This is a genomic window from Vibrio sp. 10N.261.46.E11, from assembly GCF_041472735.1.
GTDB lineage: Bacteria > Pseudomonadota > Gammaproteobacteria > Enterobacterales > Vibrionaceae > Vibrio.
In genome coordinates this window covers 1-41,824 of sequence record NZ_JBFRQW010000014.1, presented here as the reverse complement: position 1 = coordinate 41,824, position 41,824 = coordinate 1, and the positions used below count along the sequence as shown (strand labels likewise).

Here is a 41,824-nt window from a genome sequence, read left to right as displayed (position 1 = left end):
TTCCGAAGAATCTGTTTTACCTAACGATAAAACATTTTGATATTCATCAACGAGTGCCCACACAGATTGATAGGTTTAAATTGTTAAAGAGCTTTGCTTATTGAGCGTTCCTTTTAGTAAGAAGCCTCTCTAAGCGGACGGCCATTCTAGCGAATTGGGTTCCAGTGTCAAACACTTTTTCCAGCTAATTTTTCAAAGCATCTTAAATGCTTAATGTCGTCTCGTTACTTAGTTCAAACCGCTTGGTTATCCCTGGCAACGGAGGCGCATTATAGAGAGAATCCCCCTTTGCACAAGACCAAAAACGAAAAAAAACCGCCATAGGCAATCGTTCGGACACTATTCACACAAAGCGTTCAAAATAGGTACTATTAAGCCTTAATTTTGGCTAATCGTACCTATTATTCATAGTTTGATTATTGGTGAGCAATAATTCGGTCGTTATTCACTAATAGCTGCACTTTCTTCTCTGGATTTATTTTTCCAGCCAGTATCGCTTTCGCTAACGGGTTCTCAACAGTTTGTTGAATTGCTCTTTTAAGGGGCCTTGCACCATATACAGGGTCAAAACCAACTTGAGAGATTAGCTTTAGCGCTTTTTCTGAAACTTCGAGTTCATAACCATTGTCTTCCATTCGCTTTTTCAAATGCTCAAGCTGAATAGCGGCAATTGACTCGATGTGCTCTTGGCCTAATGGATGGAACACGACACTTTCGTCAACTCGGTTCAAAAACTCAGGTCGGAAATGTTTACCTACCACTTCCATAACCTCATCTTTAATCCCTTGGTAATCCAATGTATTGAAGTTCTCTTGAATACGAGTAGAACCTAGGTTCGATGTCATGATTACCACGGTATTTCTAAAATCGACGGTGCGACCTTGTCCGTCAGTTAATCGTCCATCATCTAAAACCTGCAATAGAATATTGAAAACATCTGGGTGAGCTTTCTCTACCTCATCAAGCAGAATGACAGAATAAGGTTTTCGACGAACGGCTTCGGTTAAGTACCCACCTTCTTCATAACCCACATAACCAGGGGGAGCACCAACTAAACGAGCAACAGAGTGTTTTTCCATAAACTCAGACATATCGATACGTACCATTGCATCTTCACTATCGAACATAAAGTTCGCTAATGTTTTACACAGTTCCGTTTTACCGACACCTGTTGGCCCTAAAAACAAGAACGAACCAATCGGCTTGTTCGGATCAGACAAACCAGCACGGCTACGACGAATCGCATTCGATACTACTTCGACCGCTTCCGCTTGACCGATAACCCGCTTATGCAGAACGCCTTCCATTTTCAGAAGCTTCTCTTTTTCTGCTTCTAGCATTTTAGAAACCGGGATGCCGGTTTGCTTTGAAAGGACATCGGCAATCTCGGCGTCGGTCACCTTATTACGCAATAAGGTCATTTCTTGCATTTCAGCTTGAGTCGCGAGATCTAACTGCTTCTCCAACTCTGGGATTCGACCATATTGCAATTCAGACATACGGTTAAGGTCACCAGCACGTCGTGCAAAATCCATATCCATACGGGCTTGTTCTAGCTCTGATTTGATATGTTGCGTGCCAGACAATGCCGCTTTTTCAGCGTTCCAAACTTCTTCAAGCTCTGCGAAATCTCGCTCTTTCTCAGAAAGTTCACTTTGTAGCGTGCGCAGACGTTTTTCACTGGCCTCATCATTTTCATTCGTCAGAGCTTGCTGCTCGATCTTCAACTGAATAATTTTGCGTTCTAACTTATCCAATGACTCGGGCTTTGAATCTATCTGCATTCGAATACTCGAAGCCGCTTCATCAATGAGATCAATCGCCTTATCTGGTAACTGACGATCTGAAACGTATCGGTGAGATAGCGTTGCCGCCGCTACGATAGCAGGATCGGTAATTTCTACATGATGGTGAAGTTCATAGCGCTCTTTCAAACCACGAAGAATCGCTACCGTGTCTTCAACGGTGGGTTCATCCACGATCACTTTTTGGAATCGACGCTCTAAAGCAGGGTCTTTTTCTATATATTGTCGGTATTCATCGAGCGTCGTTGCGCCGACACAATGCAGTTCACCACGAGCTAATGCTGGTTTCAGCATGTTACCCGCATCCATAGAGCCTTCGCCTTTACCTGCACCGACCATAGTATGAATTTCATCGATAAAGAGAATGACATTGCCTTCTTCTTTCGATAATTCATTAAGCACTGATTTTAGACGCTCTTCGAATTCACCACGATATTTAGCACCCGCTACTAATGAGCCCATATCTAATGAAAGCACTCGTCGGCCTCTTAAGCCTTCAGGAACTTCATTATTGATAATGCGCTGAGCCAAACCTTCGACAATCGCGGTTTTACCCACACCGGGTTGACCGATAATGACAGGATTGTTCTTAGTACGACGTTGAAGGACTTGAATCGTGCGACGAATTTCATCATCACGACCAATCACAGGATCTAGTTTGCCTTGCTCTGCTCTTTCGGTCAGATCAATGGTGAACTTCTCTAAAGCTTGGCGTCTATCTTCCGCATTCGGGTCATCAACCTTTTGACCACCACGAACTTGCTCGATAGCTTGAGATAGTTTTTGCTCAGTAAGGCCTAACTCTTTAAGTAAATTACCTAGAGGTCCTTTGTCTTCTATTGCAGCGAGTAGGAATACTTCTGAAGATATGTAACTGTCTTGACGCTTTTGCGCCACCTTGTCACATAGGTTGAATAGCGTTCCCATTGCGTTAGAAAGCTGAACATCCCCACCGATACCGCTTACTTTCGGCACTCGGTCTAATATTTCGCTCAATTTAGAACGCAATTGAACAACGTCAATATTCAGCATGGTAAGCAATGGACGAATCGCACTGCCATCTTGATTAAGCAAAGACACCATTAGGTGTACAGGTTCTATATATTGGTGATCACGACCTAATGCGAGCGACTGAGCATCAGATATCGCAATTTGGAATTTACTAGTGAATCGATCGAGACGCATGCCAACCTTCCTACTCTTAGATATGTTTATCTTATGGTTAGAAGATGGATACGGTAACGCAGATTTTCAAGGGATAAGGATGAAGAATAGAGCTGATATGAAAATATAAATGAACTGGATGAGTGGTTATGCTAGTCAGAGATTACTCTAACCAAATAAATGTTGCCTGACGCCCAGTAATACCATCACGACGATAAGAATAGAAAGCATCTGAATCTGCGTATGTACATAGATTCGAATCTGTCACCGAAGTCACGCCAACTTTCATTAATCGTTGAGTCGCAAGTTGAGACATGTTTGCTAACCACTTGCCGGGTTCAGATTTAGCTTTAAATGCTAATTTCGCTTGAGGGTCAAAACGAACAAAAGCGTCCAACACATCGTTGCCAACCTCAAACGCATCTTTACCAATAGCAGGGCCAAGCCAAGCAATGATCTGATTATCTGAATCTAGGTTTGAAAACTTTGCTACGGCATTTTCAAGAATGCCACCAGCAAGACCACGCCAACCCGCATGAACGGCAGCAACTTGAGTGCCTTTGGTATCGGTAAGGATAACCGGTAAGCAATCAGCTGTCATCGCAGAACACACAATCCCCTTTGCAGTGGTAAATGCACCATCCGCATCAAGCACATTCGCCACAGGTTCTAAAACCGTAATGACATCCGTTGAGTGAGTTTGATTTAGCCATACTGGAGCCGTGGGCATCTTCGATTGTTGCTTTAGCCATGTTCGATTACTTTCAACAAGTAAAGCATCATCCCCAACATGCATACCAAGGTTTAACCCTTGATAAGCACCTGTAGAACAACCATCAAAACGAGTCGAAGCAAATGCTTTCACGTTTTTTGGTGCATTCCAGTCAGGGATGATCATTGACACGATTAAATGTCGTCTTCTATGTTTTCGCGAGCATCAACACGCAACGCTTCAGCCATCACAACCATGTCATTTGGCACAGGTGCGTGGAACTCTACTTCTTCACCAGTAATCGGGTGAACAAACTTCAGCATAACCGCGTGTAGCGCTTGGCGATCAAAAGAACGAATCATTGTCGTTAGCTCTTCAGATGCACCTTTTGGAATACGTGCACGACCACCGTACGCAATATCACCTAACAGCGGGTGCTGAAGGTATGACATGTGAACACGGATTTGGTGAGTACGACCTGTTTCTAGACGCAGACGAATACGAGTATGTTCGCGGAAGTGCTCAGCAACACGGTAGTGAGTTACCGCAGGCTTACCCAATTCATTAACGTCCATTAACGTACGCTTAGTTGCATGACGGCTAATGCCTTTCTCAACCACACCACCCGCTGTCATTTTACCAATAGCAATTGCTTCATATTCACGAGTAATACGACGTTTAGCAAGAGCTCGTACAAGGCGAGTTTGAGCTGGAACCGTTTTAGCCACAACCATAAGGCCTGTTGTGTCTTTATCAAGACGGTGCACAATACCTGCACGAGGCACTTCTGCAATCTGTGGGTAATGGAAAAGCAATGCGTTTAGTATGGTTCCATCCGGTGTGCCTGCGCCTGGGTGTACAACCAGATCGCGAGGCTTATTGATAACCAATAAGTCATCATCTTCGTAGACAATGTCTAGAGGAATATCTTGTGCTTCCCAGCGTTCTTCATCTGCAAGTTCAGCTTGCAAGATGATCTCTTCACCGCCTAAAACCTTAACGCGCGGCTTAGTAATAACTTCGCCATCCACTTGGATTTTGCCGTCAAGAAGCCACTCTTTAATGCGAGAGCGAGAAAAATCGGTAAATAGTTCAGCGACAGCTTGGTCTAAACGTTGACCTAACTGGCTGCTTTTTACTGTGTCTGTTAATGTGATCTGCTGAGCCATATCGAACTTTTTTAAAAACCGTGAGACTAATACCCATTAGTATGGATAAAATAGAATAATTGCATCATTGTATCTGTTACTGGTTAGAAAGTAACGGAAGCTTACGAAATATTTAATTCAAGGAATCGACGCCTGACATGAAACACCTTACTTTAACGGGTCTATTAGCCGTATCACTCTTAGTTGGTTGTTCAAGTAGTGAAGAAATAGTACCGGATGTACCGCCATCGGTTCTTTACTCTGACGCCCAAGAATCACTGCAGAGTGGTAGCTGGCTTTCTGCAATCGAAAAGCTAGAAGCCTTAGACTCACGTTACCCATTCGGCGCCTATTCTGAACAAGTGCAACTGGATCTGATTTACGCTTACTACAAAAATGATGACTTGGCGCTTGGCCTTGCGACTATTTCGCGATTCCTACGTTTAAACCCAACTCATGAGAAACAAGATTGGGTTCTTTACATGCGCGGTTTAACGCATATGGCACAAGACCGAAACTTCATGCATGATATTTTTAATATCGATCGTAGCGACCGAGATCCAGAGCCAGTGAAACTTGCATTTGCTGATTTCAAACGACTGTTAGAACGTTTCCCTGCAAGCCCATACGCTGAAGATGCACAAAAACGCATGTTCGCACTGAAAAACCGCCTAGCGGAGTATGACTTAGCAACCGCTGATTTCTACCTGCGTCGTGAAGCTTGGATTGCAGCTATTAACAGAACGCAAGAGCTGCAGAAGACTTACCCTGACACCATTGCTGCTCGTAAGTCTTTAGACATTCAGTTAGAAGCTTATGAACAACTAGGCTTAGAAGACGCGGTGTTACGAACAGAAAAGTTAATTGAGTTAAATCCACTACCTTAATCAACGCCTAGGCGAGTAGTTTACTAACACAATCACTTCAAAATCGCGCTAATTTATTAGCGCGTTTTTTTTGAACTTCATCTTGTAAACTTGATGAATCAAAACATCCGCAGTATCTTCAAAGGGTAACTTTTAACAAAACATCAACATGGAGTGTGGATGTGAGTAGGTTGTTATTATTTATCTGGATATCGCTATTTAGCCAATTGTCCTATGCATTAGAACTGTCCCCATTAAGCAATAAGCCTTACATGGGTGACTTGGATTTACTCAAAACCAAAGGAACGGTTCGAGTGCTCGTATCTGCCGATCTTGGTTTCTATTACATCGAAGATGGCAAACCAAAAGGCATCGTGGCAGAAATGCTCTACCACTTTGAAAAAAGCCTTCGTAAGAAGCACCCCTACCTCAACGTTCAAATCATCCCCGTGCAACGAGATGATCTGCTTCCCTCTTTAGAATCTGGCTATGGTGATGTCGCTGTCGCTAACCTAACGGTCACCGACAAACGATTACGAACCATCGATTTTTCAGATCCCATGATTAAAGATGGGAAAGAGTTGATTATCACCGGCAAGAACTCAAAGTCGATCACCGAAATCAAGCAATTGAGCGGTCAAGAGGTCTGGATCCGAGCTAGCTCCAGTTACTTCGAGAGTGTTCAAAGAGTCAACAAAGAGCTTAACGCACTAGGTTTATCCCCACTTCACGTCCACTTTGTCGAAGAATCATTACAAGACTACGAACTGATCGAATTAGTTAATCAAGGTTATATACAAGGCACGATACTCGATAGTCACAAAGCAAAACTATGGACTGACGTAATGGAAAATATTCAAGTCCATAACGACTTCCCTTTACGAGAAAATGGTCGCATTGCTTGGGCGTTAAGAAAAGACAGTCCAATTTTAAAGAAAGAGATCAATAAATACGTTAAAACATCCCGCAGTGGCACCTTACTCGGCAACGTAATTTATCAAAAATATATCGATAACACTCGCTGGCTAGGACGAGCTCTCAACCCCAACAAAGTCGACAGAGTGGATAAACTCGCTGATGTGTTTGAAAAATATTCGAATGAATACGAATTCGACCCTTTGATGATGTCTGCACAAGGTTTCCAAGAGTCAGGACTTGATCAGAGTAGGGTTTCTCATCGCGGAGCTATTGGTGTGATGCAGGTATTACCGAGTACCGCAAAAGACAAAAACGTCAATATCAAAAACATACATAAGGTGGATAACAACATCCATGCGGGTGTGAAATATATGCGCTTTATCAAAGACCGATATTTTGACGATCCGGCGATATCGCCTGACAATCAAATCTACTTCACTTTAGCTTCTTACAATGCAGGCCCCGCTAAGATAAGAAAGATGCGGAACATAGCTAAAAAGAAAGGTTATAACCCAAATATCTGGTTTAAAAACGTGGAAATCATCACTCGTAAGTACGTGAGTAAAGAACCCGTAACCTATGTCGCCAACATCAATCGTTACTTCGTCATTTACAAACAATTACAAGCTATCAATGCCATCCGAGAAAATGGTACAGCGAGATTACTGAACACTAACGATTAGCTTCCCCCTCAATCCCAGAGCTTGAGGAACAAAGGTGTTATACCAATCACAGTAAGTAAGTGATCAAACATAGCGTAGGAAAAAAGCTTGAGAACAAGGCAGAATTTTTTGATAAGTAGTTATTCTACAATCAAAAATTCTAACGAAGTTATCGAGGTTTTTAACAAGCTAGGGTGACCAGTTATTTACTACGATTGGTATTAGATAAGGTTAAAAACACAAAAGCCGCACAAGAAAACTTATGCGGCTTTTGTTTATCTAATTCTGAAGAAGCTTACATAGCGATCGACATCATGATAGCTATATCACAAAACACTATTGAGTAAATTTCAATCAAGCGCTTTCTATAGGCTGTAGTCTGCCCCTAAAAACTGGTTTAATTTTTAGCGAAGCCTTGCCTCCAAGTTATCGTTTTTCATAGGGATAACAAGTATTTTTCGACAAAAAGATATCAAGACTTGCGTGAGATCACATTTGATTTTAATGCTTATCCCACCCAACAAAAATAAGATCTAGATCACATTCTTTATTCCTAAAAGTCGTAATCTGAAGTTAACCCATGAGGGATACAACAGAGGAAAACTTCTATGAAAATGAACATCACTGGTAAAAATATCGACATTACCTCTGCAATCCGTGATCACATAGAAAGCAAATTTAAGAAGCTGGATAAATGGCAAGTAGACATCATTGGCTGCCAAGCGAGCTTTAGCGAAGAACCAAATAAGAAGAAAAAATTTGAAGCCGTTCTAACGGTGCCAAAAGGACAACTTGTTGCTTCATCAATTCATGACGACCTCTACGTGGCGATCAACGAAGTAGAACAAAAACTAGAGCGTCAACTCAACAAGCTACGCCATAAACCTGAAGCGCGCCGCGCTGAAAAGCCTGAAATCGAAGAGCTAGAAGCTGAAGTAGAATAAGGAAAGAGAACAGATTAAAAAATAGCGCCTCAGGGCGCTATTTTTTTGCTTGACGCTCGTAGCTCGCTTGCTTATTGTGTTTAAACATTCATAAAACAATCACTTTTTATGCACTCTCACTCTTTGTTTATTTTTGACTTCTTTTTTCTTCCGTAAATCGGAGGCTAAGTCGTTTTAGAAAAACAAGTCAAAAACGAACAAGAAGCCTCCCACATTAGGGGGGCTTTTTTATAAGGACACATTTATGACTGACCGAACAATTTCACTAGATGATATCCGCCTTCGTCTTAATGATTTAGACGACGAACTCCTAAAATTACTTTCAGAGCGTCGTAAGCTAAGTATCGAAGTCGCTAAAAGCAAGGTAGAAACATCAAAACCCGTTCGTGATGCAGTACGAGAGCAACAACTACTAGTCAAACTGATCAACAACGGTAAAGACAAGTACGAATTGGATGCTCAGTACATTACTAAGCTGTTTCACACCATCATCGAAGATTCCGTTTTACTGCAGCAGTCATACTTACAAAACCTAGCGAATCCGCAAAGCCGTAAACCACTAGCTCGCGTTGCGTTCTTAGGTTCTAAGGGATCGTATTCTCACCTTGCGAGCCGTGAATACTTCAGCCGCAAGAATATGGAATTGATTGAGCTGAACTGTAATCACTTCAAAGAAGTCGCATCGACTGTAGAATCGGGCCATGCCGACTACGGTGTATTGCCGATTGAAAATACCAGTTCAGGGTCAATTAACGAGGTCTACGATCTGCTACAACACACAACGCTTTACATCGTTGGTGAACTGTCTCAACCAATTGAACACTGCTTGGTTGCGAAAAATGATATTCGTTTAGAAGACATCAAAACCCTCTATTCACACCCACAACCTCATCAACAATGCAGTGAGTTTTTAAGCCGCCTTAAAGATGTCAGCCTTGAATCTTGTGCAAGCACAGCTGATGCTATGAAAAAGGTGAAAGATCTAGACGGTGATGATGTGGCAGCGATTGGTAATGCATCGAGCGGCAAGCTTTATGGACTTCAACCAATCCAAGGCAACATTGCAAATCAAACTGAGAACCACACTCGTTTCATCGTGGTCGCTCGTAAGCCTGTTGAAGTATCGACTCAGATCCCAGCTAAGACGACACTCATCATGTCGACTTCTCAAGAAGCCGGTTCTTTGGTTGAAACACTGCTGATTCTGCAACGCTTAGGTATTAACATGACCAAGCTGGAATCTCGTCCTATCATGGGTAACCCTTGGGAAGAGATGTTCTATGTGGATTTAGAAGCACACTTAGATTCAGATAATATGCAGCAAGCGATAACGGAACTAACAGCCATAACTCGTCACCTAAAAGTGTTAGGTTGTTACCCAAGTGAGAACATTAAGGCTACTCAGGTTAAGTTGTCTTAACTTTTTATTATCTGTTCCCCCATTTTAACTGCTATAAGCTTTTCACTAATACAAGCATTTGGCCTACTGCAGGCCAAATGCTAAAAGAAAGTAACTAATGGAATAAAACTCGAACTAAGGAATACGCAAAGTCTGTATACTTAAAAATGAATTGGTTGTGTTACTGATTCTCACTCCTATCCACTTCAATCACCCCCACCGTACTTACTTAAACACTCATTATTGATAATTTAATCATTAAATACAAAAACTTAAAACCCAAACAAAACTCTTCAAACACAACATAATCGATGGCAAGAACTCTCGAAATAACATAAACTTGCGCGCTAAAATTTATAAACCATGTTGTGAATAACCATGAAGCTAAGTACTAAAATATTACTTGTGATTGCCCCCGTAATACTGATCAGTACAGCGGCTTCTAGCTATATCATCTATTCCACACAAAAAAACAGCTTTATCAAACGTGAAGACAATGCACTGCAATTAAGCATGGAAAAATTAGCAGGCTATTTTCAACAGTCTCGTTCTTTCCTCAACAATTACTCCTATACCCTCACCAATAGTGACCTGGTTAAGCGTTATTTTATGGTTGATGAAAATGTCGACCACCAACGTGAACTGACTGATAACCTAAACGAAACGATTAAGTTACTGCAAGATGGTAACGACAGTTTTACAAGGGTCGCGTTGCTTGATAGCGATCGAGCTCTTAAATATTACGCTGACAATACCAATGATCCTTTCGCAAAAATGGATCCCAAGATATTAGAGTTCATTGAGCATCAATATCAAAAAACGTTAGCAACTTCGAGTACGGACTACATACAGAATTCCCAAGGTGAAGGGGTATTAGTTCATTATGATGTTATTGATAAAAAAACAGTTTCGACACCAATAAACGATCCACCCAACAATGTGTTTTTTGTGGTTGTATCTGTCTCTCTTGATAAGTTTAATTCACTACGAAAACAGATAGAGTTCGACTATCAAACTAGTTTGTTTTTTACCCCTACGTTAGTGACACAGGGGCGTGAGTTAACACAATCTATAAAGCTAGCACCTGGCCTCTACGCCACGCTCGATCCTGCACCATTCTTATTAGACAACAAACTCAAATCTATCTGGAATGAACTGAGCCTATCCTTTGCCCTATCTGCATTTGTCAGTGTTACCTTACTGCTGATCCTGCTATCTCGCTGGGTGATAAACCCGATCACCCGTTTAGATAGGCAGCTTCAAGAGGTTGAGAAAAAACAGAGAAAAAACATTGAGCGCCTAGGAACAAATGATGAGTTGGGGCGCTTATCCCAACGCTTTTATGATATGTACCAAGAGTTGGATGACACGTACCAACAGACTAAGTTGTTGGCAGAAAATGATCAGTTGACCCAAATAGCCAATAGGCACCAGTTTCAAACCTTCGTGCAGCAGTCGTTGTCAAAACCTAGTTCGAACACCGAAACCTGGGTTCTCTACTTTGATTTAGATAACTTCAAATTTGTGAACGACAAATACGGGCATCAGATCGGCGACTCGATTCTCGTCAGTTTTGCTCAGCGTATCTCCAATATTTGTAACCACTACAAAACAGAATTAAATGCCCACTGTCTGCCAGCCCGACTTTCTGGGGACGAGTTCGTTGTATACATTAATGCTCCAAATCACCAAGAAAATATCGCACATCGATTTTCGAATGATTTACTCACCCCACTACAAAAGGGGTTTGTCACCGAGTCAGGTAATTTCCCGATTACGGTCAGTATTGGTATTGCGACCCACCCTAATGATGGCGATACAATCGAGAAGCTTCTTTCGAATGCTGATACCGCGATGTATCAAGCCAAACGTGCAGGTAAAAACCAATTCGCAGATTACTCGTTAGACTTAGATAAAACCATTCAGCGTCAAGCCAGTATTGAGAGCGCCCTCAGAGAAAATAATTTTGATAAAGAGTTTAAGCTCGTTTACATGCCTTATATGGACTCAACAGGAAGTTATATTATTGGTGTAGAAGTGCTATTACGTTGGCACTCAAAACACCTTGGTTTAGTGCCACCCGATGAATTCATTCCTATCGCCGAACAAACCGGATTATTTGAAATAATTGATCGCTGGGTTATCCAGAATGCATTTGCTTCATTCCATCAACTTCAAGCTCAATTCGATCACTCTATTCAGCTATCGATTAACTTATCTTCAGCCGGGATTAAAACCACTCACCTTGCTGATTTCATCAAAGAGCATGCGAAAATCAATCAGATTCCGCCCAATTTGATCGATTTTGAAATCACAGAAACCTTTTACTCAAACTCTCAGGGGTTCCCATTACTTAACCAGTTATCATACATGGGCTATAGATTAGCAATCGACGACTTTGGTTCTGGTTACACCTCGATCACTCAACTGGTTCAATACCCAACTCAGAAGATTAAATTGGATAAAACCTTTTTGGACACCTTGATTGAGACAGATAACCAGAACATAGTGAAACCCATTATCGGGCTATGCCATGCTCAAGGGAAAAAGGTCACAGCCGAAGGAATTGAAACTCAATGCATGCATCAGTGGTTACAAGATGCGCAGTGCGATATGCTGCAAGGCTATTATTTTGGTAAGCCTATGCCATTAGAAGAGCTGACGGAATGGTACCGACAGCATCAACTCAATTTTATCGATAATAAAAAGAATCAACCACATGAAATCTGTAATCATCGCATCGCTGAATCCAGCTAAAATTAGCGCCGTTAAAAGTGCATTCTTATCTGCTTTTCCTGATACTGAATTTGACTTCAAAGGCATCAGCGTCCCTAGTGGCGTTGCCGATCAACCCATGAGTAATGAAGAAACCTATCAAGGAGCGGTAAACCGCGCGCACAACGCAACTCAAGCTCAACCTGATGCGGATTTTCATGTTGGATTAGAGTCTGGAATCGAAGGAAAGGTTACATTTGCTTGGATGGTCGTTGAAGCAAACGGTCAGCGCGGAGAATCTCGATCTGCAAGCTTGATGCTGCCACCTGTTGTACTTGATAAACTCCAGCATGCGAATGAGCTAGGGGATGTAATGGATGATGTGTTTGGCACAGATAATATCAAACAAAAAGGCGGGGCGATTGGCCTACTAACGCATAACCAACTAACACGCAGCTCTGTCTATCATCAGGCTTTAATTTTAGCGCTGATCCCATTTGTGAATCCAGAGCACTTTCCTATCTAGATCTTCGCTAAACTTCGAAAGCCTCAGAGAACAATCACCAGAAATAAAAAACGCTAACATTCAGTTAGCGTTTTTATCGAATTCATAGCCACACTATTCAGCGGTTGCTTAACTCAGTTATTGTTTGAGCAAAAGGTCGGCGATCACTGATTTCTCTTGTTCAGATTTGGCCTTTAGCTCATTCGAGCCTCTGGTTATCGTCGCGACACCTACTCCCAGCATTTGGCTAACCTGTCGTTGAGACATCTCACCTTTCATCAGCTCACAAAAGATGTTAATTCGAGCAACCAAAGCATCTCGCTCGTCTGGTGTCATCATCATGGTCAACAATAGTTCATGCTGATCTTTTTCGACAGCCGTCTTTACCAAGTCCATCAGTTGTTGCCAATTCTCATATTCAGGTTGTGATGCCATATCTCTACACTTACTTTTAAATTCTGACTTTAAAGAGTCGCTTAACGATTGAAAGCGTCGAACACTTTATACCGAAACACTTAATGTGATCCAATGTAAAAAGGCAGTAAGTGGAAATGGTTCGCACTCACTGCCTTTAATATTACTCAGCTTGGAGAAAAATGCAGAGAGCTTAGTATTTCGTTTTTGCCTCATGGGGCGCTAAAAACGTCCCTCTCTCACCCAGGATATCTCGATAGTAAGTCTCAAACATCAAGATATTCTGAACATAACCACGAGTCTCTTTGAATGGGATCATTTCGATAAAAGCAAATGCATCGAGCTTTTCATTGCTGCGTGATCGCCACTGTTTCACACGGCTAGGGCCGGCATTATACGCGGCAAATGCGAAGATGCGGTTATCATCATACTGAGCAAGTAAGCCATCTAAATAATGACTGCCTATCTCAATATTCTTACCTACATCATAAAGATCATCGCTACCCTGATACTTAATACTATGTTTTTTAGCTGTATACTGAGCTGTCTTCGGCATAATTTGCATGATACCGCGTGCGCCAACAGGAGAGCGAGCCTCTGAATCCATCGCACTCTCTTGTCTTGCTAAAGACATCAAGGTGATTGGGTCAATATCATGCTTTTCAGCATAGAAGTTAAACCACCACTTATGAGCAACCGGGAAGCGTAAGGCTATGTTACCCCACATTTTCGCCGAGATACTGGCCGTTACCGTTAAGTGATTCCAACGCTGTGTCGCAGCATGAGCAGCAAGCATCGCTTTTTGATCGTTGTCTGCATTAGCTAACAACCAGCGCCATTCACTCTTTGCAGCCGCTATTTTATCTCGTTCAATCAGCTCACCGATACGAACCAAAGAAGTGTCGAATGGTTTTACGGTTTCTGCATTGTATTTTAATGTTGATGTAGGGTAATGAACTGGCTTACCTAATTGCTTAGCGGCGGCCACACTGTAGAAATTACGCTGACCCAAAATGTCTGACAGTCGCTTATTACCTTCAGCAGTATCGCCTAGCGCAATCTCAGCTCTACCCTGCCAATACTGCCAGCGAAGCGAAGCTTGATGTTTATCATCTAAGCGCGCAATCCACTCTTTCAAACCCGTCCAATCGGCATGTTGAATAGCTAAGCGAGCACGTCTTTCCAGCAAAACTTGCTTTGATGAACTCGCGAGCATTTTGTCTCGCCACGCCATCAATTCTTCAGAGTCGGTATTGATCAAGCGGAACGCTAGGTAATCCGCGAGCTCTTGGGATTTTTCTTTCGAAAATTTTTGAGCTTTCACAACATCATCAAAAACCTCTTGAGCGCTGCTTGCGGATTTCCTTACTAGCTTCTCGAAACCAAATTCAGTTTGAGCTTGGTAGAATTCATTCGCTGGGTGCTTCTTAGCAAACGCGAGTACATTTTCAGGCTTGTTGTACAGCGCCTTCATCTGCTTCGCTTGAGTAATTGACTCATCATGATCTAATTGCTTAACCAAGTAGCTCATTAACTTACCGTTTCGACTCTCGAACGCTAAAAGCATTCTGTCCAGAATCAGCTGATCCGTTCTTAAGCCCGCTTCATCCCAACTTTCGAAAAGTGAATCACAGTTATCATCAACACCACTGCCACTTAACCAAAGTTGTTTCGCACCTTTAAAGGCGAGATCTTGGTTACCTTGTTCATAATTAGCGCGGTAATAGATACATTGATATTTTTCACCAACAGGCTCTTGGGTTTGAAACTCAAGGATCGTCTTCCACTGTTTTTGAGCCGCCAATAAATCTAAATAAGGCGCTCGTATACGATTGGAAAACGGCAGTGCTTTGTTCTCTTCAATAAAAGCATCCACCTCGCTTGGCCTTCGATCACCTAAGCCCAATAAAAAGGCGCGATAGTCAGTATAAGGTGTTAACGGGTATGTTTGAATTTTGTTACGAAGTGCTGAATAAGCTTTTAGATCACGGTTGTCTAAAACCTCTTGTGCTCTGCCATAAACATCACGCTGCATTTCAAGCTCGGAAGCATTGCTGGCCATAGCCATTGGAGCCTGTGAAAATGAAAACAAAATTGCCGATGCAGCGACAGCAATTTTCGTATTACCAATGCGGAAAAACATTCGCTCTTTCCTTAGTGCGTGTATGAATACGTGAAGTCTATTTACGCCCGACATCACATCAAATGTAAAGAGTTTGAGTGTAAATATTGTTAATATTTAACACATCGTCTCGAAAGCTTATTAAATATAGTTTTAATGACCAATGTGACAATAATAGGTGAGGATTAGTTCAAGAATGGCTTTTCTGTCCTAGGAGTAACATCTTTGAGGATATTGGTATAAAATAGCAAACAATTTTGAACAATAATTAGGATCGATCGGCAATGGCTGAATACGTATATACCATGTCTCGGGTGAGCAAAACTGTTCCACCTAAGCGTCAAATTCTTAAAGACATTTCTCTTAGCTTTTTTCCTGGCGCTAAAATCGGTGTTTTGGGTCTAAATGGTTCAGGTAAATCTACCCTACTACGTATCATGGCTGGTATTGATACTGATATTGATGGTGAAGCTCGTGCACAACAAGGTCTAAAAGTAGGTTACCTACCTCAAGAACCTGTACTAGACGAATCAAAAACCGTTCGTGAAATCGTAGAAGAAGCGGTTTCAGATGTTGCTGACGCACTTAAGCGCATAGACGCAGTATATGCTGCTTACGCAGAACCTGATGCAGATTTCGATGCATTAGCGAAAGAGCAAGGTGAGCTTGAAGCACTGATCCAAGCAAAAGATGGTCACAATCTAGAAACAGCTCTAGAGCGAGCTGCAGATGCACTTCGTCTTCCTGAGTGGGATGCGAAAATCGAATTCCTATCAGGTGGTGAACGTCGTCGTGTTGCTATCTGTCGTCTACTTCTTGAGAAGCCAGACATGCTGCTTCTTGATGAACCAACCAACCACTTGGATGCAGAATCAGTTGCTTGGCTTGAGCACTTCCTTGTTGATTACAGCGGCACTGTTGTGGCGATTACCCACGACCGTTACTTCCTAGACAACGCTGCAGGTTGGATTCTAGAACTTGACCGTGGTGAAGGTATCCCATGGGAAGGTAACTACACATCTTGGCTAGAACAGAAAGATGAGCGTTTGAAGCAAGAAAAAGCTGGCGAAAGCGCACGTCAAAAAACGATTGAGAAAGAACTTGAATGGGTTCGTCAAAACCCTAAAGGTCGTCAAGCTAAGTCTAAAGCTCGTATGGCTCGTTTTGAAGAAATGACGACAGGCCAATACCAGAAGCGTAACGAAACCAACGAATTATTCATCCCACCAGGTGAGCGTTTAGGTGACAAGGTACTTGAAGTTAAGAACCTAACGAAGTCATTTGGTGATCGCGTTCTTATCGATGACCTATCATTCAGCATGCCTAAAGGCGCTATCGTTGGTATCGTTGGTGCCAATGGTGCGGGTAAATCAACACTATTCAAGATGCTAAGTGGCGCAGAACAGCCAGATTCAGGCACAGTTGAACTTGGCGAAACGGTTAAGCTTGCTTCTGTTGATCAGTTCCGTGACAGCATGGACGACACAAAAACAGTATTCCAAGAGATCTCTGAAGGCGCTGATATCATTAAGATCAACAACTTCGAAATCCCTGCTCGTGCATACTGCTCTCGTTTCAACTTCAAAGGCAACGACCAACAGAAGATCATCGGTCAGCTTTCAGGTGGTGAACGCAACCGTGTTCACCTAGCGAAACTGCTAAAAGCGGGCGGTAACGTACTTCTACTCGATGAACCAACCAATGACCTTGATGTTGAGACACTACGAGCTCTTGAAGAAGCACTACTTGAGTTCCCTGGCTGTGCAATGGTTATCTCGCATGACCGTTGGTTCCTTGACCGTATTGCAACCCATATCTTAGACTACCGTGATGAAGGCCAAGTTAACTTCTACGAAGGTAACTATACTGAATATACAGAGTGGCTGAAAAAGACTCTAGGTGCACAAGCGGCAGAACCTCACCGCATCAAATACAAACGTATTGCAAAGTAAATAAGCTTGTATTTTGAACAAAGGCCGCGATAATAGCGGCCTTTGATATATCTGGTTATATGTTACGTATTGATATAGAGAGATTAGTTATGATTGAAAGACGTCAATTTTCACGAGTTGTTTATCAAACCCCGACTGATATATCACAAGGGAACGTAAATGTATCAGGCTCAGTACAAGACTTATCTCTTCATGGCCTACTCATTCAATGCGATAAATTACAGCAACTCAGAACTGACATTCCTGTTCAAGCCAGCTTTAAGCTCGAAAACAGTGATATCAATATTCAGTTAGAAGCAACGATAGTCTCGACCATCAATACCTCAATGCGTTTACGTATAGAGCATTTAGATATTGATAGTATCAGCCACCTTAAGCGCCTTGTGGAACTTAACGTTGGCGACGATAAACTGCTTTATAGAGAGATTGAACACCTTACCGATTTAGGTAATGAGTGACATCTCCATTCCCCTTTTTCTATTAGAAGCATTTAGTTAATACAGAACCATGTCTAAGAAAGTTTCCATTACAATCCCCTTAACCCAAGGGGATCAGACGTTTTATTTCGGTCGAAAAGCCGTACTACTATGTACTACCGCAATTTTTTCAGTGCCTCTATTGATTGGCGGAGCCGCATACATGCACTTTGAGGGCAAACAAGAGCTCGCCCTCCAAGCCGATGATGCACAACAATTGATTGAAACACTGATTGTTGAAAAAGAACAAACCGACTTTCTTTACGCTGAGCAGGTAGAAACCAATCACTCACTGTCTCAAGCATTAACCGAGAAAGAAGGCACTATTCAGTTACTTGGTAAGCGTGTATTTGATGTGGAATCAGTGCTTGGCCTGACCGATGAAGAGCAGCTTACTGATGACGTCTCTTTAGAAGACCGAATTGATGCAGCTGCAGTAGATTCGGCAGTCAGAGCCACAATGTTTCGTTTGATTCCAAATGACAGCCCTATGGCTTATCAACGCATATCATCCTCTTATGGTCGTCGCTCTAACCCTATAACAGGTAAACGCCACGTTCATACTGGTATCGACCTAACGTGTAAGCGTGGTGAAGATATTATCGCGCCAGCAGATGGCGTAATTGAAACCGTGCGCCCAAGTAAGAAAGGCTTCGGTAACTTTATAACGATGCGTCACTCATTCGGCTTCATGAGCTCTTATGCGCACCTACAGAAGTTCAAAGTACGTAGCGGTCAATTTGTGAGTAAAGGCGATGTGATTGCGAGCTGTGGTAACTCAGGTAACTCAACCGGGCCACACTTGCACTATGAGGTACGCTTCCTTGGTCGTTCATTGAACCCTCAATACTTGATGGATTGGACACCTGAGAACTTCAACTACGTGTTCGAGAAAGAGAAAAAGGTTAAGTGGGGTCCATTGGTTCAACTGATTGATAATGTGGTTCGCTTGCAGATCAACCTGACTAACGTGCCTTACATTAGCTCGACCATAGACACCGTATCGAGTGAAGATAGTAAGAAACCTATCACGACTAACTAGTTATTGGTTCTTGAGGGATGTTGATTTGGCCTATGATGATCTAATTGCTTTTAGCCTACAGTAGACCAAATGCTTTCATAGCGTTCAGCACAAACAAAAAGAGCGACCAAATGGTCGCTCTTTTTTATGACTTCAAATCGTATTAACCACGATGAATCGAGTCATGTGCTTGTTTTAGAAGACTTTGGCTCTCTTGCAAGAACTGCTGCGAGTAATCGCCAAACCAATCACTGACTTGATTAAAGCTATCAACGAATTTAGCTTTATCTTTCCCATCCAAGATTTCCAATGCTTCACCGAAACGACTATGGAAACGTCGAATCATCTCAATGTTCTCATCTGAAGAAAGAATGATATCACCGTACAAGTTCGGGTCTTGAGCAAACAGACGACCAACCATCGCAATCTCCAGTCGGTAGATTGGCGAGCTTAACTTAAGAAGCTGATCAATGTTCGGGTTCTCTTTACTTAGGTGTAAGCCGTAAGCAAAAGAGGTGAAGTGACGAAGAGCTTGAATCAGAGTCATACCGTGATCGTGTTCCGCAGCATCCATCTGGCAAAGGCTCGCGCCCCAAATACCAAATTGATTCAGCAACCATTGGTAGCTTTCAGAGCCACGCCCATCACTGTAAACAATCACTTGTTTCGCAAGGCTTGGAACATCTGGACCAAACATTGGGTGCAACCCAACCACAGGGCCTTGATGCATGTTCATCATGGCTTGTAGAGGCTTTGATTTAATCGACGTCAAATCACAAAGAATACAATCGCTTGGTAGGTTACCCAGCTGCGCAATCACACCTTCTGTCAGGTGAATTGGAACCGTGACAACCACAAGGCCAGCATTATCTAAGATCTCATCGGCTTTATCCCAATCTTGGCTGCCAAGGATTTTCACTTCGTAACCAGAAAGCTTGAACATTCGTCCAAACAGACCACCAAGCTGACCATTACCACCAACGATAACCACTGAACGTAACTCTGGGTTAAGGCACTTAAAACCAGAATCTTTTTCACTGGCATAAGACTCACGCATCGTACGACGTAAAATATCTTCGATTAACTGCGGTGGTACTCCTATTTTCTCGGCTTCTTGACGACGAGATGCCAACATCGCGGCTTCACGTTCCGGTACATAAATAGGTAAACCATGTTCACTTTTTACTTCACCGACTTTCTCTACTAGAGCCAGTCGTTGAGCCAGTAAATCCAACATTTGTTTATCGACAGCATCGATTTGGTCGCGTAATTCGTTCAGTTCAACGGCCATTTTATTCCTTACTCATCTATAAGCCCGTGCTAATCCATAAGCCCCCATAGGCGCAGGTTCGTTAGCAACAGAGCTCAAAATGCCCCATTAGATGAGGCACTTAAATTTAAAACTCTGACTAACCTTTCAAACGGTTCTCTAAGAACGGGACTAATTCCGTATGTGCATGTTTCAATAGTGCCTCAGTTGAATCCCAATTGATACATGCGTCGGTAATAGATACGCCGTATTTCATCTCATTGAGAGGTATATCTGAAGATTGGTTTCCTTCGTTAATATGGCTCTCAATCATCAGGCCGATAATCGACTTATTACCTTCACGAATCTGATGAATGACATCTTCGGCCACCAGCGGTTGACGACGGAAATCTTTACGAGAGTTCGCGTGGCTACAGTCAACCATCAGTGCCGCTTCTAAGCCTGATTTACCAAGCTCTTGTTCACATTCGTGTACCGATACTGAATCGTAGTTCGTTTGCTTACCGCCACGTAAAATAACGTGACCATTTGGGTTACCTTGAGTCGTAAGTAGTGCAACTTGACCTTCGCGGCTAATACCCATGAAGCGGTGGCTAGAAGAAGCTGCCTGCATTGCATTGATTGCGGTACCTAAGTTGCCATCGGTACCGTTTTTGAAGCCGATTGGCATTGAAAGACCACTTGCCATTTCACGGTGAGTTTGAGATTCAGTCGTACGTGCGCCAATCGCCGCCCAGCTGAAGGTATCTGCTAGGTATTGCGGACTGATTGGGTCTAGCGCTTCCGTCGCTAGTGGGATTTCCATCTCAGCAAGTTCAACAAGTAACTCACGACCAACATGCAGACCATGCTCAATATCGAAAGTGCCATCTAGATGAGGGTCATTAATCAAACCTTTCCAGCCAACAGTAGTACGAGGCTTTTCAAAGTAAACACGCATTACAATATACAGTTGATCGCTCAGTTCTTCAGAAAGTGCTTTTAGGCGTTTCGCGTACTCTTTCGCAGCTTCAATGTCATGGATAGAACATGGACCACATACAACAAGCATACGATGATCTTTCTTATGAATGATGTTTGCGATAGTTTGACGAGACTCTTGAATGAAACGACGAGCATTATCACTCAAAGGCAGTTTTGCTTTTAACTCCTCAGGAGTAATCAGTACCTGTTCGTCGATGATATTGACATTGCTTAATTCACTTTTCTGCATAACTCAACCTGTATATTTATTTTTACACCCAACATTTCCATTTGGGCTGACAATCTTTAAAAACACAATAACAGCTACAAAAACGATTGCAAGTGTAAACAATAAAAAACATTTACTGTAAATTAAAATTTACACACCTTCTTTAATTCACTCTGATACACAAACCAGCTTAAACTACACCTCACACATACAAAAAAGGCGATATTTCTCATATCGCCTTCTTCAAACTTATAGAGTGTTTATTTATCACCCAGCGTTTAACATTCGCTTAATTTGCTCTGAGGCCTCTTTCCATCGACTATCCGAGTGAAGCGTCGATAAATCAAAGCTGTGCTTTTTAAGCAATGAGTTGGCTAAAGGCACCTCTTGAATCGCTAAATGATCAAGAGCCTCAATTTGTGCATCTCGCTTATTACACATCAGCACCATGTCACAGCCCGCATTCAAGGCCGCTTTCGCTCTGTCGGCTGGTCCGCCCATAATAGCAGCACCTTCCATGGTTAAGTCGTCCGAGAATATTAGGCCTTTAAAGCCAAGTTTTTGTCTCAATACTTTCTGTAGCCAATACTGAGAGCCACTTGCTGGTTGATCATCATAATGAGAGAACACCACATGTGCAGGCATCATAGCATCCAATATTCCGGCTTCAATTTGCGCCTTGAAAATGGCCATGTCGGTTTCAAAGATGTCGCCTCTAGGGTCATATGGCGTCTCTAAGTGTGAGTCAGCAATTACGCCACCGTGTCCAGGGAAGTGCTTTCCTGTTGTCGCCATGCCGACCGACTTCATGCCTTTGATGAACGCGCTGCTATGACGAACGATGGTATCAATATCTTCACCAAACGCTCGGCTACCAATCGCTTTACAGTCGTGGCCTTTGTCTAATACCGGCGCAAAGCTCAGATCGATATCATGGGCAATCAATTCCGCCGCCATCAACCAACCGGCTTGTTCTGCTAACTGTTCGCCATGATTTTTAGTCGCGAACTCTTGAGCTGCGGGGATAATTGAAAAGCCATCGCGAAAACGCTGAACTCGGCCACCTTCTTGGTCAACGCCAATCAAAATAGGACGTTTCGCTACCTTGCGGATCTCTTTGTTTAACGCCGAAAGCTGTTTGCTATCGTGGTAGTTTCGAGCAAATAAGATGAGACCACCAACGGTTGGGTGCTCTAAAATTTCTCTGTCTTCAGCAGTTAGCTCATAGCCCGCAACATCTACCCACAACGGTCCCATATTTATCCCTTATTAAACCTAATTTCATAAACTTCCCGAGATTATTCTCTTTAAATTTGCTTTACAATGTTTTTAAATCAATCTGTGGAAGACTTTAAGAATGCAGTGCAAGAGCTTAGGAATGGATCGTAAAGAACTGTATATCGGTGTGATGTCGGGGACGAGTATGGACGGTGTTGATACCGCCTTAGTGTCGATTGAAGATTCGCGCATCACATTGCTCGCTCATGATGAGTTCCCAATGCCTGATGATCTCAAAGCGCGTCTGCTTGAAGTTTGTATTGGTCAGAAAACGGATTTGATTGCGATTGGCGAACTAGACCACCAGCTTGGTCATCTATTTGCTGATGCGGTTTTGCAACTTCTCGACAAGTCAGATACGCCTGCATCTTCTGTGACTGCGATTGGGAACCATGGCCAAACAGTATTCCACCAGCCAACCGGTAATTCGCCATTTACCATGCAATTGGGTGACGCCAATATCATTGCCGCTAAAACACAGATTCAAACAGTAGCCGATTTCAGACGCAAAGACATGGCGCTTGGCGGACAAGGTGCGCCATTAGTACCAGCGTTTCACCATACGATTTTTCACCCGCGAGACAGCTCGGTTGTAGTCTTGAATATTGGTGGTATCTCGAATATTTCAGTGCTGCGCCCGAATCAGCCTACTCTTGGTTATGATACAGGCCCCGGCAACATGTTGATGGATGCTTGGGTAGATAAACACACGGGTGAGAAGTTTGACCGTGATGCGCAATTCGCACTTAAAGGCCAACTCAATCAAGCCTTGCTCGAACTGCTGTTGAACGAATCTTATCTATCTCAAGTGCCACCGAAAAGCACTGGCAGGGAGCTATTTAATCTACCGTGGTTAGAGCAACAATTAACAGAATTTAAAGACCTTGCAGCAGAAGATGTTCAGCACACACTTTGTGAATACACTGCATTGACGATAGTGGATGAAGTGGAGACTTATCGCTTGGGTAACCAACCTGCGCTCTATGTGTGTGGCGGGGGTACGAGAAATCCACTGTTGATGAAGAGACTGTCTGAACTGCTGCCTGGCTGGGAGGTTGAGTCAACCACCAGTAAAGGCGTTGATGCCGATTATATGGAAGCTATGGCCTTTGCGTGGCTTGCTCAACGTCATGTTCATCAACTGCCAAGCAATTTACCAGAAGTGACTGGCGCGAGCAGAGCGGCCTCTCTAGGCGTTCTTTATCGTGCAGATTAACTTGATAGCCGTGCTAACTTAGTAACAATACTGACTTCGCGATACTGTCTAAAAAAATTTTAGAATCACCATTTAAGGATCATTATGAGTAACGACGCTCTCATATCAGCGCTCTCGCACCTCGTTTCGGAGGGGAGAAACCCTGACACTATGGATATTGATCTACTCACCTCTTTCGAAGTGGTCGAAAAGATTAACCTACAAGATAAACAGGTACCACTGGCGATCGAAGCCGAATTGCCACAGATCGCGAAAGCGGTTGATAAAATCGCTCACGCTTTTCAAAACGGCGGCCGACTGATTTATATGGGTGCGGGTACCAGTGGTCGATTAGGTGTATTAGACGCATCAGAATGCCCACCGACTTTCGGTGTTTCAGACAAAATGGTTATCGGCTTAATCGCTGGCGGACCAGAAGCGATTTTAAAAGCCAAAGAGGGAGCAGAAGATTCGCTGACTCTCGGTATTGAAGACCTGAAAGCCATTCAATTTACAGAAAATGATGTCGTGGTAGGCATCGCAGCAAGCGGTCGTACACCTTACGTGATTGGTGCGCTTAATTACGCGAATCAGCTTGGTGCGGTGACGGTTGCGCTGTCTTGTAATCCAGATTCACCGATAGCTGAGATCGCTCAAATCGCGATAAGCCCAGTGGTTGGCCCAGAGGCCTTGACTGGATCAACACGACTCAAATCAGGGACCGCACAAAAATTGGTGCTAAATATGCTGACGACTGCGAGCATGATTCGTATCGGTAAGAGCTACCAAAATCTGATGGTCGACGTAAAAGCGACCAATGAAAAGTTAGTTGCCCGCGCTGCTCGTATCGTTATTCAAGCAACAGAGTGTGATAAGGCACTGGCAGTCTCGACACTTAAAACAACTGATTACGATGTGAAGTTATCGATTTTGATGATTCTAACAGGGCTAGATTTAGAATTGGCCAAAGCTCAGCTTGATAAGCAAAATGGCTTCCTGAGAAAAGCAGTCGAGAATAATCAGTAATCTCAATTCTGTTTGTAGCTTCTCATTTAGAGAGTGACTTTAACGACATACAAAAAGACCAGTACACATGCGGTACTGGTCTTTTTTAGTTTTAATTTATTATCGCTAGCTTGGGCTTAATAGTCGTTTGAGAACTCATCCCAGCCACGTTGCCATTCCATACGGAAACGTTGAGCGTCTTCCGTACCAGAACACACGCCTTCATACACCTGACCAGATAAACCAATTTGATAAGCATGGTTCGGATTACAATATTCCGTCACACCTAAATGGTAACCTTCTGTATAGCTAGCTTGATCGACTCCGCCAAGCTCGGCCATATCTGAATAAGAACGCTGAGTGTGGCCTTTAATACCATCACGATAACCAATCTCTTGCCAATTGCCTTCGGCCGCTAAATCTTGAACATTGGCGCTGCATCCTGCAAGGCTAAATGCCACGGCGAATAGTGCGATTATTTTTTTCATTTCAATCCTTTATATTGTTACTTCACCACTTCCTGACGAAGCGCTGCCTTTGTGGCGATTCTCCGCTGAACACTGACTGATGTCCACTTATGTCTGTTATCTGCCGTTGATATTTATTGATTACCGCTTAAAGCTGATAAGTCACCACTAACTAGAAGCATGACACTTCTCATCACCAGTAACCAACCGCCCCGCAAAGCTCACAAACCACTAAACCGGTTATAACACCACTTAATTAGCTATTCGACCACTCACTCCAGTAGCGGAAGTTTCTTCTCATACACTCCTTTAATATACACCCTGACTTAATTAATACATTCAGGGATAACAAATTATGATGTGGTTTCTTACCTGTGTTGCAGCACTCATTGGTGGCTACTTTATTTACGGTGCCTTTATCGAAAAGATATTCGGTGTCAATGAAAAGCGTCAAACACCCGCTCACACCAAGCAAGACGGCGTGGACTACGTTCCTATGTCGACGCCAAAGGTTTACCTAGTTCAGCTGCTTAACATTGCAGGCGTCGGTCCAATCTTCGGCCCTATCATGGGTGCTCTTTACGGCCCAGCAGCAATGCTTTGGATCGTTCTAGGTTGTATCTTTGCAGGTGCAGTACACGACTACTTCTCAGGTATGTTATCTATCCGTAATGGTGGTGCTTCGGTTCCAACCATCACTGGACGTTATCTAGGCAATGGCGCAAAACACTTTATGAACATCTTTGCCATTGTTCTACTGCTTCTTGTTGGTGTGGTATTCGTTTCTGCTCCAGCAGGCATGATCACTAACCTAGTCAACGACCAAACTGATTTCGCGATGTCTGCAACAACCATGGTTGTTATCATCTTTGCTTACTACATCATCGCAACGATTGTCCCTGTCGATAAAATCATTGGCCGCTTCTACCCACTGTTCGGTGCACTACTTATCTTTATGTCTGTTGGCCTAATCACTGCGATTGGTCTGTCTGACGAGCACCAAATCATGGGTGGCTTCGAGATGAAAGACATGTTCACCAACATGAACCCGAATGACCTACCACTTTGGCCTGCTCTATTCATCACTATCGCATGTGGTGCTATTTCTGGCTTCCACGCAACTCAGTCTCCTTTGATGGCGCGTTGTATGGAAAACGAGAAGAACGGTCGCTTCGTATTTTACGGTGCAATGATTGGTGAAGGCATCATCGCTCTAATCTGGTGTGCGCTTGCTCTGTCATTCTTCGGTTCAGTTGAGTCTTTATCTGACGCGATTGCAAACGGCGGCCCAGGTAACGTGGTATACAGCGCTTCATTTGGCCTACTGGGTGTATTTGGCGGTATCCTTGCTTTCCTTGGCGTGGTTATCCTACCTATCACTTCTGGTGACACAGCGTTCCGTTCAAGCCGTCTTATCCTTGCTGAATACTTCAACATGGAACAGAAAACACTGCGTAACCGCCTACTGATGGCTCTACCACTGTTCGTTATCGGTGGTATCCTGACTCAAGTAGATTTCGGTATCATCTGGCGTTACTTCGGTTTTGCTAACCAATCAACAGCAGTCATGATGCTATGGACAGCTTCGGCTTACCTACTTCGTCACAATAAACTGCACTGGGTAACAACGGTTCCAGCTGTGTTCATGACATCTGTGTGTATCACATTCATCCTGAACAACAGTCAGCTAGGCTTCGGTCTGCCAATGCAACTTTCAACCATCATCGGCGTGGTGAGTGCATTCGGAATTGCAGCTTACGTTATCAAAATTTCAAAAGGCAAAGGCGATATCGACCTTGCTGATGACGAATCAGAAAAGGAAGCAAAGCCCGTAACAAAAACAGCTTAGTTTTCCCCGAAACATTCTCACTCTTCATAGAAAGAGGAGAATAAGAAAGCCAAAAACACTTCGCTTGTTCCCGTAATCACCCAGTGATTCGTGGATATTAAGACTAAAGCCCGTCCTCTGTGATGGGCTTTACTGTATCTCAGCATTGAAAAACAATCGTCGCTCGATATAACCAACGAAAACACAAGCAAAGCTACCGTTACCACGCAATGAGCTTTACACTTAACAAGCGTCTCAATAGGTGAAAATATGGAACTCATTCTCTCTCTGCTGCAACAAACCTGTGTCTACTTAGTGATTGCTTACATGCTAAGTAAGACCCCACTGATTCTCCCTTTATTGAGTATATCTTCGCGCTTGAGTCATAAAGTCAGCTGTTATGTTCTGTTTTCCCTGTTCTGTATTATGGGCACCTATTTTGGGCTGCAGATTAATGACGCCATAGCCAACACACGTGCGATGGGTGCCGTGATGGGTGGTTTGTTTGGCGGCCCTGTAGTCGGCTTTGCCGTCGGATTTACCGGTGGTATCCATCGTTATTCATTAGGCGGCTTCACAGACTTAGCTTGTGCCATTTCAACCACCGCAGAGGGCTTGATTGGTGGCCTATTGCATGTTTACTTAGTCAGAAAGAACAAAGCCAGCCAACTGTTTAATCCGTTGGTGGTTTTCTCGGTAACCCTGTTTGCAGAAATTATTCAGATGCTAATTCTGTTAGCGGTCGCGAAACCATTTGAGCAGTCCTACGCTCTGGTTTCTGATATTGCCGCGCCAATGATCATTGCTAACTCTGTGGGTGCGGCACTGTTCATGAGCATCATCCAAGACCGAAAAACCATCTTCGAGAAATATTCGGCAACTTTCTCACGCCGCGCATTAACCATTGCCGAGCGTTCAGTGGGTATTTTGCATGGTGGCTTCAATTCAGATAATGCGCAAAGAATCGTGCGTATCATTTACGAAGAAACCAACGTTGGTGCGGTGGCGATCACCGACCGAGAAAAAATCCTCGCGTTCATCGGCATTGGTGATGAACACCATATTCCGAACACCCCTATTTCATCGCAGAGCACGCTCACTTCGATGGAACAGAACGACATCATCTACCTTGATGGTAAAGAGAACCCATACCAATGCTCCTTATCGCAAGATTGTAAATTAGGCTCTGCGCTTATTATTCCACTGCGCGCGGGAAATGAAGTAGTCGGCACCATTAAACTGTATGAACCAAAACTGAAACTATTCTCGACCATCAATATGTCAATGGGTGAAGGTATCGCTCAGCTTTTATCAAGCCAAATATTGTTTAGTAATTATCAGCAACAGCAAACTCTGCTCACCCAAGCGGAAATCAAACTGCTGCATGCACAGGTGAACCCTCACTTCTTGTTCAATGCGCTTAACACCATCAGCGCAGTAACACGCCGTGACCCCGACAAAGCACGAGAACTGATCCAGCATCTGTCTCACTTCTTTAGAAGTAATCTGAAGCAAAACATCAATACCGTGAAACTCAAAGACGAACTGGCGCACGTCAATGCGTACCTAACTATTGAAAAAGCACGTTTTACTGACCGATTAGAAGTTGAATGGGATATCGACCCACAACTGTATGAGTCGCAACTGCCAAGCTTTACCCTACAACCGCTAGTAGAAAATGCCATCAAACATGGGATTTCTAACATGCTGGAAGGCGGAAAAGTGAAGATCTATAGCGAGGCTTTCGTGGGTGGATTCAAGTTAATCGTTGAGGACAATGCTGGTAATTATCAGAAGCCATCCCAAGATCACGTTGGATTAGGCATGGAGATTGTTGATAAACGACTCACTAATTTCTTTGGACAAGATTCAGCACTAAAAATAGAATCTCAACCACAGCAATTTACTCGAATGAGCTTTATCATACCTATACTGAAATAAGGGCATTTTCGGAGACGAATCACTCCGAGTTGAAACATTTAGAAGCCGTCATTTAAAAGAAAAGCGTGAAACAAGCAGGGATAGAACCAAAATGAAGATTGTAGGATGTTAAAGGCATTAGTTGTCGATGATGAGCTTTTTGCTCGAGAAGAGCTGATTGAACTTCTGACCGAAACCGGAGAAGTCGAAGTCATTGGTCAAGCGAGTAACGCAATTGAAGGACTTAAGCAGATCAACCTTCTCAAGCCTGATGTGGTGTATTTGGACATTCAAATGCCTCAGGTCACCGGTATTGAATTGTTGAGTATGCTTGACCCGGAAACCATGCCCTACGTGGTATTCGTCACCGCCTACGACCAATATGCTATTCAAGCCTTTGAAGATAATGCTTTTGATTACCTACTAAAGCCAGTCGAGCCTTGTCGATTAAATAAGAGTGTTTGTCGTCTGAATAAAGTCATCAAACAAAACCAAAAAGCGCCAGAACAAGATATCTCAGCGATTGCTCCCTGCCACTTAGAGCAGATCCCGTGTATCGGCCACAACCGCATTGTGATCATGGCAAGCCAAACGGTCGAGTGCGCTTATTCTGATATCAGTGGTGTGCATGTTCGTAGCTCATCACAAACCGCCACCTCACAATTAACCTTGAAGATCTTGGAAGAAAAAACCGACTTGATCCGTTGTCATCGACAGTATTTGATCAACATAAAATCGATCCAAGAGATCAAATTGTTAGAAAATGGATTGGCCGAGATCATCACGCTGACCGGCTTTGAAGTGCCTGTCAGTCGTCGTTACCTAAAGGCTTTAAAAGAACAACTCGGTCTCCAGTAACCCGTTAGAGAGTAGACGCCTTGTTCCAAAGCACGATCAAAAAAGCCAACGCATCAACGTTGGCTTCCTGCTGTTTACAAATCGATAGTGTTTACAAATCGATAGTGTTTACAAATCGATAGCGCTTACGAATCGATAATACTTACGAATCGATTTGGTCACCAATCAATAGAGACTAGTCGACTTGCTTAATCTGCAGCTCTTTTGGTACTTCGAAGAACATGTTCTCTTCACGACCTTGAATCTCTTCAACTTCGGTTGCACCTAGCTCACGAATACGATCTAAGATTTGGTTTACTAGCTCTTCAGGCGCTGAAGCACCCGCTGTCACACCAATTTTCTTTTTCCCTTCAACCCATTCAGTTTGAATGTCTTCAGGACAGTCGGTTAGATAACCTGGCGTGCCTAGCTTCTCAGCTAGCTCTTTTAAACGAGTAGAGTTCGATGAGTTCTTAGAGCCAACAACTATCACGACATCAACATCACCGGCCATCTCGCGAATTGCGTCTTGACGGTTTTGTGTTGCGTAGCAGATATCGTCTTTACGTGGCCCTTGGATATCAGGGAATACGCGACGTAACTCTTCAATCACATCTGCGGTTTCATCAACTGACAACGTGGTTTGGCTAACATAGTGCAAATTACTCGGATCGTTCACCACTAGGTTCTGTACGTCCTCTGGTCTTTCAACTAAGTACATGCCACCGGTTTGGCTAGCGTACTGACCCATAGTGCCTTCCACTTCAGGGTGACCAGTGTGACCAATCAATACCACTTCCATATGTTTGCGGCTCGCTCGAGCAACCTCCATATGAACTTTAGTCACCAAAGGACACGTCGCATCAAATACCGTTAACTCGCGTTCTTTCGCTTCTTTACGAACCGCTTGAGAAACACCGTGAGCCGAGAAGATCACGATGTTATCGTCTGGTACTTCACTTAACTCTTCGACAAAAATAGCACCACGCTGCTTGAGCCCCTCAACAACAAAGCGGTTATGCACCACTTCATGGCGAACATAGATCGGTGGCTGATACATTTCCAGTGCGCGCTCTACGATGCTGATCGCACGATCGACACCGGCACAAAAGCCACGAGGGTTAGCTAACATTATTTTCATTTCATTGCTCATCATTTACCGCGGTACTAAGGTTGTTTCTATAGAGTTCGCTGTCAGCGAGGTTCGCATTCTACAGTGAAGCGCCTAGACAGTGAAGCTCTGGGTTGTGCCACACCTGTAAGGCGATGTTATTCTATCGTTATTCCACCGCTAAGATGTTGACGTCAAACGTAACGTCTTGGCCTGCTAATGGATGATTAAAATCAACCGTCACTGAATCACCCGCGATCTCAGTGATAATACCTGGAATTTCCATACCATCAGGACCAGAGAAAGCCATAATAGTGCCAACCTCGACTTCAGAATCGCCAACAAACTTAGCACGATCCATATGATGAATATGATCTGGATTTGGCATACCAAACGCGTCTTCCGCCTTCAATTCGATAGACTTTTCAGTCCCCGTTTCAAGGCCAATCAGACACTGTTCAAAGTTCTCACTTAGGCTGCCATCACCCATCACGAACTTTGCAGGCTTGCCCATATTTTCGGTGCTATCGGCAACTGAACCATCCTTCATTTTAATCGTAAAATGTAGAGTTACTGCTGAATCATTTTTAATTGCTGCCACATTACTTTCCTTAGATTTCTTTATTATTTGAGAATGCATTTTGCTTTGCTCTCATATTAGTTGCAGCATAAAAAAAAGCGCCGTCGGAATCAACCGACAGCGCTTAGGGCTATTCTATTCTGTGAGTCATAGGCTGACTTTAGGACAATCTATTACAAAGCGATTTGCTTGATACTCATTAATGTCTGAGTAGTCTATTGGCTTTCATCTTTCTTACGGAAACCATCTAAGATGATCATCGCGGCGCCGATACAGATTCCCATATCCGCTAGGTTAAATGCAGGCCAGTGGTAAGTACCCCAATAGAAGTCTAAGTAATCGACGACAAAGCCATGTACAACACGGTCGAACACGTTACCAACAGCGCCACCAATGATGATCGCATAAGCAATGTTGTTCCACTTATCTGTTGCTGGTAGCTTGCTCATCCAGTACGTCAGCATCCCCGTTACCGCAAATGCGATACCAGTAAATAACCAGCGCTGCCAACCACTTTGATCACTCAAGAAGCTAAATGCTGCACCGTAGTTATGCACGTACAAAAAGTTAAAGAATGGCAACACCTCAATGCGGTTTGCCCAGCCATAACCCATGTTGTCCATAACAAAGAGTTTGATACCGATATCAGCAAGGAAGACCAGTAGGGCCAACCATAACCAACGCACACCAGATTGTTTTAACGAAACTTCACTCATTTCTATTCCTAGTATTTACGAAGTTGGTATTCACTGTTACTCAATTTAAGTGACCTTGATTACCAAACTTGGCTAAACACATTTCCTATAATTAAAAATAACCCCAGTTGGTACTGGGGCTATGATTTTTACAAAAAGTTCAGTATTTCTCTGAGTCGTTATGCGTACTTACGCACTTCGCCTTCACCGTCGATGTTCGACACACAACGACCACAAACTTTCTCGTGACCTTCAATTGTGCCTACATCTGGAGTGTGGTGCCAGCAACGGTCACACTTCTCAGCTTCAGTTGCTGCAACTTCAACGTACAGACCTTCAACGTCTGTCGCTTGAGCTGTATCAGACTTATCGCTAAGCGGCTTAACAACCGCAGCAGAAGTAATAAGTACGAAACGTAGCTCATCTTCTAGCTTGTTGATTTTAGCCGCTAGTGCATCGTCAGCGTATAGAGTAACTTCAGCCTGCAGAGCGCCACCGATTGTTTTCTCTTTACGAGCATCTTCAAGAAGCTTGTTCACTGCGCCACGAACTGACTGGATTTCAGTCCAGAATTCGTTGCTTAGCTCTTCGTCGTCAGCAAGACCAAATAGGCCTTCGAACCACTCGCCTGTGAATACAAACGTGTCGCGCTGCTCTCCAGTTGGTAAAGAGCCTGGCATCTCGTTCCAGATTTCATCTGCAGTGAACGACATGATAGGAGCCATCCAACGAACTAGAGCTTCTACGATGTAGTAAAGCGCCGTTTGACAGCTACGTTGAGCATGGCTGCCCTGTTTCGCTGTGTACTGACGGTCTTTAATCACGTCTAGGTAGAAAGAACCCATTTCGATAGAACAGAACTGCATTAGACGTTGAGTCACACCGTGAGTGTTGTACTCACCGTATGCTTTAACGATCTCTTCTTGTGCAGCTTGAGCACGGCCAACAGCCCAGCGATCAAGTGCTACCATTTCTTCAGCAGGAACTAGGTCAGTTTCAGGGTTGAAACCGTTCAAGTTCGCTAGGAAGAAACGAGCAGTGTTACGAATACGACGGTATGCATCAGCAGAACGCTTAAGGATCTCGTCAGAAACCGCAACTTCGTTAGTGTAATCCGTAGAAGCAACCCATAGACGTAGAATATCTGCGCCTAGCTTGTTTGTTACATCTTTAGGAGCAACAACGTTACCGATAGATTTAGACATCTTACGGCCGTTACCATCAACCACGAAACCGTGCGTTAGCACTTGCTTGTATGGTGCTTCGTCTTTCATCGCGATAGATGAAATCAAAGAAGACTGGAACCAGCCACGGTGTTGGTCAGAACCTTCAAGGTAAAGATCAGCACTGTGCGTTCTTTCTTCATTCGGGAAGTTGTACTCTTCACGAGAGTCAACAACAGAGAAGTGCGTTACACCTGAGTCGAACCATACGTCTAGCGTATCAAGTACTTTCTCGTACTTGTCAGCGTCTTCAGCACCCATCAGTTCAGCAGCATCTACATCCCACCAAGCTTGAATGCCTTTTTCTTCCACAAGCTTCGCTACTTTTTCAATAAGAGCTGGGCTATCTGGGTGAAGTTCTGATGTTTCTTTATGAACGAACAGAGCAATTGGCACACCCCAAGTACGTTGACGAGAGATACACCACTCAGGGCGACCTTCGATCATACCTTCGATACGGCTTTGACCCCATTCTGGCATCCATTCAACACTCTTCGTTGACTCTAGTGCTTTTGCACGTAGGCCAGCTTGATCCATAGAGATGAACCATTGTGGTGTTGCACGGAAGATGATTGGAGTTTTGTGTCTCCAACAGTGTGGGTAGCTGTGCTCGTAAGCGTGGTGATGCAGTAGTGCACCCTTCTCTTTTAGAACTTCTAAAACAGAGTCGTTCGCTTTGAATACGTGCTGACCAGCAAATAGCTCAGTATCTGGCAGGTAAACGCCGTTAGAACCTACTGGGTTAGCAATTTCTAGGTTGTACTTCTTACCAACCACGAAATCCTCTTGACCGTGACCAGGAGCGGTATGAACCACACCAGTACCAGAGTCAGTTGTAACGTGGTCGCCAAGAACAGCAGGAACCGTAAAGTTGTAGAACGGGTGGTTGAATTGAGAAAGCTCAAGATCAGCACCAGTAGCAAAACCAAGGTTATGGAAGTGCTCGATACCCGCACGATCCATTACGTCTTTTGCTAGTTCAGAAGCAACAACAATACGTTGAGCTGGCTGTTCGCCATTCGCTTCAACTTGGATAAGTACGTATTCAAGATCATCACGTAGACATACTGCGCGGTTAGCCGGCAGAGTCCATGGTGTTGTCGTCCAAATAACGATAGAGATTTCGCCCTGACCCGCGTGACCTTCCGCTAGAGTAAATTTATCTAGTAGAGCCGCTTCGTCAGCTGCTGTAAATTTCACATCGATAGATGGAGAAACTTTATCTTTGTATTCAACTTCAGCTTCAGCCAGAGCAGAACCACAGTCAGTACACCAGTGAACAGGTTTGAAACCTTTAAGTAGGTGACCTTTGTCTGCGATTTTACCTAGAGAACGAATGATGTTCGCTTCTGTGCCAAAATCCATAGTGCGGTAAGGTTTGTCCCACTCGCCCATGATACCAAGACGTTTGAAGCTCTCTTTCTGACCTTCAACTTGGCCCGCAGCGTACTTACGACACTCTTCGCGGAATTCAGCCGCTGAAATCTTCTGACCAGGCTTACCTTTCTTCTTCTCAACCATCAACTCGATTGGAAGACCGTGACAGTCCCAACCTGGGATGTACGGTGCATCAAAACCAGAAAGGGTTTTAGATTTGATAATAATGTCTTTAAGAATCTTGTTCAGCGCGTGGCCAATGTGAATGTCGCCGTTCGCGTATGGAGGGCCATCATGCAGTACGAAAGATTTTTTACCTTTCTTTGCCTTACGGATCTCACCGTAAAGGTCTTCTTTGTACCAACGCTTAAGCATTTCTGGTTCACGATTTGCCAGATTGCCACGCATTGGGAACCCTGTTTCTGGTAAGTTCAGGGTATCTTTATAATCACTCATCGATTCTTAATTCCGTTATATTGGGCGAAGTTAGACATTATGTTAATCGGTGGAATTATCCGACTAATTCTTTAGCTGAAGCAGCCACACCCTTGCGGCTTCAGCATCCAATTCTATTTGATTCTTTAATGCGTCGAACGACTCAAATTTTATCTCGTCGCGCAGTTTGTGCAAAAGTCGCACTTCTAACTGTTTACCATATAAATTGGCTTTAAAGTCAAAAAAATGTACTTCTAATTGCTGCCTTACACCATTAACTGTTGGTCGTTGTCCAATATTAGCAACACCACCGACAGGAACACCGTCGATATCTAATGCTTCAACAACATACACTCCCGACACAGGAGAAACACAACGTTTTAATGGAATATTAGCGGTAGGGAAACCGATAGTTCTCCCTAGTTTACGACCATGAGAAACACGACCACTGATACTGTAGTCACGCCCAAGCATGGTAGCACTAGAAGCCAAGTCATTGGCCGCTAACGCATTTCGTATCTCAGTGCTGCTTACTCGTAATTGGTTTAAGCAATAGCTTTGGGTGCTCACCACCTCAAAACCATATTTTTCGCCCGCTTCTTTAAGCATAGCGAAATTACCTGTTCGGCCTTTGCCAAAGCAAAAATCGTCACCAACCACCAAGAATTTCACACCAAGCTTATCAACCAAAAGATCCTTAATGAACGCTTCCGCAGACAAGCTTGCAAAATACTGATTGAAATTTACACACAATAAACGACTAATCTCTAGCTTGCTCAATTGCACGTACTTATCTCGTAAGCGAGTTAAACGCGCTGGCGCTCGACCTTTAGCAAACAACTCCATAGGTTGCGGTTCAAACGTCATGACAACAGAAGGGAGTCCCAGTGCTGTAGCTTGTTTAGAAACCTGACTCAGAACCTCTTGATGCCCTAAATGAACACCATCGAAGTTACCTATGGTTAATACACAGCCATGATGCTGTGCTTTAATATTGTGTATACCTCGGATCAGTTCCATTGTGATCAGCTAAAACCTGTTATTTGCATCATTTATTGTGTGAAACCGACGGATTATATACTAATCAGTATTAATCTGTCGCTGCTTTTAAATGTTTTACTCGGATACCTAAAACCATTACCGAAACAATATAAGCAAAGCCACCAAGTGCGATCAACCCTGTTAGTGTCAACGCTCTTTGGTTGAAGCTCCAATCAAGCCACAGCTGCATATTGTCTAGTTGCCATAAAATCACGCCAACCATCACAGTTCCAGATACCAATAATTTAAGGCTAAACAACAAGGTAGTCTGGGTTAAACGATAAACACCCGCTATATGTAGACCACGATAAAGTAGAGTCATGTTCACGAATGCAGATAACGCCGTTGCGATTGCCAAGCCAACATACCCATAGAAATAAGCAAAGATGGCGTTGAACACCATGTTTGTGACCATAGCGATAATGCCGTACTTCACAGGAGTTTTAGTATCTTGGCGAGAGTAATAGCCCGGAGCCAACACTTTAATCAACATGAAGTTAAGCAAGCCTGAAGCGTATGCCACCAAAGACATGGAAGCCTGATTAACATCATGAGGAGAAAACTCACCACGCATAAACAACACCATCAGCATCGGCTTCGCTAAAACAATAAGACCTAACATCGCAGGAATACCAAGCAGTAAAACCATGCGCACGCCCCAGTCCATTGTATGAGCAAACCCTTCCCCTTGAGCATCAACGTGTTTACGAGATAAAGCAGGAAGAATAACCGTCGCGATAGCAATACCGAACAAACCGAGTGGAAATTCCAATAATCGGTCTGAGTAATATAGCCAACTGATAGAACCCGTCGCTAGGAAACTCGCAATAAAGGTATCAAACAACAAGTTGATTTGACTCACTGACACACCAAACAAAGCTGGGATCATTAATGTGCGGATCTTAACGACGCCCGGATCTCTCCAGCCCCACTTCGGCTTAACCAGCACTCCAGCTTTAATCAAGAAAGGCATTTGGAAAAGGAACTGGACTAAGCCACCAAGAAACACACCGATGGCCAAGCCAATTTCGGGTTGTTCTAGATTAGGAGAGATAAACCATGCAGAACCTATGATCATTACGTTCAGGAACACAGGGGTAAATGACGAAACCGCAAATTTGCCCATGGTATTGAGGATTGCACCAGATAAAGCAACAAAGGTGATAAACCATAAATAAGGAAAGGTAATCTTGAGCATAAAGCTCGCCAGTTCAAATTTTGGTGCTGCTGGGCCATCATTTAACCAGTCGATAAACCAACCTGCGCCAAACATCGCGGTGATGACACCCGAGCCTAACACCCCGATAACGGTGACGATAGAAACTAGTACCCCGAGCGTGCCCGATACTTTGGCAATTAAATCTCGAGTCTTATCTTTATCACCTGCAGCGTGATATTCCGTTAATACAGGAACAAACGCTTGAGAAAAGGCACCTTCTGCGAAAAGTCGACGTAAGAAATTAGGGATTTTATTAGCGAAGAAAAATACGTCGGCACTCGCTCCTGCTCCCATCAAATTTGCTACTACTACATCACGTACTAGCCCCAATACGCGGGAAACAAAAGTCATTGCACTGACAATCAGGCCTGACTTTAATAGTCGTTTACTCACACAAACCTCTGACACTGGTTGATTACTTTCAAGCGAGGATAAATACTATCCTGTCCTAAGAAGCATATTTATTAGCATTGGTCTAAAAATGCTGTTAGAATCCCCGCCATCTTAACCGCGATGACCTTTCCATACCAAAGTTTGTTTGGCTACGATTGGTTTTTGCACAAATCATTTGACAATTAAGCGCCTATGAGGGATAGTCCTCGCCCTTAAATTGTCACCGAACTAAGTTTTTGGGAGTTAGACCTTGGCAAACAGTAAATCTGCTAAGAAGCGCGCTATCCAAGCTGAGAAACGTCGCCAGCACAATGCTAGCCGTCGTTCTATGATGCGCACTTACATGAAAAAAACTATTGCAGCTATTGAAGCTGGCAATAAAGAAGCTGCAACTGCTGCTCTTGTAGAAGTTACACCTCTTCTAGACCGCATGGCGACTAAAGGCCTTATTCATAAGAATAAAGCTGCACGTCATAAGTCTCGTTTCGCTGCTGCAATCAAAGCTCTTTAATAGAAATTTGATTACAACGCAAAACGAAAAAAACCGGCCTCGGCCGGTTTTTTTATATCTAAATTTTGAGTAACACAGAGATTTTTCTTGCTGAGCGTTACTTGGTTTACTTAAAGATATGCGGTTTGCTGATAGGCACTAACGTTCGACATGAAATACTGACACTTCCTTGTGTCGCCCCTACCCCTGGTAAGAAATTACTTCCCACAGCAGCAATAAACTACTTGCAGTACATACCATGCAGTAGGTTAATCATCGCTTTTACTTCTTCACTGCTCAATGTGTAATACACTGTTTGAGCTTCTTTGCGAGTTTCGACCAAACCATCTCTTCTCAACCAAGCAAGATGTTGAGATAAAGCAGATTGACTCAATTCCAACTTGCCACACAACTCCCCAACCGACAGCTCAGTACCATGCAATAGGCACAGAATCTGTAAGCGACGCTCATTGGCCATGGCTTTGAGTAGAATCATAGCTTGTGCTGAATTCTTCTCCATCTCTTTTAAGTTCATAGTTTGGCTCCATACAACCTTTACGCCAAGTCCGGGTTATCAGTATTTCCGGCAGATTATGAAGTCATGATAATCGATATCAATTCATTAACAAACAAGCTCACTCGAACAATTTGCTAAAATCTGCGTCACATACATTTTTTACTGCTGGATGTTGGATCATCCTCTCAGCAAATATGACGTAGTACTCCTCTTTTAACTCCTCAATTCCCCCCAACAATTGCAATGACGTATCTTCTTCAACCTCTGACATATATAGCGTAGGCGCTAAGAAAATAGCGTCGTGGTGGTAACGAGCAAAAGCCTTCATCAATGCCGCGTCATCAAACTCACCCAAAATATCAGGCTTAAGTCCTTGTCTATCAAACCATTGCAGTACTTTACGCCCCATCGAAGTTCGACTTCCTGGAATTAACAGTTTCTTTTGTTCTAATACAGCCGGAAAGTTAACACCTTCAACATTACCTGAACTGAAAAAGCTCATACCACTCTCACCCAACTTCTTACTAAACAGGCCTGGGCTTTGGCTAGAATCCACCGGACAATCCGATAAGATCATATCGAGTTTATGCTGAGAAAGTTGCTCAAGTAGCATTTCATGGGTCGATTCAAAGCAACGTAAATGAATGCTGTTATCGGGTGGGATTGTCGACATCAATATCTTGCTGACTAATCTTTTGGACAGTGCATCCGCGACGCCAACATCAAACAGAATATTGGAGTGCTGGCTATAATTCACGATATCCAGCATCTCGTAACTCAGGCCAAACATACGATCGGCATATTTAAAGACCAACTGCCCAAGCTCTGTCGGCTCAACACTGCGACCATTACGCTTAGTTAGCTTGCCGTCCATACGCTCTTCTAAGGCTTTTATCTGACCAGTTACCGTTTGTGGTGTTAGGAATAGGGCTTCTGCAGCTTTAGTAACAGAGCCTTGCTTGCAAACCATCCAGAAGTAATAAAGGTGGTTATAGTTGAGATGCGACATAAATGTGCCGTAAAAAAAGAGAAGATAACCTGTTATATCAAATATGCCCTCCCCACTCAACAAACTCGGAAAAACCACACCTAACTATCAATTACTACTTATTTTTACGAAGTGTCTAATTTCATAATGTAATATTTCAACGATTATTTTCAATTTTTCTCTAACTTTTAAGATCTATATCACCTATCAAAAACACGAACAAAAAACCTTAAAAACAACAAGTTAAACCACCACCATTTCAAGACCAAATATTTAAAGAGCAAATCATCACAAAAAAGTCTCACCTAAACCAAAATGTAATATTACTGAAATATTTGTTCTCTAACATCACGCTCAGATTAAACAAACAGACCAAACACAGACTAAAACGGTCCAATGGAGAAAACATTATGAACCAAGCTACTACTGCAGCAGCGCCTATCTCGAGCACAACTCGTTGGCTACGCTGGGCTAACTTGGCATTCATGCTTTACCTACTATTACTTTCAGTTTCAATGGTTGGTACAGGCTTCAAATGGGCAACAGGCGAGCAAGCAAAAGTTCTTTTCGAATTTGCTTCACATCCAGTTGCAGGCTTAATGATTGGTTTAGTGGCAACAGCCCTTATTCAATCATCAAGTACAGTTACTTCAATTATCGTTGGCCTTGTGGCAGGTGGTTTACCTGTTGAGCTAGCAATCCCTATGATCATGGGTGCAAACATTGGTACTACAGTAACCAATACGCTAGTTAGCCTTGGTCATGTTCGTTGTAAAGATGAGTTCAAACGTGCATTCGCAAGTGCGACCATTCACGATTTCTTTAACCTATTAGCCGTTGCTATCTTCCTACCACTAGAGATGGCGTTTGGTATTCTAGAGAAGATTTCTCACTGGTTAGTGTCTCCAATGCTAGCAACAGGTGATATGAGCATGAAGGGGCTTAACTTCATAAAGCCAATCACTAAACCTGTAGTAAGCGCGATTAAAGAACCACTATCAACATTTGGCGACACTGTCGGCGGCATCATGCTTATCGTTCTTGGTATCGCAACTATCTTCGTAGCTATCACAGTAATGGGTAAGCTAATGAAGAGCCTAATGGTTGGCCGTGCTCGTGAGATTCTAAAGAACGCAATCGGTCGTGGTCCAATCCACGGTATCGCTTCTGGCTCTATCGTGACTATCCTTGTTCAGTCTTCTTCTACGACAACAAGCTTGATGGTTCCACTAGTAGGCTCAGGTGTTCTTAAAGTACGTGACGTTTACCCATTCACTTTGGGTGCAAACATCGGTACATGTATTACGGCTCTACTTGCAGCTACAGCAGTATCTGGTGAGTTCGCAGTATTCGCACTACAGATTGCTCTAGTACACTTGGTGTTTAACATCATGGCGACAGTATTCATCTTCGGTATTCCGTTCCTACGTGAACTACCAGTGAAAGCCGCTGACATCATTTCTGACATGGCCGTGAAGAACAAATCTGTAGTCGCAGGCTACCTTGTTGCGGTATTCCTTGTACTGCCTGGTACCGTGTTAGCTCTAACTGCTTAGCAGCAAAACAAACATCGCTTATAGCAAAGCCCGCAACCTCTTAGGTTGCGGGCTTTTTCTTTTCTGAAAGGCAGATACGAGCATCAAAAAGAAGATGTGGGGCACAGGTAAACAAATAACGAACAGTCCGGTTACTCGTGTCTATATACCCTAGTCATCCCCTACAACGATGAACGAGCGTAATAGGGAATCCCACAAACACACCACGAAAGAGATTCCCTACTCCCTCCTTCGTCAGTCTAGGGAATGGCGAATTGAAATACAGATTCGGGTTTTAGGTGCCGAAAAACTCGCACTCTTAAGAATTTCTTTGGCTCTGTGTATCTCGTTACTGCTCTGCAGATATAAAAAAGACTGCACAGTGGCTAATGCCGATCAGTTAGA

Annotated in this window: 33 protein-coding genes and 1 other annotated feature; of the genes, 16 read left to right on the top strand and 17 right to left on the bottom strand. The window is 43.4% G+C overall.

Annotated elements, in window-relative coordinates; all coding sequences use genetic code 11:
• Positions 1-416: 416 nt before the first annotated feature.
• The 3 genes from clpB to rluD form a co-directional block, all read right to left on the bottom strand.
• Positions 417-2,990 carry an ATP-dependent chaperone ClpB gene (clpB, locus tag AB4407_RS04800; RefSeq protein ID WP_102299599.1) on the bottom strand — a complete coding sequence of 858 codons (2,574 nt, stop codon included), beginning with the start codon at positions 2,988-2,990 and terminating at the stop codon, positions 417-419.
• Between the two features lie 142 nt (positions 2,991-3,132).
• Complete coding sequence (gene pgeF, locus AB4407_RS04795) at positions 3,133-3,867, bottom strand: peptidoglycan editing factor PgeF (protein WP_009848468.1); 735 nt, start codon at positions 3,865-3,867, stop codon at positions 3,133-3,135.
• 8 nt (positions 3,868-3,875) lie between these two features.
• Positions 3,876-4,850 carry a 23S rRNA pseudouridine(1911/1915/1917) synthase RluD gene (gene rluD, locus AB4407_RS04790; protein WP_372119172.1) on the bottom strand — a complete coding sequence of 325 codons (975 nt, stop codon included), beginning with the start codon at positions 4,848-4,850 and terminating at the stop codon, positions 3,876-3,878.
• A 137-nt stretch (positions 4,851-4,987) separates the two neighbouring features.
• Here rluD and AB4407_RS04785 point away from each other — a divergent pair, with 137 nt between their 5' ends.
• The 6 genes from AB4407_RS04785 to yjjX all read left to right on the top strand — a co-directional run bounded on the left by AB4407_RS04785 (position 4,988) and on the right by yjjX (position 12,859).
• Positions 4,988-5,716, top strand: a complete 729-nt coding sequence (locus tag AB4407_RS04785; protein WP_009848466.1) for an outer membrane protein assembly factor BamD — start codon at positions 4,988-4,990, stop codon at positions 5,714-5,716.
• Positions 5,717-5,871: 155 nt separating this feature from the next.
• A complete protein-coding gene (locus tag AB4407_RS04780) occupies positions 5,872-7,296 on the top strand; it encodes a transporter substrate-binding domain-containing protein (protein WP_372119169.1) in 1,425 nt (474 codons plus the stop codon).
• Between the two features lie 587 nt (positions 7,297-7,883).
• Complete coding sequence (gene hpf / locus AB4407_RS04775; RefSeq protein ID WP_004735034.1) at positions 7,884-8,219, top strand: ribosome hibernation-promoting factor, HPF/YfiA family; 336 nt, start codon at positions 7,884-7,886, stop codon at positions 8,217-8,219.
• Positions 8,220-8,329: 110 nt separating this feature from the next.
• Positions 8,330-8,451 (top strand) — a sequence feature (Phe leader region).
• Positions 8,452-8,463: 12 nt separating this feature from the next.
• On the top strand, positions 8,464-9,639 hold the full coding sequence (pheA, locus tag AB4407_RS04770) for a prephenate dehydratase (protein WP_009848464.1): 1,176 nt from the start codon (positions 8,464-8,466) through the stop codon (positions 9,637-9,639).
• A 357-nt stretch (positions 9,640-9,996) separates the two neighbouring features.
• Positions 9,997-12,375, top strand: a complete 2,379-nt coding sequence (locus tag AB4407_RS04765) for an EAL domain-containing protein (protein WP_372119167.1) — start codon at positions 9,997-9,999, stop codon at positions 12,373-12,375.
• Complete coding sequence (gene yjjX, locus AB4407_RS04760; RefSeq protein ID WP_372119164.1) at positions 12,338-12,859, top strand: inosine/xanthosine triphosphatase; 522 nt, start codon at positions 12,338-12,340, stop codon at positions 12,857-12,859. Before AB4407_RS04765 ends, yjjX begins: the two co-directional genes overlap by 38 nt.
• Before the next feature lie 117 nt (positions 12,860-12,976).
• Here the strand turns inward: yjjX and trpR are convergent, their stop codons facing one another.
• Positions 12,977-13,273 (bottom strand): trp operon repressor, encoded by a 297-nt coding sequence (gene trpR, locus AB4407_RS04755; protein WP_139683885.1) that lies wholly within the window; start codon positions 13,271-13,273, stop codon positions 12,977-12,979.
• 172 nt (positions 13,274-13,445) lie between these two features.
• Complete coding sequence (locus AB4407_RS04750; RefSeq protein WP_372119161.1) at positions 13,446-15,395, bottom strand: transglycosylase SLT domain-containing protein; 1,950 nt, start codon at positions 15,393-15,395, stop codon at positions 13,446-13,448.
• 263 nt (positions 15,396-15,658) lie between these two features.
• Between AB4407_RS04750 and ettA the strand changes: the two genes are divergently transcribed.
• The 3 genes from ettA to AB4407_RS04735 all read left to right on the top strand — a co-directional run bounded on the left by ettA (position 15,659) and on the right by AB4407_RS04735 (position 18,844).
• Positions 15,659-17,326: an energy-dependent translational throttle protein EttA gene (gene ettA, locus AB4407_RS04745; protein WP_009848459.1), complete on the top strand. Its 1,668-nt coding sequence runs from the start codon at positions 15,659-15,661 to the stop codon at positions 17,324-17,326.
• 89 nt (positions 17,327-17,415) lie between these two features.
• Positions 17,416-17,784 (top strand): PilZ domain-containing protein, encoded by a 369-nt coding sequence (locus AB4407_RS04740; RefSeq protein ID WP_372119158.1) that lies wholly within the window; start codon positions 17,416-17,418, stop codon positions 17,782-17,784.
• Positions 17,785-17,833: 49 nt separating this feature from the next.
• Positions 17,834-18,844: a M23 family metallopeptidase gene (locus tag AB4407_RS04735; RefSeq protein WP_372119156.1), complete on the top strand. Its 1,011-nt coding sequence runs from the start codon at positions 17,834-17,836 to the stop codon at positions 18,842-18,844.
• 142 nt (positions 18,845-18,986) lie between these two features.
• On the opposite strand, the gene tyrA is transcribed toward AB4407_RS04735, so the two are convergent.
• The 3 genes from tyrA to nagZ form a co-directional block, all read right to left on the bottom strand.
• On the bottom strand, positions 18,987-20,114 hold the full coding sequence (gene tyrA, locus AB4407_RS04730; RefSeq protein WP_372119153.1) for a bifunctional chorismate mutase/prephenate dehydrogenase: 1,128 nt from the start codon (positions 20,112-20,114) through the stop codon (positions 18,987-18,989).
• 118 nt (positions 20,115-20,232) lie between these two features.
• Positions 20,233-21,306: a 3-deoxy-7-phosphoheptulonate synthase gene (locus tag AB4407_RS04725; protein ID WP_017629783.1), complete on the bottom strand. Its 1,074-nt coding sequence runs from the start codon at positions 21,304-21,306 to the stop codon at positions 20,233-20,235.
• Between the two features lie 246 nt (positions 21,307-21,552).
• A complete protein-coding gene (nagZ, locus tag AB4407_RS04720) occupies positions 21,553-22,542 on the bottom strand; it encodes a beta-N-acetylhexosaminidase (protein WP_372119150.1) in 990 nt (329 codons plus the stop codon).
• Between the two features lie 121 nt (positions 22,543-22,663).
• Between nagZ and AB4407_RS04715 the strand changes: the two genes are divergently transcribed.
• Both AB4407_RS04715 and murQ read left to right on the top strand, forming a co-directional pair.
• The gene (locus AB4407_RS04715) at positions 22,664-23,779 is read left to right on the top strand and encodes an anhydro-N-acetylmuramic acid kinase (protein ID WP_372119148.1); all 1,116 of its coding nucleotides are present in this window, start codon (positions 22,664-22,666) and stop codon (positions 23,777-23,779) included.
• Positions 23,780-23,863: 84 nt separating this feature from the next.
• Positions 23,864-24,784, top strand: coding sequence for an N-acetylmuramic acid 6-phosphate etherase (gene murQ / locus AB4407_RS04710; protein ID WP_372119145.1), 921 nt, complete (start codon positions 23,864-23,866; stop codon positions 24,782-24,784).
• 116 nt (positions 24,785-24,900) lie between these two features.
• Here the strand turns inward: murQ and AB4407_RS04705 are convergent, their stop codons facing one another.
• Complete coding sequence (locus tag AB4407_RS04705) at positions 24,901-25,251, bottom strand: DUF2799 domain-containing protein (RefSeq protein WP_009848451.1); 351 nt, start codon at positions 25,249-25,251, stop codon at positions 24,901-24,903.
• Positions 25,252-25,585: 334 nt separating this feature from the next.
• Between AB4407_RS04705 and AB4407_RS04700 the strand changes: the two genes are divergently transcribed.
• The 3 genes from AB4407_RS04700 to btsR all read left to right on the top strand — a co-directional run bounded on the left by AB4407_RS04700 (position 25,586) and on the right by btsR (position 29,836).
• Positions 25,586-27,079: a carbon starvation protein A gene (locus AB4407_RS04700; RefSeq protein ID WP_372048888.1), complete on the top strand. Its 1,494-nt coding sequence runs from the start codon at positions 25,586-25,588 to the stop codon at positions 27,077-27,079.
• Positions 27,080-27,328: 249 nt separating this feature from the next.
• A complete protein-coding gene (locus tag AB4407_RS04695) occupies positions 27,329-28,999 on the top strand; it encodes a LytS/YhcK type 5TM receptor domain-containing protein (RefSeq protein WP_372119142.1) in 1,671 nt (556 codons plus the stop codon).
• Positions 29,000-29,104: 105 nt separating this feature from the next.
• A complete protein-coding gene (btsR, locus tag AB4407_RS04690; protein WP_372119140.1) occupies positions 29,105-29,836 on the top strand; it encodes a two-component system response regulator BtsR in 732 nt (243 codons plus the stop codon).
• Positions 29,837-30,011: 175 nt separating this feature from the next.
• Here btsR and ispH read toward each other — a convergent pair whose 3' ends face one another.
• From ispH to murJ, 6 genes are all read right to left on the bottom strand, one after another.
• Positions 30,012-30,968, bottom strand: a complete 957-nt coding sequence (gene ispH, locus AB4407_RS04685) for a 4-hydroxy-3-methylbut-2-enyl diphosphate reductase (RefSeq protein ID WP_372119174.1) — start codon at positions 30,966-30,968, stop codon at positions 30,012-30,014.
• Between the two features lie 127 nt (positions 30,969-31,095).
• Positions 31,096-31,527 carry an FKBP-type peptidyl-prolyl cis-trans isomerase gene (gene fkpB, locus AB4407_RS04680; protein ID WP_135382465.1) on the bottom strand — a complete coding sequence of 144 codons (432 nt, stop codon included), beginning with the start codon at positions 31,525-31,527 and terminating at the stop codon, positions 31,096-31,098.
• A gap of 194 nt (positions 31,528-31,721) precedes the next feature.
• The gene (gene lspA, locus AB4407_RS04675) at positions 31,722-32,222 is read right to left on the bottom strand and encodes a signal peptidase II (protein ID WP_009848445.1); all 501 of its coding nucleotides are present in this window, start codon (positions 32,220-32,222) and stop codon (positions 31,722-31,724) included.
• 158 nt (positions 32,223-32,380) lie between these two features.
• On the bottom strand, positions 32,381-35,257 hold the full coding sequence (ileS, locus tag AB4407_RS04670; protein ID WP_372119137.1) for an isoleucine--tRNA ligase: 2,877 nt from the start codon (positions 35,255-35,257) through the stop codon (positions 32,381-32,383).
• 63 nt (positions 35,258-35,320) lie between these two features.
• Positions 35,321-36,256 (bottom strand): bifunctional riboflavin kinase/FAD synthetase, encoded by a 936-nt coding sequence (gene ribF / locus AB4407_RS04665; protein ID WP_012603275.1) that lies wholly within the window; start codon positions 36,254-36,256, stop codon positions 35,321-35,323.
• Positions 36,257-36,326: 70 nt separating this feature from the next.
• A complete protein-coding gene (murJ, locus tag AB4407_RS04660; RefSeq protein ID WP_372119135.1) occupies positions 36,327-37,889 on the bottom strand; it encodes a murein biosynthesis integral membrane protein MurJ in 1,563 nt (520 codons plus the stop codon).
• A gap of 250 nt (positions 37,890-38,139) precedes the next feature.
• On the opposite strand from murJ, the gene rpsT reads away from it, so the two are divergent.
• Positions 38,140-38,400 carry a 30S ribosomal protein S20 gene (gene rpsT / locus AB4407_RS04655; protein ID WP_012603273.1) on the top strand — a complete coding sequence of 87 codons (261 nt, stop codon included), beginning with the start codon at positions 38,140-38,142 and terminating at the stop codon, positions 38,398-38,400.
• A gap of 220 nt (positions 38,401-38,620) precedes the next feature.
• On the opposite strand, the gene AB4407_RS04650 is transcribed toward rpsT, so the two are convergent.
• Both AB4407_RS04650 and nhaR read right to left on the bottom strand, forming a co-directional pair.
• Positions 38,621-38,914, bottom strand: coding sequence for an ArsR/SmtB family transcription factor (locus tag AB4407_RS04650; RefSeq protein WP_372119132.1), 294 nt, complete (start codon positions 38,912-38,914; stop codon positions 38,621-38,623).
• Between the two features lie 100 nt (positions 38,915-39,014).
• Positions 39,015-39,905 carry a transcriptional activator NhaR gene (gene nhaR, locus AB4407_RS04645; RefSeq protein ID WP_009848442.1) on the bottom strand — a complete coding sequence of 297 codons (891 nt, stop codon included), beginning with the start codon at positions 39,903-39,905 and terminating at the stop codon, positions 39,015-39,017.
• A 389-nt stretch (positions 39,906-40,294) separates the two neighbouring features.
• Here nhaR and AB4407_RS04640 point away from each other — a divergent pair, with 389 nt between their 5' ends.
• On the top strand, positions 40,295-41,440 hold the full coding sequence (locus tag AB4407_RS04640; protein WP_372119129.1) for a Na/Pi symporter: 1,146 nt from the start codon (positions 40,295-40,297) through the stop codon (positions 41,438-41,440).
• The last annotated feature ends 384 nt before the right edge of the window (positions 41,441-41,824 follow it).

Coding starts and splice junctions, on each gene's coding strand:
- clpB (WP_102299599.1), bottom strand. CDS start 2,990: ATGCGTCTCGATCGATTCACTAGTAAATTCCAAATTGCGATATCTGAT.
- pgeF (WP_009848468.1), bottom strand. CDS start 3,867: ATGATCATCCCTGACTGGAATGCACCAAAAAACGTGAAAGCATTTGCT.
- rluD (WP_372119172.1), bottom strand. CDS start 4,850: ATGGCTCAGCAGATCACATTAACAGACACAGTAAAAAGCAGCCAGTTA.
- AB4407_RS04785 (WP_009848466.1), top strand. CDS start 4,988: ATGAAACACCTTACTTTAACGGGTCTATTAGCCGTATCACTCTTAGTT.
- hpf (WP_004735034.1), top strand. CDS start 7,884: ATGAAAATGAACATCACTGGTAAAAATATCGACATTACCTCTGCAATC.
- pheA (WP_009848464.1), top strand. CDS start 8,464: ATGACTGACCGAACAATTTCACTAGATGATATCCGCCTTCGTCTTAAT.
- AB4407_RS04765 (WP_372119167.1), top strand. CDS start 9,997: ATGAAGCTAAGTACTAAAATATTACTTGTGATTGCCCCCGTAATACTG.
- yjjX (WP_372119164.1), top strand. CDS start 12,338: ATGAAATCTGTAATCATCGCATCGCTGAATCCAGCTAAAATTAGCGCC.
- trpR (WP_139683885.1), bottom strand. CDS start 13,273: ATGGCATCACAACCTGAATATGAGAATTGGCAACAACTGATGGACTTG.
- AB4407_RS04750 (WP_372119161.1), bottom strand. CDS start 15,395: ATGTTTTTCCGCATTGGTAATACGAAAATTGCTGTCGCTGCATCGGCA.
- ettA (WP_009848459.1), top strand. CDS start 15,659: ATGGCTGAATACGTATATACCATGTCTCGGGTGAGCAAAACTGTTCCA.
- AB4407_RS04740 (WP_372119158.1), top strand. CDS start 17,416: ATGATTGAAAGACGTCAATTTTCACGAGTTGTTTATCAAACCCCGACT.
- AB4407_RS04735 (WP_372119156.1), top strand. CDS start 17,834: ATGTCTAAGAAAGTTTCCATTACAATCCCCTTAACCCAAGGGGATCAG.
- tyrA (WP_372119153.1), bottom strand. CDS start 20,114: ATGGCCGTTGAACTGAACGAATTACGCGACCAAATCGATGCTGTCGAT.
- AB4407_RS04725 (WP_017629783.1), bottom strand. CDS start 21,306: ATGCAGAAAAGTGAATTAAGCAATGTCAATATCATCGACGAACAGGTA.
- nagZ (WP_372119150.1), bottom strand. CDS start 22,542: ATGGGACCGTTGTGGGTAGATGTTGCGGGCTATGAGCTAACTGCTGAA.
- AB4407_RS04715 (WP_372119148.1), top strand. CDS start 22,664: ATGGATCGTAAAGAACTGTATATCGGTGTGATGTCGGGGACGAGTATG.
- murQ (WP_372119145.1), top strand. CDS start 23,864: ATGAGTAACGACGCTCTCATATCAGCGCTCTCGCACCTCGTTTCGGAG.
- AB4407_RS04705 (WP_009848451.1), bottom strand. CDS start 25,251: ATGAAAAAAATAATCGCACTATTCGCCGTGGCATTTAGCCTTGCAGGA.
- AB4407_RS04700 (WP_372048888.1), top strand. CDS start 25,586: ATGATGTGGTTTCTTACCTGTGTTGCAGCACTCATTGGTGGCTACTTT.
- AB4407_RS04695 (WP_372119142.1), top strand. CDS start 27,329: ATGGAACTCATTCTCTCTCTGCTGCAACAAACCTGTGTCTACTTAGTG.
- btsR (WP_372119140.1), top strand. CDS start 29,105: ATGTTAAAGGCATTAGTTGTCGATGATGAGCTTTTTGCTCGAGAAGAG.
- ispH (WP_372119174.1), bottom strand. CDS start 30,968: ATGAGCAATGAAATGAAAATAATGTTAGCTAACCCTCGTGGCTTTTGT.
- lspA (WP_009848445.1), bottom strand. CDS start 32,222: ATGAGTGAAGTTTCGTTAAAACAATCTGGTGTGCGTTGGTTATGGTTG.
- ileS (WP_372119137.1), bottom strand. CDS start 35,257: ATGAGTGATTATAAAGATACCCTGAACTTACCAGAAACAGGGTTCCCA.
- ribF (WP_012603275.1), bottom strand. CDS start 36,256: ATGGAACTGATCCGAGGTATACACAATATTAAAGCACAGCATCATGGC.
- AB4407_RS04650 (WP_372119132.1), bottom strand. CDS start 38,914: ATGAACTTAAAAGAGATGGAGAAGAATTCAGCACAAGCTATGATTCTA.
- nhaR (WP_009848442.1), bottom strand. CDS start 39,905: ATGTCGCATCTCAACTATAACCACCTTTATTACTTCTGGATGGTTTGC.
- AB4407_RS04640 (WP_372119129.1), top strand. CDS start 40,295: ATGAACCAAGCTACTACTGCAGCAGCGCCTATCTCGAGCACAACTCGT.